Raw genomic sequence first — 57,671 nt, 5'->3', positions numbered from 1 at the left:
TTATTTTAATGATTGGTTTACGATAGGGATCAAATGTTTCATTTTTGATTAAAGACAACCCGGAGTTTTGTAAGATAGCCAATACATATTGTGCAATCGCCGGTGAAGCTGTTAGTCCCGGTGAATCAACACCGATTAAATGAATAAAATTCTTTACCGGACTTTCTTCAATGATCCAGTCTTTCAAGCCGGATACAGGCCGATTGCCGGCAAATGATTTTAATACTTTTTGCATATTAAAATGAGGAACAGATTTTCTGGCTGTTGCTATAATATGATCCAAAGTTTTTTCATCGGTACTTACATCGTTTTTGTCATCAATTTCTTCGGCATTAGGACCAATCATAAGATTTCCATGATAGGTCGTAGTTACCAAAATTCCCTTCCCCATTTTGGTAGGAACCTGGAAGATAACCGAATTAACCAGATAACTTTCTTCCTTATCCAATAATAAATACTGCCCACGGCGAGGTGTAATTTTATAATCCCCAATACCTACCATCGCTGAAATTTTGTCGCTAAAGATTCCTGCGGCATTAATAAGATAGCGGGCTGTTACTTTGTCGTCGGCACTGGTCGTAATCGTAAAGCTGCCATCATCCTCTTTGGTAATGCCAGCAACCTCCGCATTGAATTTAATTTCAGCTCCATTGGCTATAGCGTTTTCAGCGAGAGCAATAACAAATTCGTAAGGAGATGTTACACCGACATGTTTTATGTATAAGGCTCCTTTAATATTTTCATTCACATGAGGTTCCAGCTTTAAAACTTCCTGCCGATTAATAACTTTTAAATCCTGAACTCCATTTTGAATCCCCATATCATACAAATTCTGAATTTGAGGAAGATCTTCTTCCTCAAAAGCTAATACAAAAGCACCGGTTTCACGATAACCGAAATGAAGTTCTTGGTTTAATTGATCATACATTCGATTACCTTGGATACAAAGTTTTGCCTTTAGTGTGCCTGGCTTATCAGTATACCCACCATGCACGATGCCGCTATTGGCCTTAGAACAGCCACAGCTTACATCCTCCTCTTTTTCTAAAACACAGATTTTCAGATTATATTTTGTTAATTCTCTGGCGATATTCATACCTACTACGCCAGCGCCGATAATACATACATCATACATAACCAGATTCCTCCTCTATTGCATCTCCTATCTTGATAATTATCCGAATATATATAATTTTCCTTCTTGATTGAGTATACTCATTTCGAAGATACTAAAAAACATTGCCACCTGGCAATGTTATTTAGTATCTCCCTTTTCCAAAATAAACACCTTTGCATCTTTCATACCGAAATCTTTGGCTTCATCCACCGTCCACTTGGCCACGTCAATTCGATTTCCCTTAATGGCTCCGCCTACATCTTCTGCCACAGCATAGGAACTCCGTCCATCAGGGTATTGTATAAGAACTTTTGACCCCAACGGAATGACGTCCGGGTCCACCGCAATAATGCCTGGACGAACATGGGTACCCAAATAGGTTTTATTGCCCCATTGATCATTATCGTGAGGTCCCGGGGCATATGCCGTAGCTTTCACATGAACAACATCCTCATAGTTGTCCGGTGCCGCCTGATGTTTGGACTCTGATTTCCGTGTCTCATGATGGCTAGTGTGAGCCGATTGATTTGAGGTATTTTTAGCTGCATGAGCGACTGTTGCAGGGATTCCAGGTAAAACCATGGAGGACATAATTGCAGCACCGGCAACAGCTGCTGCAATATGCTTTAGTTTTCCTTTCGTACGTCTTTTTTTACGACCGGAATGTTTCATAAAATCCCTCCTTTACCTTGTCCGAATAGGTTTCTCATTGCTTAGTATAAAACATATTTAAAATTAAATCCCCAGTACTTTTTGGTTGGTATTTATTTATGGAAGATATGTAAAATATTGAAATGAAAGTATACTACATGTTTTGCTTTTTTTAGGGTAAACTATTTACTAGTAGAAAGGGTGATCAGCATTAATAAAAATAATGAACCCAAATTAAATACCTATATGGTATCAAAAGAGGAATTGGATATCTTACTAGCCCAATATGGCAGTAAATTGGACCCGGTCGATCAAAATAAACTCGCTCAGAAGAAATTTCAAATGCAGCGGGCAAAACATTTTGAGCAAAGATTCCTGAAAAAAACAGATTAATTGTACACAGCTTATAACAACGGCTATATAAATTAAAGCTCCCCTATAAGCTTATTGCTTATTAGGGGAGCTGGTTTATGCCAGGACTCGTATTAACAATCGTTGGCGGACTTTTTATCCGGTTCATGTAAATCAGGTGTTTGGGTCGCTTGCTGCATTTTTCGAATAGCTGCCACCTCCGTATCAATAATCCAGCCAATTAAAGCACTGGGAATCATAATACTTCGCCAGCTAAGAATACTGGTAATTTGCTGGATTGCGGCTGCTCGCTTCTGACAATTTTCCATCGTATCGGCTAATTTATCCAGTTCAAAAATAATATCCCGTATGATATTCTTTAATCGGCCATTAGGTATTTTAGCAAATACTATAAATAAAATCATGGCTGTCAAATTGATAAATACCAATATAACAGCCCCATAAATTAAAATCTTTATGTCTGTAGACAGGACAACTCCCCCTCTCACCCAAGCAAGCTGCATATCCTAGCATATGCAGCTTGCTTGTATAGTGAAACAGCAAACCTTTCGATTACTCGTTACTTTGGGCATGAAAGAGAAGCTTTTATCATATATAATAAAGACTTTAACATACCCAAAGGAGGAAGCCGTTTGAAAAGATTTCATATTATGCTGTATGCTACGTTTCTTTTAACAGTGATCAGCGGCTTAACCACCAATCACTTAGCTAATGATCAAACGATTTCGGGAGTCTCAACCACGGACAAGGTCGTTGCTTTAACCATTGATGATGGGCCTCATTATAAAGTAACTCCACAAATTTTGACAATTCTTAAAGAGAAACAGGTCAGAGCTACTTTTTTTGTTTTAGGTGAGAATGTAGAACATTGCCCTCAAATCTTCGCGCAGGAAGTGGCTGATGGCCATGAGATCGGTACTCATACTTATAGCCATAAAACATTATCAAAATTAAGTCCGCAAAAACTGTCCGAAGAATTTGACAAAGCTGAAAAGGTTATCCGAACAACAGCTCCCAAGCCGACGCTGTTTCGTCCTCCCGGAGGATTTTATAATTCGCAAGTACTTGCACTCGCTCACCAAAAGGGATATCAAGTAGTTCTATGGTCAGTCGATCCGCAAGACTGGAATCGCCCGCCTACACAAGAAGTGATTGATAAGGTTTTAAAAGAGGTGAAACCGGGGAGTATTATTTTGCTTCACGATGGACAATATCCCCTTCCTACGCCGCAAGCTCTTGGTGTGATTATCGACCGCCTGCGTGAACGTGGCTACGAGTTTGTAACTGTCAGCGAGTTATTGCAGCATAGAGAAATGTTGCCCATATTTAATATGGGCAGGAAGTGGCTTTCCCGATTTTAAAATTATTTTCCTTTAAGCCCCCAAACTATCAAGTTGGTAAGACAAAAGATAAAATAAAAAACCTTTATGGATTTTTCCATAAAGGTTGAGTTTACTGGTGGAGATAAGCGGGATCGAACCGCTGGCCTCTTGAATGCCATTCAAGCGCTCTCCCAGCTGAGCTATACCCCCACAAAACTTCATTGTCTCACCGACATTATTAATTATATCTGAGTTATCCTATTATGTCAATAAAAATTATTTATTTATAAAATAATTTTATCAATCAAATCAATTAACTGTGAGATTTCCGGTTTTGATATCTGGCCATCCGCTCCAATGGCTTCACCTTTTCGGCGCATCTCTTCATTGATCAAAGAGGAGAAAATAATAACCGGTAATTCCTTCAATATTTGATGTTCTCTAATTTTCTTGAGCAAGTGATGTCCATCCATTTGAGGCATCTCAATATCAGTAATCACGATTTGCAATTTGGTAGCAATAGGCGTTCCGTCTGCGCCCATTTCCTCAAGCGCAGCCCAAGCCTCTTTGCCATTATGGTACGCCCGTACATCTTCATACCCTGCCGTATGCAAGGTACCAACCAACAGCTCACGAAGCATGGGCGAATCTTCCGCTACCAGCACTGTCTTGCTTTGCCGTATCTTAGTCAAGTCAGGGCCAGTTTTGGGAATGGTAGTCAGTTTAACGTTAATTTCCGGATTAATCACCGAAACTATTTTTTCAAAATCGAGCAAAACAATGATTTTATCCGACATCTTTATGAGCCCAACAACCATGTCAGAATCACTGATATCCGGCGGCGGCTCCATCGCCGTCCAGGAGACGCGATAGATGCGTGATACGCTGTCTACCAGGAAACCTACATAATAGTTATTCAACTCACTTACAATAATATTCTTAGTATTAGACTGGTCTTCAACATCCAAACATCTAGGCAGGTTAACCAAAGGCATCACTCTGCCACGCAAAGTAAATACACCATCGACATAGGGATGTGAATGCGGCATTTTGGTAACGGAAACGGGATTAATTACCTCACGGACTTTAGCCACGTTGATTCCATAACTAACATTGCCTACAGTAAATTCAATAATTTCGAACTCATTTGTTCCTGTTTCTAATAGTATACCCTTTTTCCCTAAAGTACTTTCACTCATATATCCGCCTCCCTACCATAGTAGCTCCCATACAAACAGGCCAATTGCTTTTACTATATAATATTAATTATACTAAATATTCTAAAATCCTCCAAGAATCGCCACGAATAGAAAAAATTCGTGAAGTAAGCAATGAGATCGTGTACTATTTGTCCGGTATATCGGAAGCAATTTTATATGTCCAGCCGTTTTCCTGTTTGACCAACTGGGCTTTCATTAAAGTTCCCAGGGATCGCTTAAAGGCGGATTTGCTTATGCCAAATTTTTCTTTGATGATATCGGCAGGCGTATCGTCTGTATAGGGAATCTTTCCATCACAGGAATCCAGTAATTCTAAAATTTTTTTTGCATCCACTTCCAGAGCCTGTTCCTTGACCGGACGCATAGAGACATTAACACGGCCGTCTTCCCTTACATAAGTAATTCGCACAGGAAGTTCATCACCAACACGCAGTTCTTTTGTAATTTCACTGGCATGTAAAAACGCAATATATCGTTCCGTGGTAAAGAGAAAAGCGCCTTCTGTAAAAAGATTGTATACCGTACCGGTTAACATATCGCCAGGTTTTACATTTTCAGCCGGTTTGGCGGCCTTTTGTAATTCTTCCTCAACTTCCATTGTCACAGCCAGCCGATCTGATTTGTCACGATACAGTTTGGCCCAGACTTTATCTCCCTTGCGAACCTTACCACGCATCCCGCTAAAAGGCAAAAACACGCCCCGCTCGGCGCCGATATCCACAAAAGCCCCATCACGGGTAGTATTAATAACTCTTACTCTTGCAATCTGCCCTTCGCGCATCTGTGGCAAGCGCATACTAGCTGTTAGGCGGCTTTTCGGATCAAGGTATAAATACACCTCGACCGTTTCATCCACCTTTACCTCATGTAATTGCTGTGCCTTATGTAATAAAATATCGTCGGAAGTGTTACCCGTTCCGGCATCTAAAAATGCACCTAATTCATTAACACGGGCAACTTTTAAAGTTACGACATCACCAGGTTTATAGTGACTGTTTATCGGTTTCATATGTCACCTAATCTTCCCAAGTGCGTACCGGGGCATCGCCCCAAAGCCGCTCAAGATTGTAAAAGATGCGATCTTCCTCGACAAATACATGCATAACGCAGGAGCCGTAGTCTAACAAAATCCAACGGCCCTCACGATATCCTTCTTTATGTAATAGCTTAATTCCCTGTTCCGCCAGCTTGTCCTCTATATTGTCAGCAATCGCTTTGACCTGAGTGGTTGAATTAGCACTGCAAATAATGAAGAAATCGGCTACCATTGATATTCCATTTACATCAAGGATAAGTATATCTCTTGCTTTTTTTTCACTTGCAGCTTGGGCTAGTAGTTCAGATAGACGAGAATTGGATTCGGACATTATATTCCTCCTAGTAACGAATTACTTTATTCTTTTAATTATTTTCCATATTGACTTATTATATTCTGTAATGATGACAAGTTTCCTGCCAGTGGTCTGTAAACTCTAAGTCTATAGAATGAATTGCGAGTGATTTTTGCGCCAGACGAGGCACCATGTTGCAGAAATAGCGGCTCCTATTTCAAAACATGTTAACGAAATCACCGGCAGAGGGCCTAAGAGAGCCTGCAGTACTTCACTGCAGGCTCTTAGCGCTTTGTTTTGCAGACTCACTTGGTTCTGAAGTGCAATCAAAAAAAAGCTTATCGACCACTTGCTTTGTCTGCTCTTTATCATATACCCAATAGCTTACTCCATCAATGGTGGCAAAATCTCCAGGTACCATTTCCGCTTGTAAATCGCCCTTTTTAAAATTCTTCAAACTGTTAGCAAGCTTTAAAAGGGTAAAAAACTGCATATCGGTAGTTACATATTTGTTTACCGTATTTATGATAGACGGCATTTTGAGGATAGTCTCAATTTGAAAAGCCTGATCAGTCATTGCCTTCAGAAAGCGCTGCTGGCGCTGAACACGGCCAATATCACCAAGTTCGTCATGCCTGAACCGTACATACTCGCCGGATGCCTTGCCATCTAAATGCTGATATCCTTTGGTCAGATGAATGTAAAGATTAGCATAAGGATCTTCATAATCCATATCATTTTCTACGTAAAGATCCACACCGCCCAGTATATCAATAACCTTTATAAATGCCTGCCAGTCAACAACCACATAATAATTGATCGGTATTCTCAATAAATCTTCCACTGTTCTTTTAGCCAGATCAGCTCCTCCGTAAAAGTAAGCATGCGTGATTTTATCATAGCTTTTATAGCCCGGAATGGTTACCTTTGTATCACGGGGAATGGATATAAGACTGACAGAACCTGTGTCCTTATTAATGCTGGCGACCAGCATGGCATCAGAGCGCCGGGGGCCTGATGGATCTTCCGCATCGGCATCATCTAACCCGAGCAGTAATATATTAATATGATTGGCAGGCGCTTCCCGGCCGCCAACTGATGCGGTTACAGACGTCGCGGCATGAAACATATTATTGTATGCATAAATTACAACACTTGCCAAAGATGTTATGATAAGCAACAGGGTCAGTAACAGAAAAAATACTCTTGTCCAACGTATACGGCGACGTCTGGTCTCCATGATACTCCCCCCTCTAAAAAAAACTATACATTAAAATTAATTTATTCGTTCCTGCATTAATAGATAATTTCTTCCAATTATCGTATTGGGATGGATAAAACCATGCTTGGCTATAATATGCGATATCGTATAATCATAGGCAAGCAGCATAGCTTTGTCCAAATTGGTATGGGCGGCTTTTCGCAGGGCAGCCACCCCCTCAAAGTCTCGGCCCGGCTCAATATAGTCGGCTAAAAATATAATCTTAGCAAGCGTTGACATATGACTGCTGCCAGTGGTATGTAGGGAAATGGCTTGTAAAATGTCGTCATCTTCCACCCCACATTCCTGTTTCACCAAATGCATCCCGATTTTTGCATGTAATAAAACAGGCTCTTCCCTTTCAATCTCATCGACAGGCAGCGCAAGCACGACCGCCTGGTGCAATAAGGTTTCCATCGGCAGTTCTCTTGCATAGTCATGCAGTAATCCTGCCAGTTTGGCCTTTTCCTGATCCACTCCATATTTACCAGCTAGCAAAAGGGCTGTTTCACTAACACCCAGAGTATGTTTAAACCGTTTAGGAGATAACCTTGCTTCAAGACCTTTAATTAGTTCCCTATAATCCACTTTGATCACCCAGTGTAGTAAAATTCTTCATGTTTTTAGGATATCCTTCCCAAAGCAGACAAAAAGCCTCCTATATCGGAGGCATCTTTTTCTTACTTATCAAATGTTACAATGCATAATTAGCCTTGCCGTGGCTTGGCTTCATTAACGACGATTTGACGTCCGCCAAAATCATTGCCGTTCATGGCAGAAATCATTTTTTCAGCATCGTCATCTTCTACTTCTACAAACCCAAAACCTCTGGAACGGCCTGTTTCTTTATCCGTAATAATCCTACTAGATATGACCGCGCCATATTCCCGAAAAGCTTCTGCAAGGCTTGTATCGGTAGTAGACCAGGGTAGGTTGCCAACGTAGAGAGTTTTTGCCATCTAGGGAATCACCTCTCTTTCCATGAGTTCTTAACTGACTTCCTTAACATTATTTGCGAATTGATGATATTTATGCCTGCCTTTATTTGACATGGCCTGCTATATAGGAAACGCAGAATTTTGATACAGTCGTTCTTTCAATATATAGTTTTCAACGTTCTCCGGTACGATATATTTGATGGAACGTCCATCTTTTATCCGCTCCCGGATATCGGTGGATGAAATATCCAACAGGGGAATGTCCAAGCGATGAATATGTTCTTTCCCTTGTGTGCCAAAATTATGGATAACCTCATTTAACTGCTCTACACTGCCCGGGCGGGTCACCGCTACAAAGTGGCAAAGTTCTAAAAGAAGGTCTATATCTTTCCAGGAGGCCAGCTCCAGCACAGCATCTGCGCCGGTAATGAAATAAAACATTGTATCAGTTCCATATATTTTTCGTAAAGCGATAGCCGTATCTACTGTGTAAGAAGGGCCTTGGCGCTCCAATTCAATGGGGGAAACCTGAAAATGCGGATTGGAACATGTAGCCATGACAGTCATCAGGTAGCGATGCTGTGCGGGCGTTATCTGCATTTGTTGCTTGTGCGGCGGCTCAGCCGCAGGTATAAATAAAATTTTCTCCAAATGATACTCAATACGTACTGCTTCTGCTACAACAAGATGACCTATATGGATAGGATCAAAGGTTCCTCCCATTATACCAATCCGCTGTCTGTTGTCCGACATTATGGGTCCGCTCCCTATTGTAATTTTGTAATGCTAGGGAATCGCTGATTTAATGAACCTGCCTGGCGAGAAATTTTTTAGGCTGGCAAAGAAGTAAAACCGCAGGAATAGCGGTCCCTATTTCAAAATTTTGCTGACGCAGCCAGACGGAAAAAGATCCACTAGCGGATCTTTTTCCGTCTGGCTGCGCAGTGTGAATAAATCAGTGGTTCCCTAGTTAAACCAGGCTCTAATCCAGGAGCCGACGATATCAATCCCGCTGCGGACCACAATGATGGTAGCAATGATAATAACGACAGCTCGCAAATAGTCGATAAAATCATGTCTTCCCTTTGGTGTCCTTAAATAATCTAAGAAAGCGTGAATATATCCCATACAACTTCCACCTCATTGTGTTCAATCAGCCAAAATCGCATGATCTTGAGACTTCTATACCGATCCGTTAGGGCCGTTTTTAAACTAATGGAATTGATCGTAGCGCGCGATTTCTGAGCCAGACGAATAAGGGTACGCGATTATGTATGATACAAAAATCGCCGTCAGGGAGCATTTCGGATAGTTTGGAGGCGCGCTCTAACAATTGATTCTGAAACTTATACCAGTAAAGTCATGTTATCCCGGTGGATAACTTCATCATAAGGCTTATGTCCTAATACTTCCGCAATTTCATTGGTATGCAGTCCCATGATACGTCTGGTCTCTTCCGCGTTGTAATTGGCCAGCCCTCTGGCAATTTCCCGGCCGGCCAGAGATAGGATACGAATCGTTTTACCTTGTTCAAATTCTCCTTCAACCTGCTTGATTCCTGCCGCAAGCAAACTCGAGCCGGCTGCCAAGGCCTGCTCACAACCGGAATCAACGATAACGCTGCCATGAATACGGGCGCCAAAAGCCAACCAACGCTTGCGAATTTGCAGGCGATTTTCTTTGGAAATGAATATAGTACCTATATTTAGACCGTTTAATATCTCTCGCAATACGCCATCTCTTGAACCGGAGGCGATAAGCATGGTAACACCGGAATTAACCGCTATTTTGCCTGCCTGTATTTTGGTATACATTCCCCCGGTACCCCGCAGACTCCCGGTTTCACCTGATAAGGCTTCAATCTCCGGTGTAATATCACCAATTTCACTAAGCAAACAGGCATTAGGATTTTTTTGCGGATTATCGGTAAACACACCTTCTACATCGGATAAAATGATCAGAATATCTGCATCCACAATACTGGCGACCATGGCCGACAGGGTGTCGTTATCGCCAATTTTTAATTCATCAATCGCTACCGCATCATTTTCATTAACAATGGGAATAACCCCCATGTTTAGCAGGGTTAATAAGGTATTGCGCGAATTAGCGTAACGGGTGCGTTTTACCGAATCCTCTCTTGTTAGCAGCACTTGCGCGACAATCTGGCCATATTCCCCGAATAATTTTTCATAGGTATGCATTAGAATTCCCTGCCCAATGGCAGCGACAGCCTGCTTTTCGGGAATTGTTTTCGGCCTTTCCTTCAGTCCCAGGCGGTCCATTCCGGCACTGACTGCAGCAGAAGTAACCAGAATGATTTCTTTTCCTTGATTGACCAAATCCGATAATTCTCTTACCAGTTTTTCGATGCGAAAAAAATTCATTTTTCCAGTATCATGAGTCAAGGTACTGGTACCTATTTTGACTACAATTCTTTTGGCATCCTTCAGGTTATTTCTGGTAAACATCGTCTCCACCCACTCTATTATTAAGGCAATTCTATTTTCCGGTTATCAGGATTACATTTGTACAATAATCCGTTTCTACCGATTACTTGTACTAATTCTGCCTGCAGTAGAGCTGACAAGTCAGCTATCGCCTCTTTCGGATCGGACGGACTGTTCTGCAGTACGCGAACCTTAATAAGTTCCCGGGCCAACAGCGCATCTCGTGCACTATCAGCTACGGCCTCAACTACACCGGCCTTGCCAATTTGTATAACAGGGTCCAGCGTGCTACCCATGGCTCTTAAATAACGTTTCTGCTTGCCTGTTAAGTTACTTTCCAACAAAATATCTATCCTCCTACAGCTTAAACTCAAATTCCATATGTCTTATACGCACCGTATCGCCTTCTTGTATTCCCCGTTCTTTTAATGCTTCCTCAATACCCATCCGTCGCCAGATAGCCTGGAAACGCCGTGTTCCCTCATCATTATCAAAGTTAATCATAGCTACAACTTTTTCAATTTCTTTTCCTTTTACCACAAAAGCGCCGTCATCATCACGGCTTATCATAAATTCCGGTTCAGGTTTTGCTTCATAGATTTTCTTTTCGGCTTCTTGTTCCGGCTCTTCCACATATTCTTCCAGCAGTTGCATGGTGCGCCACATGAGTTTTTCCAAGCCTTCTCCCGTTGCCGCTGAAACAGGATAGACTTCCCGCTTCTCTTTTTCCATAAATTCAACAATACGGTTGTAGTTTTCCTGAGCCTCCGGCAAATCCATCTTATTAGCTGCTATAATTTGTGGACGTTTAGCCAAGCGTTCACTATACAGAGTAAGTTCATTATTGATTTTATGATAGTCTTCGAGAGGATCTCTGCCTTCTAAGCCGGATACATCCAGGACGTGAATAATAATCCTGGTACGTTCAATATGCCGGAGAAAATCATGGCCTAGACCAACGCCCTCGTGAGCACCTTCAATCAAACCGGGAATATCGGCTAATACAAAGCTCTTGCCCTCAGCCAGACTGACAACCCCCAGCACAGGACTAAGCGTAGTAAAATGATAGGCTGCAATCTCTGGTTTAGCAGCCGATACTTTAGAAATAATACTTGATTTGCCTACACTGGGATACCCAACTAAACCAACATCAGCTAAAAGTTTAAGCTCCAAAAGAAGTGACCGGTCCTCACCAGGCTCTCCTTGCTCGGCAAAGGTCGGAGCACGGTGCACGCTGTTGACAAAGCGGGCATTACCACGACCGCCACGGCCGCCATGGGCAATCACCGCTTCCTGCCCTTCGGCAGTCAAGTCGGCAAGGAGATCACCGGTCAGCTCATCCTTTACAATCGTTCCGGGAGGAACTTTAATCACGAGTGAATTGGCATTCCGCCCATGCATATTTTTGGTCTGTCCATTTACCCCGTTATCAGCAGCAAATTTTCGTTTGTAACGAAAGTCCACCAAAGTATTAATGTTAGAATCTACAACCAATACTATATCGCCGCCCCGACCGCCGTCACCACCACTGGGGCCGCCTTTAGGGACAAATTTTTCCCGACGAAAGCTGGACATTCCATGTCCGCCGTCACCTGCTTTTACCGTAATCTTCGCTCGGTCTATAAACATGTAAACTCTCCTCTGACTCTTTTTAGATCAAATCTTTATGTAATATGCGCATTTAAAATGAAACTTAAACGCGGTTAACCGTTCCCCGGCATTCAGTTTGCTTAATATGCAGGCGCACAGCATCAGAGAGCAAAGATGGGTCCTTAGCTAAGTCTTCGATATATTTCATAGCTTTTTCCGTCCGACCAAGCTGAAGCATGGCATGAATAACTTGTATATGGTTTATAAAATCATGGCGTTGCATCCGTAATAGTCTGAGTAGTTCCTCACAAACCTGATTATCCTCCGATGATTCATTAGCCATACAAGAGTCCTCCCTATTCTGATACTATCTTTCGACTAATTTATATCAAAATGACCCGTTCCGGCCATATGGATCTCAACTTCAAATTTATAATCAGTGCTGCCAGCAATCTAGACATATCTTTAAATTATCAAAACGTCCACTGGCAGCGCTTTTCACGGCATACTGCATTAAAATTTTTTGAAATAAGAGCCATTATTCCTGCAAAATTTCGCGTGCCCTTTAGGGTATGCCTTGTCTGCATAAAAATCACCAGACATTGATCAGTTCGCTAATTTTGAAGACATACCCTAATAAAATTTAAGGGTAAATGAAAATAACACCTGCGGAATGTCCGCAGGTGAATATGCTACATAGCTTCTTCTATAGCGTAAACACTAACTTGCCTGTCATCACGGCCTTTACGCTCAAAGGCCACACGACCGGCAACCTTTGCGTACAAGGTATCATCTCGGCCGATGCCTACATTTTGTCCGGGATGGAAGTGAGTTCCTCTCTGACGGACTAAGATGCTGCCGGCAGTAACAACTTCACCGGCGTGCCGCTTAACACCAAGCCGCTTTGATTCACTATCCCGTCCATTACGAGAACTACCTACACCTTTTTTATGAGCAAACAATTGCAGGTTAAGCGAATTAAGCTTAAACATTACAATTCACCTCCCGTATCATAAAATCCGCACAAATTTATGATAATTCTTAGCAATTTCCTCAAAACCCAACAAGATCGTTCCCAAAATAGCATCGGTCAACGTATCCGGTGGTTCCATTAATTCAAAAACCATTTTCCCCTCAGCTATTTCCAGACTTATCGCCCGCTCAAGCTGCCGCTCCAGTCCGAAAACCGCTGTATGGGCCAGTACCGATACAGCCGCACAGACAATATCCTGTCCATGTCGTCCGGAATTAGCATGTCCTGTGACCGAAAAACCTAAAAGCGTTTGGTTGTCATTTCGAATTGGAATGATTGTAATCATAAGTTATGCGTTAATTTTTTCGATAACCACTTTAGTAAACGGTTGACGATGACCTTGACGCTTGCGATAATTGGATTTAGCTTTGTATTTGAAAACTAAAATCTTTTTGCCTTTGCCTTGAGCCATAACTTTACCGGTTACTTTTACAGCTTCCAGTACAGGTTTGCCAACCAGTACGGCACCGTCCTTTACCACTGTAAGCACACGATCGAATTCTACTACATCGCCTTCTGCCGCTTCCAGCTTTTCAACAAGAACTACATCGCCTTCTGCAACACGGTACTGCTTTCCGCCAGTTTGAATAATTGCGTACATGAATACACCTCCCTGCCTAAATACTCGCCGAATTTGGTACGTCACGGTTTTAAACCGGAAACGTTTATAAACCTTTTCGTGCGGTTGGGGCTGTAAGCCTAATCGCTTACATCATAAAATATTAGCATATAAGGAGTATCTTGTCAATAAATGTTATTCATCTTGATGTAGAATTGAAAAAACTTCATCATGCATAGCTGGTACCGCTTCACTAATTAACTTTCGATTCAACTCTTGTTCCATTTTTTGCAGATCTTCCCGCTTTTCCAATACACCGGCAACTCTTGGACTGGTCTGAATTACCAGTCTGCCTTGCAGCCTCGGCCGGGCAGCAATTTTTCTAAGCTCCCGGCAAATTTGAATGCAGACGGTTTCCGGTGACTGTATCCTCCCCCGTGCCTGACAGCAAGGACAATCCATATACAATAAGCTTTCGATATTTTGCCTTGCTTTTTTTCGCGTCATTTCCACCAAGCCCAAGGCTGTTAAGCCGAGAACATTGCTTTTGGTCCGGTCCCTTTGCAAGGTAGCTTCCAATGTAGCCAGAACATTTTTCTTATGCTCTTCTTTATCCATATCAATAAAATCAATAATGATAATGCCGCCAATATCCCGCAAGCGCACCTGCCGGGCAATCTCGGCGGCCGCCTCCAAATTCGTTTTAAGCACGGTTTCCGACAAGTTGGTATTCCCGACAAATTTGCCTGTGTTTACGTCAATGACCGTTAGTGCTTCTGTGCGGTCGATAACAATATAGCCGCCGCATTTAAGCCATACTTGCCGCTGGCTTATTTGTTCCAATGCATCGTCTATTCCAAAATGAGAAAAGACATCTCCCTTTCCCTTATGTACCCGTACCTTGGGTATTAAATCAGGCGAACTAAATTTCAATAAATCACACACTCGGTCATAAGCGTCCTGATCATCCAAAACAAAACTATCTACATCCGCAGTCAAGTAGTCCCGTACGATCCGTATGACCAGATTTACATCGCGGTATAAAAGCAGGGGAGCATGCGCTATTTTAGCCCTGGATAATAAGGTAGCCCAAAGATCACTTAAATATTTTACATCTTTATGTAAGTCTTCTTCACTTTTCCCTTCCGCCACAGTCCTTACGATAATTCCCATACCGGGTGGTCGTACGTTTTCGGCCAGCCGCTTTAACCGCTCCCGTTCGGCATCATTGGCAATCCTGCGGGATATGCCGATATAGTCTACCGTGGGCATAAGCACAACATAACGCCCAGGCAAAGTCAAATGTGTCGTGGCACGAGGTCCCTTACTGCCGAGAGCATCCTTGATAATTTGAACCATGATATCCTGACCAACTGTCAATGGATGATTTGCTGTCGGGGACGCACCGGATGTTTTGGGAATAACATCTCCCGTATATAAGAACGCATTTTTATCCCGCCCGATATCAACAAAAACAGCTTGCATGCCTGGCAATACATTTTTTACTTTCCCTAGATATATGTTGCCGACAATATTGGAACTTTCTGTACGTTCCACCGACACTTCCACTAATTCTCCGTCTTCCAGCAGTGCCATTCTTGTTTCTTCCGGATCGATATTGGCGACAATGGTCTTTAGCATAAATCGCCCTCCTCGCTTAAGATAACTCCAGTGGCGTTATCACCTGATCCTGTCCGGTAATATAAAGACCGGTACGGTGAATTAAAGCCGCTTCTTTGCCGGCAGGAAATGAAAATTGATCGACCAGAACTGAAAAAACATCACCCGGTTTTATACTGCCTGTCGGTGTAATTTTGATAGCCGCTTCGATTATAACTTCATTTCCATTATTGCTTAGCTTAAGGTCATGCAGTAAAAAGTCCTTTATAAGAACTTCCTTCTTTCCCTTAGGGGTCTCTTTTACAAAGTTAATATGTTCAGCTCCATTAAACTGCTCAATACTTTCATAGGCCTTGTCCAACATAGCTGCCGACGGCAAAGTTACCAAAAGCTTATATGTTGCCAGGTTTACAACCGCCATAAGGGCCGGGCTTTTTTCTGCCGCTTCTTTTGCCCGTCTTATCCGTATGCCAGAAGGTAAACACTGCATCAATCTGGCAATCACTGTATCGGATTCAACTGTTTCTTTCCATTCAATATCCAAATATTCCGCACTGCTGGTAACACCTACCGCCAAAGCCGACGCAAAGGAAATCTTCATATGAGGATTAAAGCCTTCCGAATAAGCGACTGGCAAATTAGCCCGCCGTATTGTTCGCTCCAGTGTCCGGGCATAGTCTAAATGTGAAATATAACGGATTTCTTCTTCCTTGGTTAATTCCAAACGAGTTTTAGGCATGGGCTTCTTGCCTCCAATCAATTACCTTTGCTGTTAACTGGGGGCATACGCCACAGGCTTCACAGCGATCACGCCGGCAGTCTATTGTGTAGGCTGCAGCTATCGCTTGGTCATATTCACGCAATAAAAATGCCTTATGCACGCCGGAGTTTAAATGATCCCACGGCAATACTTCATTTTCTGGCCGGTTTCGCCCGGCATAAAAATGAGGATCGATCCCTTCTGCCTGAAAAGCCTGCATCCATATGTTGAAATTAAAGTGTTCCGACCAGCCGTCAAATTTAGCACCGTTCTTCCAGGCCCGGTGGATAACCTTGCCTAAACGGCGGTCACCCCGGGCAAAAACACCCTCTAAGAAACTGGTTTTTGCGTCGTGCCAGTTAAAAGAGATGCCGCTTTGTTTTAATAAGGATTTCAATAATTCTTGTTTTTCTTCTATTTCCTCTATCTTATTCTGACCGAACCATTGAAAGGCCGTCTGCGGTTTGGGCACAAACGAAGATACACTTACTGTAACTTTTGCCCCGCGACGTCCTTTAAGCCGCTTATAACAATCCATCACCCGGCGGGCCATATCGGCAATCCCCCGCACGTCCTCTTCCGTCTCAGTCGGCAAACCAATCATAAAATACAGCTTGACAGTCGACCATCCGGCAGTAAATGCTGCACTGACAGCATCCTGCAAATCGTTCTCGGTAACCCCTTTGTTGATAACATCCCGCATTCGCTGCGTACCCGCTTCCGGTGCAAAAGTCAGACCGCTTTTACGGACTTGCTGAACCTCCTGCGCCAACTGAATAGAAAAGCTGTCAATTCTAAGCGACGGCAAGGAAACACTGACTCCCTGTTCCTTAAAAGTTGTTATCAACGTACGAATCGTGTCGTGCAGGCAAGAATAATCGGCCGAGCTTAACGAAGTGAGGGAAATTTCGCTGTACCCGGTATTTTTGACCAATTCCTGAGCTAGCTTCAGCAATGTGTCGGGTTGTCGCTCCCGTACCGGCCGGTAAATCATTCCGGCCTGGCAAAAGCGGCAGCCCCGTGTACAGCCACGGAACAATTCCAGCATAATCCGGTCATGAACAATATCTAAGAAGGGTACGACCGGTTTCGTTGCAAACATGGCAGCATCCAAATCATGAACTATTCTTTTGGTTACTGTTGGCGGTACACCTTCTTCTTTCGACGTAATCGCCAGAATTGTACCGTCTGCCTGATAAACAACCTGATACAAAGAAGGAACATATACGCCAGCTATCAGAGCCGCTTGCTTAAGGAAGGCCGGTTTGCCACCTGCTTTTCCCGAACGCTTCCAGGCTGAATAGGCATTAAGGACATCCAGCACAACCTCCTCCCCTTCACCTAAAACCAACAGATCAAAAAAATCGGCAACAGGTTCGGCATTGAACGCACAGGGACCACCGCCGATAATCAGCGGAAAAGAATCATCCCGTTCCTCTGCCAGAACGGGAATATGCGCTAAATCCAGCATATTCAAAATATTACTATAGCTTAATTCATATTGCAGTGAAAAGCCGACGAAATCAAGCTCTTTTAGCGGTGTAAAAGTCTCCAGCGTATATAATGGTATATTGTGTTCTCTCATTTGCGCTTCCATATCTACCCACGGGGCATAAACCCGCTCGGCAGCGATCGAAGCGTGATCGTTCAAAATTTGATAAAGAATCTTTAAACCCAGATTGGACATGCCTACTTCGTACACATCCGGCAGTGCCAGAGCTATCGTAACACCCACTTGGGAATGATCCTTTTTTATACTGTTCAACTCATTACCGGTATAACGGCCGGGTTTGACAACTTGTGTCAGAATGGATTGGCTTATCTTGACCATGCTTACCTCCAAAAATTACAGCAAATAGCGTTGCGCTTCTCCTAGTATATTTCCTATATAAAACCATATTTAACCCTACGTTCTACGTATATAAAAAAAATCCTGCCAATATTATAAAAAATGACCAATGGGAACATGCAGTCCCTTTTCCGGTAACTGTTCCCAAATTTCCGTTTCCGTTAGCATTCCCCGGTACTTCAGCTTATCTTGCTGAACAATCAGCACGACATAATATTCATTGGGTCCGAAGTTATGAATCAGTTCCTGAACAGGAAGTTGTTCGATAACGGTAAAATGCGTAGTGGGCATTAAACCGCGCGAGGTCAACTTTGCCTTTTTGCCTGCTAAGATTCGCATTGTGCGAAAGCCTGTGATAATGGCTTCTTTCTGTGAGGCTACATAAATGAATACCCCGCTGACAATAAAAGTTAAGTTAATTTCATTAAAATATAAGTAATACCAAAATGCTCCGAATAAAAGCCCGGCACTGACCAATCTACTGATTCTAATCGTAACGGCTGTTGCCTTTTTATACCCATAGTAAGAGGTTAGATAGGCCCGCAGTACTCTTCCTCCGTCGAGCGGCAGCGCCGGAAGCAGGTTAAAGACCGCCAGAACAAGGTTGACGTAATAATAAAAAAGCAGAACTTCTTGCCAGGTTGTTATCATCGGGATAGCCAGGTAGCAACAGGCTGCCAATGCGAGACTGGCAGCAGGGCCGGCAAAAGAAATAAATATTTCGCTTCTTGTTCCCGCTTCACTTAAGCAATCTATTTTTGCCACCCCGCCAAAAGGCAATAGTTCAATTTCCCTGACCTTTAATCCGGCAATACGTGCAGCAATGGCATGAGCAAGCTCATGCCATAACACAGCGCTAAACAAGAGTATAATTTTACTGCTTAAACCTGCCAGTACAAAAAGCAGCAGGACTATTAAAAACCAGTTGTTAAGCTTTAGTTTGATTCCCTGAATACAGCCAATCCGCAACAAGTGTCACTTCCCTTCTTTGGTTTGGGCTTCATTTTTAATTCTTGTTAACGGATCTACCGCTTTTCCCTGTTCACGTAATTCAAAATATACTTTTTTATTGCCTGAACGGGCAATGACCTGTCCCTGGCTGACTTTTTCCCCCTGACCGACAATGACTTCACCTAAATATCCGTACATAGTATCCAGCCCATTACCATGTTCAATAATAACTGTTTTCCCGTAAACTTGACTGTCGGCAATCAATTTTACACTGCCTGCGGCGGCGGCTTTTATTGTCGAACCGGGAACGACTTCTATCTCAATGCCTTGCTGAAGCTCACCCTGACTTACCTGATTTTTATTCCAGCCAAAGAAACTGACGATTTTTCCTTCTGCCGGCTTTGTCATGTAAGCCAGAGGATCCGGTGGTTTGGGCATTTCCTTTGCCATATTCTTAAAAACTGCTAAATCTAAATCATTAGGAAGGTGTTGGCTTATTTGCGTTGCTACATAGGTAAAATCGGTTTCGGTCGTCAATATATAGCGAATTCCTTTATCCATGATTTGTCCCACATAAGTTTCTGATATGTGAGCCCCGTATACAGCAGTGAATAAAAGAATAGCAATAGCAGGGCGTTTCAGCCAGCTATAATTATATTCATGTTCCGTGTAGCGCCAATTATCTCGCGTTGTCCGGGCGTCTGACCAGCGATTCCATATATTAGCCATATGTTCCCCCTAGACCATGTAAGTCCTATAACAAACTATATGACCGAATATGGATAAATATAACAAAAAGCGCACCGTTAAGGTGCGCCTTCTAAAACAAAATTTTTTGCCGCCTCATGTAAATATTCAAAAGAATACCGATACTGATCATATTGGTAGTCAGCGAGCTAACACCATAGCTCATAAGTGGCAAAGGAATGCCGGTAACCGGCATGATGCCAGCCGTCATCCCTACATTAACCAATACGTGAAAGGTCAACATGGAGGTAATGCCGGTAGCCAACAGAGTTCCAAAATTATCTTTGGCCAAGCCAGCTATCTTTATTCCACGGTACAACAGGAAAAAATATAAAAGGAGTATAATAACGGCCCCAACAAAGCCCAATTCTTCGCCAATAACCGCAAAGATAAAATCCGTATGGTTTTCCGGCAGAAAGTTCAATTGACTTTGCGTTCCGGCAAACAGGCCCTTGCCAAATAACATTCCTGAACCAATCGCAATTTTAGATTGAATGATATGATAACCGGAACCCAAAGGATCGACATTGGGATCAATAAACACAGTAAGCCGCATTTTCTGATAGTCCTTTAAAAAATGCCAGAAAATTGGCATGAAGGCAGCTGCCGCTGAAAAAATGAGTAGTAAATGCTTGCTGTTAATCCCTGCAACAAAGATCATTCCGAATAAAATAGCAAGAAAAACCAGTGAGGTTCCCAGGTCCGGCTGTTTTAGAACCAGTAGAAAAGGGATACCAACATAGAGAAAAACCGGTATAATTTCTTTAAAAGAGTTAAGTTTCCCCATCTTCTTATCTAATAGACTGGCGAGTGAGATAATCATAATCAGTTTGGAGAATTCCGAAGGCTGCAAACTAATCGGACCGATTTGAATCCAGCGCTGTGCGCCCAAGGCAGATTGGCCGACAAACATAACTGCCAATAACATAACCAGATTGATCCCATACAGTGTATTGCCAAATTTAGCCAGAGACTTGTAATCAAAATGCAGCATAACAAATATGAAAATGACATTCATTAGTGCAAAAATCCCCTGCCGTTGCACATACCAGTACCGGTCCTCACTGGGGGTGTTAATATGGGTGGCGCTACCGATGATAATTAAGCTGACCAGAATAATAAGACTTGTTACGATGATTACACTAAAATCCAGATTTTTCAAAAGACGCCGACTAAGCATTCATATTACACTTACCTTTCCCTATTGATGAGCACTAATTTATTATAATAGCATTTTTACTTTCAGTCCAGTAAAAGCATAGAAGCAAGGAATAGCCTTATGAGTCTGCTATGCCTTGCTTCTAAATTCCAGTCATTAGTCCTGGGACCATGCACCGCGTTTCATCCGGTTGACAGGAATATTAGCCACTAATGCCACCGATGAGTTGGTGTTAGTTAGATTGACCTCCATATCCCTTTCATTAATCTCCATATAATTAGAAATGACCCGGATCATATCATCTTTTAATATTTCCATGAATTGAGGAGAAACATTGGCCCGGTCATGCACCAAAACCAACCGTAGCCGTTCTTTTGCAATATCCTTTGACCCTGTGCTATCCTTGCCAAATAACCGTTGAATCATTTCAAACACTTTTCAATCCCCCCTCAAAAGCCAAAAATTTTCTTTAGTTTCTTCATAAAGCCATCATTGGTTTCCAATGTCATTAAGGGGATATTTTCCCCCATAAGCCGGCGCACAATATTACTATAAGCCGTTCCGGCCAAGGAAATCGGATTTGCTACAGCCGGTTCGCCGCGATTGGTTGAAATAACAATATACTCGTCTTCCGGGATAATTCCCAGCAAATCAATAGCCAGGATTTCTATAATATCATCAATATTCATCATATCGCCCTTCTTTACCATGCTGGGCCGTATACGATTGACAATCAGTTTGGGATTATGCTTTCCCTCTGATTCCAACAATCCGATAATCCTGTCCGCATCCCGAACCGCCGATACTTCCGGCGTTGTAACAATAACCGCCCGGTCGGCGCCGGCAATGGCATTCTTAAAGCCCTGTTCAATTCCCGCCGGACAATCAATGATAACATAATCAAACTGCTCCGCTAATTCCTGGGATAATTGACGCATTTGTTCGGGACTGACCGCATTCTTATCTCTGGTTTGCGCCGCCGGAAGCAGGTAAAGCGTCTCATAACGCTTGTCCCGGATTAAAGCTTGTTTTAAGCGGCAATTTCCTTCTGTAACATCCACTAAATCATATACAATCCGATTTTCAAGTCCCATGACAACATCTAAATTTCTAAGTCCGATGTCGGCATCAATTAAAACAACCTTTTTACCTTGCAACGCAAAACCTGTCCCTAAATTGGCAGTGGTAGTCGTTTTGCCGACGCCACCTTTACCAGATGTAATTACGATCACTTCTCCCATGAATTAACCTCCTAGAGAATAGCTGGTTCAATGATTACCGCACCATCTTTGACGCGTGCAGTTTCAACATATTCAGGATAATCAATATGATCTGGAGCCCTTGCAATGAGTCCGGCGATTCTAATCTGTGAAGCCATCAGTTTATTGGCGGTAATGGTTGCCTGTTCATCTCCATAAGCTCCGGCATGTACCACACCGCGACAAGTGCCGTAGATAATAACATCACCGCCGGCAATTAGTTGAGCCCCTGGATTGATATCGCCAAAAACGATAATGTTTCCGCTATACACGATCTCCTGTCCACTACGCAATGTCTTTTTTATCACCAATTCCTCTGGAACAGACGCCTGAGTCGCTTCCGCCAAGGCCGTATCAACGCCAACAGAAAGGGCGGATTCCGTTATGCTCCAGGAAAGGCCATGACTTGTAAACAGCTCAGTTAATTGCCCCTGTTGTTCCGGTGTGAGTATGCGTACGGCAGATGAAATATTCACCACAGCACCATTACTAAAAAATTTCGCCGCTGATTCCAGCTTTCTCCTGAGTTGCTGCATAATTTCGCCAAAGTCAGCGGATTCATTTAATAATAACTGTAGCCCGGTTTTACTTCCTTTAAATATTACATCTTCCTGCATATTATTCTCCTAAATTTTACCATGAATTAACTGCCAATTACAATCATATTTCGCGACAATTGGCAAAATTTCCTGCAATAAAAAATGATTTACAAAAATTATACTTTATAAAATAAAATGAGGAATATGAGCATAACTCATATTCCTCATTTTATTTTATAAAGCAACCCTCGTTCTATAAATTTTTGGGGCTTCCGTGGCCGTCTGATTAATATTAAAGGCCGCCTCCATAATTTTTTTGGCTATTGGAACAGCAGAAGAGGCGCCGAAACCACCTTGTTCAACAATAACAACAACAGCAATCCGAGGATCATCATAAGGTGCATAGGCGACAAACCAGCCGTGATCATCGCCATGGGAGTTCTCGGCTGTACCGGTCTTACCGGCAATAGGTACCGGAAAGTCGCCGAAAGCATCCGAGGCTGTTCCGCCTTCAGCAGCCACTTCCCGCAATGATTGACGAATTAAAGATAGCGTACGCTCTGAAAGCTGAACCTGTCCGACTTCTTCCGGTTCAAAAGTTTTCACAACATTACCATCGGGAGCAAGAATCTTGCTTACTAAATGCGGCTTAAAACGGTGTCCGCCGTTAGCTACCTGGCTAATGATCTGCAGCATTTGTAACGGCGTCGCCAATTGAAAGCCCTGCCCAATCGCAGCGTCAAAGGTTTCCGACAAGTACCAGTCTTCACCATATACCTTTTCCTTATAACGACGATTGGCTACCAAGCCGTCTGACTCACCGGGAAGATTAATCCCGGTAACAGCTCCCAGCCCAAACATACGGGCATACTTTTCCAGATTGTCAATACCCAGCCGGTTACCCATTTCATAGAAGTATACATTGTCTGATTTTGCCAGAGCCTGCTTAAAATCAATCCACCCTAACGCTTCCCCCATGGCATTTCCTTTTGGAATAATCCAGTGCTTACCCGTATCCAGTATCTTTTCTTCCGGAGTCACTTTGCCCAACTCCAATGCAGCAGCACCGGTGATAATTTTAAAGGTGGACCCGGGCGGATATTCGCCGGATATCGCTTTATTATCCATAGGATGATTAGGATTTTCATTAATTTCTTTCCACTCTTTTAAAGAGATACCACGTGAAAAAAGATTGGGATTAAAAGCTGGCCGGCTAACCATAGCCAGTATTTCACCATTCTTGGGATTCATGGCAATGGCGACAGCTGCCTTCGCCTTGGTAAACTCCGTCTTAGTCTGCAGATATATTAACTGCTCGTCAATAGCTGCTTCAGCCGCCTTTTGAATCCGGTAATCAATCGTCAACACCATATTACTGCCAGGTACAGGTTCTTTTTTCCCTAATACCTGTACTGGCCGGCCGGTAACATCTACCTCGACCTGACCACCACCATCAATACCACGCAGATCACGGTCATATACCTTTTCCAAACCGAACTTGCCAATAATATCAGCGGATTTGTAGCCGTTCGCCTTGCCTTGCTCTAATTCAACATCATTAATTTCACTGACATAACCAAAAATATGGGCGCCAAGTTCATTGTTGATGTAATTGCGAATTGGTTGTATCTCGATAACCACTCCGGGAAGTTCACTGCGACGTTCCTCAATCTTAGTAACAATATCCGGACCGATATCCGTTTTTATCCGAATCGGTTCGAAATTTCCCGAATTTTGTTTTAACTTATTTTGAATATCAACTACGCTCATATTCAGGATTTCCGATAGCTTATGAATGACTTCATCCGGTACGGGACCGGTAATCGGCAGTAACGAGACGGCAAAGCCCGGACGATTTGATACTAAGGCAACGCCATTGCGGTCATAAAATATGCCCCGAGGGGCCATAATAGGAATCAGTCTAATTCTATTACCGTCTGCCAGGTCTTCATAGAACTTACCTTGCGCCACTTGCAAGTAACCCAATCGGCTAATAAGTGCTATAAAGACCAACACTACAATCATTCCCAGTATATCAAGACGGTATGTCGAACGTTTAAGAAGCACACCAACAGCCTTCTTTCTAAGCATAATACCTTGCCTGTTGCCAAAGGTCTGCCGGCCGTCTTAAAATCTGGAATCCCGTTTAATTGTCAGGACACGGCTAACCACTTGGTGAATAGGAACAGATATGATCATATTATAACCTAACAATGGTAGTATATAATTAACCAGGATGGGAACAGGCTGAATGGTGTAGCCTAAAAAACCCAGAACAATCAACAAGATAAGGCTATTGAAAATAGTAGCCGCAGCCATGGCCAATATGGGGAGAAAAATATGATCTTTAAAAACTTTTCTTTCGACCAAACCGAATACATAGCCTGTCAACAATTTTGATAGAATATTTAATCCAAATAAATTACCAATGGCCAGGTCTTGCAGCAGTCCGGCAAAAAAACCTATCCCCACACCCTTTTCTTTTCCCTGCAGTAATCCCGTAGACACGACAACCATGAGCAATAGATCCGGCTTTACACCGTAAATCGCAAATAATGGAATAATCGTAATTTGCAAAACCAGCGTAATGATCAAAATGCCTGCCCAAATTAATATACTCATCTGGTTACCCCTTGTGGGTTAGCTGTCTGACCTGTTTGTGGAGTCGGCGTGGTTGCCGGAGCCGGGAGCTGTGGAACCGGTTCGCGTGAATGTACGAGAACAAAAACCTCTTCAATTCTATCAAAGTCCACACTGGGCTTTAAGACGGCGTATTTTAACAATCCGCCGTCTTCATTTATTACATCCAAAACTTCCCCAATTGATAAGCCTTTAGGATAGATACCGCCAAAACCAGAAGTAATAATTTTATCTCCCTTGATGATATCCGCGTCACGGGCAATGTTTACCATACGTGGGGTTAAAGGATTGGCCGGAGCACCTTCCACAATGGCCGCAACCCGTGATTCAGTCCGTTGAACCAAAGCCCCTACGGCACTGCGCGGGTCAAGAATCAGTTGAACTTTTGCCGTACTTCCCGTAACACTGACGATATTGCCAACCAGTCCTTGCGGTGTCACGACTGGCATGTCCTTCGCAATACCATCTGCACTACCCCGGTTAATAATAATTGTACTTGTCCAGGAACCGGGATCACGGGCAATAATGCTCGCCAGAACAAAATCGAACTGGGGAGCTCCCTTTTTATAGTCCAGCATAGTACGCAACCGGGTATTTTCCGCCAACACTTCTGTTGCGGCTTCCTCATTTTGACGCAGTCTTTCATTTTCCGCTTTTAAGAGCTGGTTGTCCCGGTATACGGTAATCAACTGACCGGAAAACATTCCAGCTTGCTGTAAGCTATATCCCACTTTACTAAAAACATATTCAACCGGTGCCAAAACCGTAGCAACAACTTTTTCCATGATAGTAAAATGGTACTTTCCTTGTGCTGCAAAACTCGACAGCAAAAAGACGGTAATTACAGCCACCAATAAGATGACCGTCTTTTTGTGAAAACTCCGCACCATCTTGGCTCCCTTCTAACAATACAATTCAGTTTATTACCTTACCTAGCCAAGTTTTTTGGGCGACATTAATACCCGTTTTAATAGATCAATGCTTTCAAGCGCTTTACCGGTACCAATTCCGACACAGGATAAAGCATCTTCAGCAATGTGCACTGGCATCCCGGTCTCACGGCTTAGCAGCCTATCCAATCCCCGCAGCAAAGAGCTGCCGCCGGTCATAACAATTCCACGGTCCATAATATCCGAAGCTAGTTCGGGAGGGGTCTTTTCCAAAGTAACTTTAACAGCCTCAATAATCCCGGAAACCGGTTCATTTAACGCTTGCTGTACCTCACGTGCTCTGATAGTTAACGTTTTCGGCAGTCCTGTTACCAGATCGCGGCCGCGAATATCCATGGTTTCATCTACTTCCGGAATAATCGCTGCGCCGATATTTACCTTAACTTCTTCGGCAGTACGTTCGCCGATCATTAAATTGTAGGTCCGCTTAATATATTGGACAATTGCCTCATCCATCTCATCACCGCCGATACGGATCGACCGACTGGTAACAATGCCGCCTAAAGAGATTACGGCTACCTCTGTGGTACCGCCGCCAATGTCCACCACCATATTGCCGGTAGGCTCATGAACTGGCAAGCCTGCCCCAATAGCTGCCGCCATCGGTTCTTCAATCAAATACGCTTCCCTGGCACCGGCCTGAATTGTGGCATCAATGACAGCACGCTTTTCAACTTCGGTAACGCCGGAAGGAACACCGACTACGACCCGCGGACGAATCACCGATTTCGTATCAATGGATTTGCGAATAAAGTATTTAAGCATAGCCTGAGTTACGTCAAAATCGGCGATGACGCCATCCTTGAGCGGTCTGATGGCCACAATGTTACCAGGCGTACGACCAATCATCAATTTTGCTTCTTCGCCTACTGCCAGTACCTCTCCGGTGTCTCTCTGAATGGCAACAACCGAAGGCTCTCTAAGCACAATGCCTTTTCCTTTAACATGAACTAATGTATTTGCAGTTCCTAAGTCTATCCCCATATCACGCGATAAAGACCGAAATAAATTCACAACAACTACCCCTTTCAAAACCGACTAAAATCAATTAGTTATATTATTCCCTTTTCTTTTAGGCTAACATACTTGTTATCACCAATAATCACGTGATCCAGTACGGAAATATCCAAAATTTTCCCGGCATCAATTAGTTTTTTGGTTAACGCAATATCATCCATACTAGGATTGGGATCCCCGCTGGGATGATTGTGCAGCAAAATAATCGAAGCGGCCGGATAATGTATTACTTCACGAAAAACTTCTCTTGGATGTACCAAAGAAGCATTCAAAGTCCCTACAGATATGACTGGAGTTGCTAGTACATGGTTTTTTGTCGATAACAATAAAATCATAAAAAGTTCTTTGTTTTCATATCTAAGCCTGGACATCATCAAATCAGCAACATCACGGGGAGAATGAATGATCGGTTTTTCGAGAATTGTCGAAGAGTGCAATCTTTTGCCCAATTCAATGGCAGCAACGATGGTCACCGCTTTTACCATACCAATTCCCTTGATCTTACTGATTGCTTGTGGGGAAATATTAGAAAAGGCACCGATTCCTGTACTTTCATATTGCTTTAAGAGACGCTCAGCCACTCGCATAACCGAGTCCTGTTTTGTCCCACTTCTGAGCAAAATCGCCAGCAATTCTGCATTACTTAATGCCTCCGGTCCTTTGGTCAAAAGTTTTTCCCTTGGTCGTTCCTCCTGCGGCAATTCTTTTATCATTAAAGATTTTGCTTCTAATTTTCCTGTCATGGCAGGAAAACACCAGCCTTCTTTAAAATTTTTGCCAGTTTGTAAATAGGAAGTCCCACAACATTAAAATAACAGCCATGAATGCTTTCGACAAAAAGCGCTCCCTTTTCCTGTATGCCATAAGCGCCGGCCTTGTCCATCGGCTCGCCGCTGGCAACATAACGGTCTATTTCTTCTTGGGATAAATGGCCGAATTTAACTTGCGTAATCGAAAAATCAGTCCAACTATGTCCGGAACTACACTGTATAACAGCCAAGCCGGTAACGACCTTATGTTCTTGTCCTGATAGAGCGTTAAGCATGTCTTTGGCTTCAATCTGGCTGCGAGGCTTACCAAACACCTGTCCGTTTAATACGACTAGCGTATCCGCACCAATGACCAGCGTGCCATCCAAACTGCGGCCCGCTACATCCATAGCCTTGGCTTTTGCATGGGCAACAACCAGTTCATCGGTCGGCAATTTTAACGTATTATCTTCTTGAACAGTACTGGGTAAAACCTCAAAAGCACAGCCCATTTGCCGTAGAAGCTCTTGCCGCCGCAGAGAAGCGGATGCTAGCACAATCTTCATAAGCTTGTCTCCCTAAAAGCGCCTAAACAGTAAGGCTGCAATAATCAGTCCCAAGATGCTAATTAGGTTCGGATTTAACGAAAACCCAAAAACAAATTTGATCACATACAAGTTAATAGCAATCGGAGGCAGACCAAAAATGGAAAACGTCTTGACTAGATAAGGCGCAATTCCGGAAAATATTGCCGTCGAAGCAATGATTTCCCCTAATATTCCACCTAGAATCGCTCCTGTTACAAGAAACAACGCTAAAACTCCAAAGCTTTTACTCCTGCTGTTTCTCATGCTATGCCTCCCATATGTGATGTCCAGTGAAAACAACTAAAACTCCAAAGGTTACTCTTCGACAACAAACAAAATAATCCTTGTGTGTACAAGGACTTTCAGCATAAACTTTTGCAGAAAAGTAAACTATCCACCAGCATGTTCTAACTTAGACCATTGTACATCAAAAGAGCTATGAATGCAATTATGACCTCCAGGTATTTTATTTAGGGCTTATTTGTATTAACGGAATGATCTTAGCGCGTGCTTTTTGCGCCAGACGATGTACATGTTGTAGGAATAGCGGCTCCTATTCCGAGAAATGTTAACGATCTATGGCACAAAAAGCACCTTCCGGGAGCGTTTCGGATAGTTTACAGACAAACCCTATAAATAAAGACACACCGTACATAAAGTATAGTGTGTCACTATGATTAAGGTTTTGCACTAATGGTGATATTTTCCGGCTTGGCCCCAGATACACGACTTACAATATCGGCAATCTGCACAACCTCATCCCGTGAAAGAGAAGCGGCTTTAATGACGACACTGACCGAATTGTCCCAGATAAAAACCAAGGCATCGCTGAATCCCCGCGCTTTAATTAGGCTCTCAATTTCTGATTCATGTTGTTTCTCCATAATGATTTTCAGAACCGCTTCCTGTGCCCGCTGCATAGTCTCGTCGTTTTTAGCACTTTTTATACTGGTTTGCAATAATTCGGATCGCTCACTGCGAATCCGGTCCCGTTCAATCCTATATTCAGTAAAAAAGTCCTGAGAAAGCGCCGGTGTCGTTTTATCTACGGCTACTGTCGTATTTACCTGCATGGAATTGGAACGGTCCGCTTTACTTTGATAATCATTTCGATGCAATAATCCGGCACAGGCCAATAACAGAACAAGAATAAAAACTCCGCACACTACAAGAGCTATTTTATAGCGTTTGATGGATACAATCATGTTACCCCTCCTCATCTTTTTTGAGGCAAAACAGTTATTTTATACGGAGGTATTCCCAAACCACCTTCAATTGCCTTGATCAGGTTCGCCTTTACCGTTGAATCATAAGCCCCGTCAGCCACGACGAGAACGCCCTTAATCGCCGGTTTTATTTCCCTTACTACAACAGGTTTATCCGCCCCCGCCTCGCGGGTAAGCAAAACTTGTTCCGTTTCCTTTACCTCTGTGGTTGTACGAACACCACCGGTAGTATCTTTTTCAGACACGGTCTTTGTCTCTTTGGTTACATTTTGGGCGTATTCTTGTGTATTGCCAGCTTCCAAGGTTACACTGACTGTAACAGTGCCGGCGCCATTCACTTTAGATAGGAGATTAACCAGCTTTGCTTCCAGCATCTCCTCATAACTTCCGGCTTGTACTGACACAGGCATGCGGTTTCCTATATCTGCAGGCTCCTTGGTGCGCGGAATCACCGTTTCAGCTTCAAAATAGTGACTGATCAATAACAAAGCAACACCTAAAACGCCTAACCAGATTAACCTTGTCGTAATAACGCCTTGTCTGAATAATTGAAATGGCCATAGTGCTCTTCCTTTGTTTACAATTTCATCTAAACTGCGCATACACTGCAACCCTCCTTTTTTAAAAAAGCTTATAAACTTCAACCTGCTCCGGGGAAAGTAAATATAACTCCGTAACAGTCTTTATTATTCTATTTTTCAGCTCTGTTCTTATTTCTTCCTGGCTATCTTGTCGCAGGGCAGTTTCCCCGTTCGAAACAGAAATAGGATGAATCTTTTCTACCGTATCAGGTTTGCCGGAATAATTGCCTGGTTTCAGATAAACTTTGACTTTGCTGATGCCGCCTTTATGATTGCTGGTTTTTTCATCAGCAAGTTCTACCGCTACTTTGGCCTCTTGCACGCCTTGAATGGCCAATACAAGAGTTCTTATTTGTTTACTTAAATCTTTTGTATATATTTCTTTGGCTAACACTTCCCGTTCAACCACCGTATTATTAATCGTTGTTGTTACATCTCCCGATTGCCGCCCCTCTGTCAAGGTGCTACTAGCCAGCGCGGCTTCCGTTTCCCATTTATTCTGAAAAAAACCAACAAGTGGATTAAGTATGGCCAGCATAATAAATAAGCCGACAATTACTTTGATAAATCTTTGCATGCTGTTATTAGGCAGCAATAAGTCAAGAAAACAGGCAAATACAACAACTAAAACAATATTCTTTACCCACAGGGTTATCGCTTCCATTGTTTTCAACACTCATTTCCCGTATTTTAAATCAGCTCAGCGTAACATTACCGTCGCATTACCCACGCCAATAATCATCGTTATACCTAAAAAAAACATCAGCGCCGCCGTTAGCACCGCGCCAAAAATCAGAAGAAGATTGTTTCCCATCATATCCAGACATTTTGCCATCCGGTCATCACCCATCGGCTGTATAAGCGCACCAGTCAGCTTAATTACCACAATTAAGGCCAGTATCTTGAGCAGAGGCCAGACACATATCATTAAGACTGCCAAGACTCCAAGAATCCCCACTGTGTTTTTTAATAATAAAGATGCTCCCATAACTAACTCGACCGTATCGGAGAACATTTTCCCCACCACCGGAATAAACGTGGCAGTAGCATATTTGGCCGTTCGCAAGGCGATTCCATCCGACACACTGCCCGACACACCCTGGATCGTAACAACTCCAATAAAGACTACCAGCGCCAAACTTAATACAACCATTCCGCCCTGTTTAAAGACACTGGCCAAATTATCCAGCCTGTAGGTATTGGAAAGATAGTTAACACATTCCAATACTGTCGTAAGAAATAAAAGCGGTAATACCACATCTTTAACAAGCAGGCTTACCATACTTGTTAAAAATAACATGACCGGACTAAACAACGCAGCCGAAGTGACAGCACCGACACCGGCCAGTAAGGAAATGAGTACCGGTAATAACGCTTGCATAAAATCAACCATCTGTGCCACAGTCTGGCGGGCTAACTCCAGTACATTATAAATGGAAGTAAGTGCAATAACGGCTAAAAAACTAAAGCATATGCTATAGGTTAATAAAGAAACATTGCTGCGTTCAAAAGAATTTTGCAAGTTTTGCAGTATCGCACATAAGACTGCTAAAAATAATAGTTTTCCACTCAAATGTACATTAGCGGCTATTTCTTGAAAAAATCTGGCCATAAGGTTCTTCCACCACTGTTGCCAATTTATATGGATACCCTTGGCAGCCATTTCTTGAATAGTCAAATTTTCCACACCGGGAACATTCTCATGCAGCTCGGCTTTTATCTTATCGACAACCTGGTTAATATCCTCAAGCGACATTTTTTCCAGCACTTGCTGTGTGACATCCGTCTGGTCTGCCGGTGCTCCCCAAACAGTGGAACTTAAGAGCATTAACCATAACAATACCATGATCGCTTTTTTCATCATATTCCACCTTAATGTACTAGTGCTCCGCCAACTTTAAAAGTGCAAATTAAATTTGCGGGGATTTTTTCGTAAGGCAAGGCGGAGGAAGCGCGCTTATTGACTATAGGTAAGCCGACGACAACGAAGTCTTACGAAAAAAGACCTGTGGAGAATTGTAGTTTCAGAGTTGGTGAAGCACTAAGGTATTAACCGTATAACAGTATCTAAAACCAGAACAATAATAGGGATTGCCATGACCATAACCATGACCTTGCCAGCCAGCTCAATTTTACTTGCCACAGCTCCTTCGCCGGCATCTTTACACACCTGTGCACCAAATTCCGCAATGTAAGCAATACCGATAATCTTTAAAATGGTATTTAGATACATCTGGCTAATATTTGCCTTTTCAGCCAGATCCCTAAACAGATTAAGTACGGTACCGATTTTGGTAAGTACCAGTAAAAAAATGATAGCAGCCAAAGCTAAACTTAATTGCAAAGCAATTTCCGGGCGTTCCCTCTTGATAATCAGACTGAGTAGCGTTACAACAAATCCCAGGCCGACGATTTGTACAATATCCACGACCGTACACCCCTTATGCTTGTCACTGGATTAAGGCTGACAAAGTACTGGCTCGGCCTAGGGAACCACTGATTTATTCACACAGCGCATCCTGGTGGATCTTTTTCCGTCTGGCTGCCTCAGCAAAACCTTGAAATAGGAACCGCTATTCCTGCGCTTTTGCTTCCTTACCAGCCGAAAAAATCTCTCGCCAGGCCGGCTGACTCATTAAATCAGCGGTTCCCTAGAACAATTTAAATACTTCCTGCACCGTTGTAAATAAGCGGCCTAATAGCTGAACTACCCAAAGCAGTACCATAGTGAAGCCGGCTAATGTGCATAAATGGGCCATATCCTCTTTTCCGGCTTGTTTTAAGGCTGTGTGAAACACGGAAACTAAAATTCCGACTCCGGCAATTTTAAACAATACGTCCAATCCCACCTGTCCTACTCCTCTCTATAATAAAACTATAACTACCGTCAGACTGCCGCAAATTCCCAGATAACGATACATCTTTACATTTCGTTCCCGTAACTGTAGGGCTTCTTCTTCAAGCTGCAATAATTGATTTTGTACAACCTGAAGAAATTTTTCCTGTTCGGTCTGATCAACAGAACCTAAATTGGAACTGAGTAAACGTAATGCTTCCAACTCCGGGTTCTCCAAAGCCAGCTTTCCTTCCAAGCTGTTGATTGTTTGCGTCATGGCCGCCTGCGGTGTTAACCAGCCATTTTCTTCTAAAATAAAAGACATATTTTGAAATATGTCCCTGATGACTCCCACGGTATTCCCGGTACACAACCGTAAAGCCTCGGGCAAAGGCAGCGCTGCGTAATTCATATAAGATTTTAATGAAGCCAGACAATTGATTATCTGCCGAATCTGCCTGGGACGATCACTGAAACGTTGCGCAGCCTTCCAGCCGATAGAAGTTCCGGCCAATATAATCAGCAGACTACCTGCCAGCTTTAACCACATAAGCGCCCCTCTTTTCCCAAGAATATAAAACTGTGTCATCTTTTACCGCTATGACTTTTTTTAATGTGCCCATTTGCGGCTTGTTATCAAGAATGATGTAGCGATCGAAAAATCTTTCGCGAATTAGCTCTCCGATATAAGGACGGTGGGATACCTCGGTTTCATCATGACCATGCACTGTGGTGATAACTGCAATTCCCGCATGCAGTGCTTCCCTAACGGCACAAGCATCTTCCTCCCGCCCCAATTCATCGGTAACAATAACTGTGGGGGACATAGCGCGGATCAACATAAGCATTCCGATCGCTTTAGGACATCCATCTAAAACATCTGAGCGGCAACCGATGTTCATGGTAGGAACACCCTGCTGGCAGGCGGCAATTTCTGAACGTTCGTCAACAATACCAACTTGTACCCCTTTACAAGGCATTGAATAAACGCCGTCACTGATTTGCCGGACGATATCCCGCAATACGGTTGTCTTTCCACAACGGGGCGGAGAAATAATAAGACTGCTCATTAAACATTCACCATCAATAAGATAAGGAAGAATAACGTCTGCACAGCCGGCTACTTCTCTTGCAATCCGGATATTGACAGAACTAATATATTTCAATGCCTTAAGACGTCCATTTTCCATAATCGCCTGACCAGCCACGCCAATCCGGTGTCCTCCGGCTATGGTAAAATAACCTGAACGCAGCTCCTGTTCATAGGCATAGAGTGAATTCTTACTGATTAGTTGAACTAGTTGCATTAAATCCTCTGGCACGCAATGATAGGCAAACCGGCCGTTCTCAACAATCTCAGCATTTAAACCAATCAGAATATCTTGGTTACCTAAAACCGCCACCAGCGGTCGTTGTGCCCTGATTCGAATTTCTGTTATCTGCTGCGCGATGGCCGGCGAAATTTTCTTGAATAACTCGGCCAGTCTGGGTGGGAGTATGGGATAAATGGAAGTAAGCATATCTATGTCACTCCGTCCTTTCTTTACATAGATATGAACAAAAAAAAACTTTATGCTATAAAAAAGAAAAATCCCGCTATACGGGATTAAAGATCATGGCATATTATTTTTTCTATTCCTCAAACACAGCTTATGCTTATAGAGAATTTTTATATACCGGGATGTATTGTCTGGCGCATGTCGCCCACGGAAGTTACCGAACCAATATGAACGGGATTTGTTTCATCAAAATCATAGCTATTATATACGACGTCACCGCAATAGGGGCAGGTAACTTCCACTTCACCAGGTTCTTCTAAAATATCTGATTCAAAACTTACACGTTCATGGCAATGAGGGCAATCAACTTCCACATAATTTTTATCATCATCATAGACTTCTTCCAGTTCCGTCAAATCCTCGTCAATTGTCTCCACATATTCTTCAAGATCGTTATGGGCCAGGGCCATGTCGTCAAACTCATCGGCAACCTCGTCTAGCACTTCTATAATGTTTAGAATCAGTTTGCCCTCTGCTGAATGTTCATTAATACTGAGACCTTGAGTAAGTCCTTGCAAATAGGCGACTCTTTCTTTTAAATTTCCCATGATTACCCCCCTTTTTTTTACTAGCCCGTAAAGCACGGCTTTAATGAACGCACCGGTACAGCAAGAGAATTTCAATCAGTATGAAAAAACTTGCTGCGACCCTAGTACTCCACCAACTCTGAAATTATAATTTCTTCGCGGGTCTTTTTCCGTAAGCTTTGTTGTCGTCGGCTTACCTATCGTCGATGGGCGCGCCCCCGCCTGTCTTACGAAAAAATCCCTGCAAGTCAAATTACACGTTCAAAGTTGGCGAAGCGCTGGTGCTTCAGCCGCGAGAACCTGAAGTGTTCGTCGGCCTTTTGGTTGTAAGGCTTTGTTGTCTTCGGCTTACAGATGTCCGATATGCGCGCTTCCTCCGCCTCGCCTGACACCAAAAATTCCTGGCATTACACTCCATAATCCCACTGCATAAAGCACTAGCTGTGGAATCAGTGATTTCTTACTTTTATGCCTGAAAATAGTGTGTCCAATATAGCAAAAAAAATGAATATACCTAAAATAAAAAATCCGCTGCCAGCAGGCAACGGATTCTTAAATCATTATGCTCTTTCAATATATTCGCCGGTTCGCGTATCAATCCGCAGTACTTCCCCTACGTTGATAAACAACGGAACCTTAACAACACAGCCTGTTTCCATTGTAGCCGGCTTCGTACCACCGGTAGCGGTATCGCCACGGATACCAGGATCTGTTTCAACAACCGTCAACTCTACAGAAGTCGGCAAGTCAACACCAATAACAATTCCCTGGAAAAACATAACTCCAATATTCATATTTTCCTTTAAGAACTTGGTTGCATCACCTAATTGTTCGGCTGGTAAAGCAATTTGTTCAAAGGTCTCATTATCCATCAGATTATAAGAGCCATCACTTTCGTAGAGGTATTGCATATCCCGTCGATCAATATGAGCCTTCGGCAGTTTTTCACTGGGATTAAAAGTTCTTTCCACGACTGCGCCTGTTTTGACATTTTTCAATTTTGCCCGAACGAAAGCAGCTCCTTTTCCCGGCTTAACATGCTGAAAATCCACAACCTGCCAAACTGAATTGTCAATCTCGATCGTTACCCCTGTACGAAAATCACTCGATGAAATCATTCCACATAACCTCCAACAATACTGTATATTACTCTAATTCTATTAATAGTTTGCTACTGGCAGTTAACACTTTGCTGCCTTCAGCACTTACCAGCACCGTATCTTCAATACGAAGTCCACCCCAATCAGGCAGATAAACGCCCGGTTCAACCGTTACAACCATACCTGAAACAAGTTTCATCGTTTCGTTAGACGGTGAAAGTCTAGGTTCTTCATGAATGGCAAGGCCTACGCCATGTCCCAAGCCATGGCCGAAAAACTTACCGTAGCCAGCCTGTTCAATGATGCTTCTGGCGGCATAATCAACTTCACTGCATGTCTTTCCGGGAGAAACAGCTTGCACTCCCGCCAACTGAGCCTTTAATACGAGGTTATATAATTCTTGCTGTTTGGCATTTGCCCTTCCTAAAACAACCGTTCTGGTTATATCTGAACTATAGCCTTGATAAACCGCACCAAAGTCCATGGTAACAAATTCACCATAGGTAAGCTTTTTATTTGGCAAAGGCATTGCGTGAGGTAAGGAGCCGCGGGTTCCCGATGCGACAATCGTATCGAAAGCCGGTTTTTCCGCTCCCAATTGACGCATTTTATGCTCAATTTCCAGCGCAACTTCATATTCGGTAATCCCCGGTTTTAAAAAGGACAAAATATGAGTAAAGGCGGTGTCGGCAATATCGACTGCCCTTTGAATCAGACGGATTTCCGCCTCATCCTTAACCATGCGTAAATGATCAAGCTCTACAGGCTCCAATGTACAGTGGGGCAAATTTTTCTTGAGTGTGGTATAAGCCTGAAATGTCACAAAATCACTCTCAAAGCCGATCGTTTGAAGCTGCTCTCCTGCAATTGCCTTGGCCAGCATTGTCTGCAGGTTAGTCTCCTGCGTTGTCCCGTGGCGAATGACTTCATAGCCGACAGCTTGTTTCGCCGCTTGCTCCGTATAACGAAAGTCTGTAAATAATTTCGCCGAGTGCTGAGAAATAAGGACCAGCCCTGCCGAACCCGTGAAACCGCTAACATATCGTCGATTCTCCGGTTTGGTTATGAGTATCCCGTCCAACCCGGTCTGACTTAAAGTCTTTCTGATCTCTTGCAGCCTATACCCCATTTTATTTTCCTCCATGGATCATTCTAGCGGCCCCTTCTAGTGCCAGAAGATAGCTATCGGCTCCGAACCCGCTGATTTGACCATAGGTTACCGCAGAAATGACAGAATGATGCCGGAATTCTTCCCTCTTGTAAATGTTGGATAAATGGACTTCAATAACCGGAACAGCCACAGCAGCGATGGCATCGCGGATAGCAATACTATAATGCGTATACGCGGCGGCATTCAAGATAATACAGGAATAGTGACCGACAGCCTGTTGAATCCTGTCTATCAGCACACCTTCATGGTTAGTTTGTTCAAAATCGACACTAAGCCCCAGACTAGCCGCCTTCTCGGCAACTAACCGGTTAATATCCGCTAATGTCAGTTTGCCGTAAACTTCAGGTTCCCGTTTTCCTAATAAATTCAAATTAGGACCGTTGAGTACCAATACACAAGACCTTTCTTCAGCCACAATATCACACCCTGAAATTATTAACTTTATTATTTTACCATGATTTTGTTTATTTGCCTATATGGCAAACATTTTTTTGAATAAAAAATCACAAGCTTGCCTACTTGTCATCACTCGGCGTATTTGCTATAACCTCGCTAAAAATTTCGCGAAAGATAGGAGCCGCCACATCACCGCCGGAGTGTCCTTCCTCTACAAATACAACAGCCGCGTACTGCGGTTTTTGCAACGGTGCATATCCGGCAAACCATGCGTGATTTACACTCTTTCCCTGCTGCATACGTCCGGTTTCCGCCGAACCGGTTTTACCCGCCGAACCCACTCCCGGAACATACGCTTCCTCACCTGTACCATACCGGGTAACGGCAGCCATCATCTTTTTCATATCTTCGGCAGTTTGGTGAGAAAAAACGCGAACCCCTGGCGCAGGTGAAAAGCTCTTGATGCTTCGTCCTCTGGTGTCGACCAATCTGCTGACTAAATAGGGCTCAACCTTGACTCCGTCATTGAGAATGGTCGAGACTAAGCAGGCAAATTGTAGGGGAGTGGCTTCAAAGCTTCCCTGCCCGATCGCTAAATTGGCCAATTCTCCTGGATAAATCGGCTGACTACTATCGGGTAAATTTCCATCCGCCTCACCATAAAAAGCAAGCTGCGTATGTTGGCCAAAGCCTAATTGCCTGGCAAAAGAAATTAATTTATCCGAGCCCAATTTCAACCCCACGGTAATAAAGGCAGGATTGCTGGAGTACGCCATGGCATCGGTAAAAGTTATATTCCCGCGTCCTCCCTGTTCATAATCCCAGCCATAAAATCGCCGGTTACTCACATCAACATATCCCGGATCAAAAAAAATATCATCTGGACGGACCACTTTGTTTTCCAATGCTGCTGCCGCTACGACTAATTTAAAAATCGACCCCGGCTGATAGGCAGATAGAGCTCTGTTTAAGAATGGAGCTGTTTTCATGGTTAAATAGTTTTCAATCTGTGTGGGATCAAATTTCGGTCTTGAGGCCATAGCCAATATTTCACCGGTGGAAGGTTTCATAATGACAACAGCCCCTTTTATTTCATGCTTATCCATAATATTTTCAACAATCTTTTGTATTCTGCTGTCAATAGTTAATATAATATTACCAGGCCCCAGGTTGTTGCCTAGTTTCAGCCGGGTATATCCTAACCCGGGAATAATTTGCTGTCCGGCATCCACTAAGGCTGCCACGTGTTCAGTTTGCTCTCCTTTCAAAATGTCGTCGTACATACGCTCAATTCCACTTACGCCTTGATTGTCGGCTACGTTTATATATCCGGTTGTATGCACAGCTAGAGAACTATAGCTGTATCTGCTTTTTTCGGCCACAGCCAGCACACCGGGAATCTGCAGCTGATTTATAGTCTCCGCCACCTTCTCCGTTATATTGGCCTGAAGCTTAAACGGTCTCTGCGCTTGCCGCATCCTTTTCATCAATTCATTCTCATCAATGCCACTAAAAGCAACCAATTGACTTGCCGTTTCATAAGGGTCCACCACCTGGGCGGGAAAAATGATGATGCAAAACGTCTGTACGGTATTAGTAAGTAAAATGCCATTCCGGTCAAATATATCGCCCCGTTCCGGCCCCAAAGAAACCTCCGCAACCCGTCCGCTTAACCCCTCAATCGCCAGCTTCGGACTTTCCAGCACTTGCAGGTATACCAAACGGACAATCAACAGAGTCCCGATAAAAAGAATAGCCCATGCTATTTTATGAATACGACTAACATAAAGTGCCATACTACTCCTCCTGGTGGTAGTATGGCACTCTAATCATAGTTTTAAGCAGCAGCTCAGACAAATTCTAACCATATGGGCAGTTTTCTCAATATTTCTTCAACCTCATGGTAAGTATCAGAGGTAACCCGGACCATCAATTTTCCTTCTGCCGGGTTAACCGTCGTTACTACTCCCAAATACTCATAGCCTTCCATGATACGATTAACATAATTTATATTGCTGGGTTCTACCTTTATGAAAATGACTTCTTTTTCCTTCATGCTTCACCTATCCTACGCCGCAACATACCATACGGCACAACCGGCTCGCGGACCGGAATGGCAACAATTTGCTGGGGATGTGGCGCAGCTATAATTTCATTGCCCTCCGCGTCATACATACGTTCAATTCTTTGCGTAAAATTACGCTGACCAGGTTGGGCAATTTCAATTTCATCGCCTACCTTCATGTGGTTGCGCTGTTCAATGACAGCCATCTGCTTTTCAGGCTGATACTCTTTAATTAACCCGATAAAATCATGGGTCTGGGTATAAGAAGAAGACCCGTAGATTTGATCGTCGGAAGTAGTTTTATTAAAGTAAAAACCAGTGGTATACTCCCGGTGTGATACTTTGTTCAATTCCTCCAACCATTCCGGTTGCATGACAAAATGATCGGGATCAGCAGCAAAACAATCTAATGCTTCCCGATAGACCTTCGCTACGGTAGCAACGTAGTGAACACTTTTCATGCGGCCTTCTATCTTTAAGCTATTCACTCCGGCCTCCACCAATTCAGGAATATGTGGAACGAGACATAAATCCTTGGAGTTAAAAATATAGGTTCCCCGTTCGTCCTCTTCCACTGGAAAATATTGTCCCGGACGCTTTTCTTCCACAAGAGCGTACTTCCAACGGCAAGGTTGGGAACACGCACCGCGGTTGGCATCGCGTTCTGTAAAATAGTTACTTAATAAACAACGCCCGGAATAAGAAATGCACATAGCACCATGCACAAACGCCTCCAGTTCAACCTGGGTCTGGGAGCGAATCCGCGCAATTTCACGAAAAGATAGTTCCCGTGCCAGCACGACCCGGCTGGCGCCCAACTCCTGCCAGGCCAGGACAGATGACCAATTCACATTATTGGCTTGTGTACTGACATGCAGTTCTATGTCAGGCGCAATATTCCGAAATAAACGAAAAACGCCCAAATCAGATACAATTGCCGCATCAACCGAGATCTCTGCCAGATATTTTATATAATCAGGTAAATCCACTAAATCATCATTATGGGGAAAGATATTAACCGTTACATAGGCTTTCTTATTTAAACTATGGGCAAGGCTGACTCCTTCCCGCAATTCATTATCATCAAAATTGCCGCCAAACGCTCTAAGTCCAAAGGCCTTCCCACCCATATAAACTGCATCAGCACCATAGATCAGTGCCATTTTCAACTTTTCTAGATTTCCCGCCGGAGCTAACAGCTCTGGTGTTTTCAATATGATTCGCCCCTTTGATAATAAGAAATTGCCAGCCCATCGCCTTCCGCATGAATGGTTGTAGAAAAATGGGGATTGCCGGTAATAAATTGCAAATATTCCCGTAGCCGTTTGACAATGGTTTTATAGCGCCGCGGCGGTTGTTCCTCCGATAAGACCAAACCTCTAAAAAGAACATTATCGGAAACAATCGTTGCGGCCGGAGCAAGTTTGTTGGTAATTTTTAAAAGATAATCCAAATACTGCCCCTTGGCAGCATCAATAAAAACAAAATCAAAGTTTCCGGCAAGGTTAGGCAATATTTGTGCCGCATCGCCCTCAAGAAACTGAACACGGTCCAACAAGCCGACCCGCTCAAAGTAATGCCTCGCCACAAACAGTCTGTCCGGATTTATTTCAATAGATACAATCGAAATATTGGGCGCTGCCTGACTTGCCATAAGCAAAGTTGAATAACCAATAGCCGACCCGATTTCCAAAATAGAATACGGCTTACAGTTAGCAACTGTCCGGGATAAAAGTTCGCCGCCAGCCGATGAAATAATTGGTATTTTTCGTTCCACCGCATATGCCCGCATTTCTTGCAGTAGTTCTAACACTTTATCATCAATGCTATTCATGCTAATTGCGTACCTTTTCAATTTCTGCCAAGTGCTCCTCATAGGTCCGGCTGAAATGATGCGCGCCCTGTTTGTCGGCCACAAAATACAAGTAATCTGTTACGGTCGGATGCAGCACCGCACGAATCGAGGCAATTCCCGGATTAGCAATCGGGCCTGGTGGCAGTCCCCTATGCAAATAGGTATTGAATGGTGAAGCTATTTCCGTATCCTCCACGGACAGTTCTTCCTTAGGATACCCCAAAATATACTGAATGGTAGCACAGGACTGCAAAGGCATGTCCTCTTTCAATCTGTTTAGAAAGACACCGGCAATAACCGGACGATCAGCTTCCACTTGGGCTTCTTTTTCCACTAATGACGCCAAAATAATAACCTCACGAGTCGATAGCCCCATTGCTGCTGCTTGTGCTCGCATCTCGGGTGTAAACTTTTCATCAAATTGCCTGGTTAGCATGGCAATTAACTGTTCTTCCGTTATTCCTTTGGAAAGCTTATACGTATCGGGAAATAAAAATCCCTCGGCAGCGTACACGACGGAAGAGGACGTACCATTCATATAATCATAATCAGAAGGAACCTGTTTTGCCAGTTCCTTAAATTTTGTCCCGCTGCCGATGTGCTGATTTTCTATTAGCTTAGCAATCTGATTGACCGTATATCCCTCGGGAATTGTCAATTGCAGATAATTGGTCTCACCTTTAGCCATCATATCAACTATGCGGGTTACAGTTGTGCCTCGCTGAATGGCATATTCACCGGCTTGCAAAGAGCTGCCCAGTCCCTTCCATTTCGCTACTAGCTGAAACATCCCCGGACTGCTAATTAACCCCCGGTTATAAAGCATCCGGGCAATTTGGTCGGATGTCATCCCCTGTTTAACCTCAATGATGACATTTTCACCACTGGTAGCAGGTACCGGTATAGTAAAACCATAGAAGAAAACGCAAAAAGAAAATATGGCCAGAATCATCCAGGTAGACCATCGGGCTGTAAACCAAGTATATTGCTGCATTTATTTATCACCTGCCTAGCTATACCCTATTGGCCTGTCTACTCTAAAATCATAATGACTTCACGGGCCTTTCCCGCAATGCTTCGTTGTGGCCGGCTTACATAGGTCCGCTATCTAAGCCGCCTGGCCTTGCGAAAAAATTCCCGCCAATTCTTTTACGCCTTTAAAATAGACAGACCACTTACTGTTTATCTATTATACACAAAAAGACAAAAAAAATGAAGCCTATTCAGCTTCATAATCCTCATCTTCCATAAGCTCTTCATAGGCCTTGCGAACTTCTTCAAACTCTTCATCAGTTGGATCAACATATACTTCTTCGCCATTCTCGTCAACGTCAATGCGAGCGATAAATACATCAATTTCCTCATCGTCATGACTATGACAATCGCAAGACTCGTCTTCACAATCATCAATATCAATCGGGATTAAAATCGCATACCGTTTTTCACCAACAGGAATAATCATATCTTCTCGATAATAATATTCATTACCTTCTTCGTCAGTCATAACAACAACAGAATCTTCATCAAACTCATCAAAATCATCATTTTCAAAATCAGCCATTCATTTCACCTCTTTTAAATTAGTATCTTGTAAATTCTATACTAGAAAACTTACCCTGTCAAGGAAATTAATGACGGGGCAAACTGTCCAGATAGCCCTGAAGAATAAAAACTGCTGCCATTTTGTCAATAACCTTACGGCGTTTTGTTCTGCTGACATCGGCGGCAATTAAAGATTTCTCAGCCGCCACTGTAGAAAGACGTTCGTCCCAGAATTTAATTGCAATGTGAGAAAAACGAGTTTTCAACTCTTCGGCAAATTGCTGTGTGTATTCACCTCTGGGGCCGATACTGCCATTCATATTTTTCGGCAATCCTACGACAACTGTATTCACGTCATACTGGCAAATGATTTCTCCCAGTCGTACAAAGTCACGCTCAAGCGAAGTCCGGCGGATTACCTCCACCCCCTGCGCGGTCAGCAGCATTAAATCACTTGCCGCCACACCAATTGTTTTGTCTCCAACATCAAGTCCTAATATACGCATACTACCCTCACATACTACATTACAATACGCTACCTTTTATTTGTCTTTAAGGTAAGCTCTCACAAATTCTTCCAACAATTCATCGCGCTCCAGTTTTCTGATAAGACCTCTTGCATTATTAAAACTGGTAATATATGTAGGATCCCCGGATAAAAGATAACCTACAATTTGGTTGACAGGATTATATCCTTTATCTTTTAAAGCTTTATTTACCGTGGCAATAATAGCTGCAGCTGCCATGTTTTCATCATTGTCTACACGAAACATCATCGTCTCTTGCGATACATTAGGCATTGGGCATCCTCCTCTCTTTTATTATCTCCCTGTATATACCATATATTCGGCTTAGGCTAGATTTTTCCTCCAAATTAGAGCTAGTAGTTATTAAATTTTAAGAGAGAATCTTTAGAAAGTAGTAATCAGGCGGGTAACCCGCCTGATTATTATTTTATTTGTTGACGAATTACATTCTTCATCGTTTCCAACGATTCGCCAATTTTGTCAGCTTGTTTGGCACCGGCCTGAGCCATATCAGGACGGCCGCCACCACCGCCGCCAGCCACCTTAGCCGCTTCTTTTACAATATTGCCGGCATGCACGCCTTTCGCCACCACATCTTTCGTAGCCATGACAACAAAATTAACTTTATCATGATTGACAGCCCCGATTCCGACAACACCGGATCCCAAACGGTCTCGGACCATGTCGGCAACAGAACGCAAAGCATCCATATCATTTGCAGCTACCACGCCGACTGCCACCTTGACCCCCTGAATGGTTTCCACCCCACTCAGTAGTTCTTCCACTTCGCCCTTTGCCAGCTTGGCCTTTACAGCATTCAATTCCTGTTCAAGCTCTTTTATCCCGGTTTGCAGAGCGTCAATCCTGGTTAACAGCTCTTCCGGTCTCGTCTTTAGCGCATGTGCCGCCTGCAAAAGAGTAGTTTCGCGGTCTCTGATATATTCCAGCGCCCCAAAACCGGTTACGGCCTCAATCCGCCGTACTCCGGAACCGATACCGGCTTCAGCTACAATCTTAAATACACCAATTTCGCCAGTACTGGACACATGGACGCCACCGCACAGTTCTTTACTAAAATCATCAACAAGAACTACACGCACAATATCTCCGTACTTTTCACCAAATAAAGCGGTTGCTCCCAGCTTTTTCGCTTCATCCTGAGGCATCTCACGTTTTTGAACCTGACTATTTTTAAGAATTTGATGATTGACAATTTTTTCGATTTCTGACACCTGTTCCTGTGTAACAGGTGCAAAATGGGTAAAGTCGAACCGCAACCGTTCCGGAGTCACCATTGAGCCGGCCTGATTCACGTGATCACCCAATACACTTCTCAGCGCAGCTTGCAGTAAATGAGTAGCCGTATGATTTCGTGCCGTACTGCCACGTCTGGTTTCATCAACTTCTATAGCAACCATATCACCGGTCTTTAAAGTTCCTTCAATAATTCGTCCCCAATGGTAAATTGTTCCGTCAGGCAATTTCTTGGCAGTAGCAATTTGCACCCTTCCCATGGGGCCGGTCAAGGTTCCGGTGTCACCGATTTGACCACCACCCTCTGCATAGAAAGGTGTTACACTAAGAATCACACCAATTTCCTCATCATCGTGGGCAGCTTCCATTACTTTGCCGTCTTTCCAGAGCAATACCACCTTGGCATTAGACGCACCGAAATCATGGGATAACTTTTCACCGGACAACCGTGACAAATCAGGCAGTACAATCTTCTCCTCATTATCCTGCCTTGCCGCTCTTGCCCGCTCCCGCTGGATACTCATAGCCTGATCAAAACCGGCTTTATCCAGTTCTAAATCATGCTCCAGTAAAATCTCAAGTGTCAGTTCCCAGGGAAAGCCAAAGGTATCATATAGCTGGAAAGCAATCGTACCATTCAGCGTTTTATTGCCTGATTTCACCATCTCGGTAATATGACCGTTAAGCAATTCCATGCCTTGCGCCAAGGTAGTCTGAAACCGTTCTTCCTCCTGCCGGATTACCTTTTTAATATATTCCTTCTTATCCGTAATATCAGGATAAGCTTCGGCAAATATAGCAGCTACTATATCAACAATATCAACCAAAAAGGTTTTCTCTATTCCCATCAGACGACCGTGACGCACCGCGCGGCGTAAGATACGTCTGAGCACATAGCCGCGCCCCTCATTGGAAGGAAGAATCCCGTCGCCAATCATAACCGTCATACTGCGGCCATGGTCAGCAATCACTTTCAATGAAACATCGGTTTTAGCCGACCGGCCGTAAGTGACGCCGGCAACTTTAGCTGTATGTTCAATAATAGGAAACAGCAAATCTGTTTCAAAATTTGATTTTTTATTTTGCAAAACAGAAGCGATTCTTTCCAAGCCCGCACCGGTATCAATATTCTTTTTGGCTAAGGGAGTATAATTGCCTGCTTCGTCACGATCATATTGTGTAAAGACCAGATTCCAAATCTCCAGAAAACGGTCACAGTTACAACCTACACCACATTCCTCACTGCCACAGCCACGTTCCTCGCCCAAATCAATATAGATTTCCGAACAAGGACCACAGGGACCCGGGCCAATTTCCCAGAAATTATCTTCCAGTCTTATAATCCGCTCCACCGGTAAACCAATGTCGTTCTTCCAAATTTCAAAAGCTTCCTCATCCTTCGGATGGATAGTCACCCACAACTTGTCTTTGGGTAAATAAATATGCTCGGTAAGAAACTCCCAAGCCCAGGCAATTGCTTCTTTCTTAAAATAATCACCAAAAGAAAAATTACCCAGCATTTCAAAAAAGGTATGATGCCGGGCTGTACGTCCTACATTTTCTATATCACCCGTACGTACACACTTCTGACTAGTAGAAATCCGCACACGCGGCGGTTTCATTTTTCCTGTAAAAAAAGGTTTAAAGGGAGCCATACCAGCTCCTATTAAAAGTAACGTCGGATCGTCTTCAGGTATTAAAGGATAACTGGGTAAAATTAGATGGTCTTTGCTTGCAAAAAATTCCAAAAACTTTTTGCGCAATTCACTACCTGTCATATAATTCAAAGTAATCAACCTCCACTGGCGTATAGGCACATTCTTTTGGAATTATACATAATTTATCTCAGGTTGTCAATAATTGGCGGTTAACCTGACGCAAATTAAAGGAGCAAATTCATAAGATGTTTGCCGATTACCTTACCTATTGCAGCGATGGGAACTCCTAACAGCATGCCGGTAATGCCGCCTAATTCACCGCCGACAAATACAAAAAAAATGACCGATAAGGGATGAAGACCCACGCTTTCTCCCAATATTTTAGGTTGAATAACCGACCCCTCTAATTGATGAATGATAAAAAACAAAATACTCACCTGGATGGCCGTCAGCGGTGACTGCAATAGCGCCAGGACAATCCCCGGCGCAGCTCCTAAAAAGGCGCCGAAATAGGGAATTACATCCAACATACCGGCGAAAATACCGATAATCAGCGGAAATTCCACATGTAGCAGGCTTAACCCGCCTGTAACCACGGTACCGACAATCATAGCAGTCAGGATTTGTCCGCGAATAACACCGCTCAATACTTTATCAATATCTTTGGCCACAGCAACAACTTCCGGTCGCCAGCGTCCCGGTAAAGCACCAAGAATTTTATCTTTTATTGGATACCAGTCATATAGCATATAGAAAGCTAATATGGGACTGATTAAAATACCTAACGAATGACTGATGAGCGTCAAGCAGGTCTGAAGAATAGCTGCTATAAAATCATTGACACCGGTTTCTAAAGATAATAACAAATTATCCAAAGCTTTTTTTATCACAAGAGGAAGCAAGGAGTTCTGGTACTGACTATATATCTGCTGTTGCGCCAAATCTACTTTAATCATGATTTGAGGAAGCCGCGCGGAAAAATCATCAATATCTTTCATTAGTATAGGAAAAAGGTAAATAATCCCTAAAAGAATAATTCCCAGCAGAACAGCATAAATAAGGGAAATTCCCCAAAGCCGTTTAATTTTCTGTCTCTCTAATAGACAAACCAAAGGATTTAGCAGATACGCGATAAGAAATCCCAGCAAGAAAGGATACAATACATTTCGTGTAAGCCATAGATAGTACAATCCGGTTAATAACAGTCCCAGCAGAATGGCTATTCTTATTCCTTGCTTATGGCTAGGCATGCCGTACACCTCAAATAACAAATTGACTGGCAATTAATAAAAAAGGGAGACCTGACCGGTCTCCCTTAAATTAATCTACTCTTCTTAATAGTTTTTTCCGGCTCCGGCGAGCTTCCCTCATAAAATTACGTGTTTTGGCTACTACGTCATTGGCTTTGTAGTCTGCCAAAGGCTTCCTGGCCGGCCGGTCCACCATAGGCTTAATAAACAGCCCTAAGGCAGTACCAACCATACCTCCCCAGAATAAACCCTGCCAAAAATTGCTGCGCATTATGTCACTCCTTCCTGGTGTAAGATTACGTGCTGCTCCAATACATAATCATCTGCTAAAAGCAGAGAGCCGTCAGCCTGCACATCAAATACTTTAATATCATTATCTTTTACCGTGAACTCCACACAACAATCCCAGCAAAAATACTGCCCTGTTCCAACTTTACCAATTGATCTTTGCCCGCATACAGGACAATGATTCATCACAGCTACACCTCACCTAACTTGCGTACTTCGCTCTGTACAAGATCACTCATGCTTTCAGGAACAATAAGGCGGTCTTGACCTATTACTTGTACTTGAGGTATCGGCATAGCCATGCGCCCATATAGCAAGTCGGTTATGATTCCATCAGATAATAAGTACGCTTTTAATTCACCTGTTGATTGATCAAAACAGATATCTGTAAGTACGCCAAGCTGCAAACCGGTTTCGGTAAAGATTTGTTTTGTACATAGACTGGTTAAATAACAATTGTCTGAGCTTGCTACACTAAATTCCTCCAGCACAGCCTTATTGCGTATCATGACAGCATCGCGTCCCATGTTATATATGCTGGCAAAGGAAATATAGGCGCAATCATTCAACCAGCCCGTTTGGCTGACTAAAATCCCGCAGACAGTTACTTTTTCAAGATTCAAAACAATATCTTTTACTTCCCCAACCTGCAAGCCTGTTTCTATTTCCATCACCGGCAGGCCGATTAACGAATACAGTGCTTTCATACCCGGCCTCCTGAACAGATTATACTGTTAATATAACCAATCCGACTTGCTTTTATAAGTATTTTAGGCTTTATTTTTGTCAACGGACTCTAAAATAATCCCTCCACCAATAACAATATCGCCATCATAAAAAACAACCGATTGCCCGGGAGTAATGGCCCTCTGCTTTTCAGTAAAATGTACATAAACTCTCCCGTTAGGTAAGGGAGATATTATCGCGCCAGCTTCTCGCGTCCCATAACGAATCTTCGCAGTTACTTCCAAAGGAGCCCGTAAATCGTCCATAGTAATAAAATTGAGATCCCCGGCAATCAAGGAACTGCCAAAGACATCCTTGTCTGAACCAACAACAACCTCATTGCGTTTTGTGTCAAGGGCAACAACGTACAGAGGTTTTCCGACCGCCAATCCCAAGCCTTTTCTCTGTCCGACCGTATAGAGCGGCAAGCCTTTATGTCTTCCCACCACTCGTCCTTCCACATCCACAATGTTTCCCGGCTTTAAGGCATGGGGAACTTTCTCTTCCAGATATCCCTTATAATCATCATCCGGAATAAAGCAGATTTCCTGACTATCCGGTTTATTGGCGACAGCCAGACCAAATTCTTTGGCCATTTCCCTGGTCTGAACTTTAGTATATTCACCAAGCGGCATAAGAAAATGCTTCAAGGTATTCTGATTTAAATGATACAGGGCGTAAGATTGGTCTTTTGTAGTATCAAGTCCCTTGCGGAGCAAATACCTTTGATTATCTTCATCATACTGGATCCGGGCGTAGTGACCGGTCGCCACATATTCAGCCCCTAAGCCTTTGGCCTTGTTTAACAATCCCTCAAATTTTACAAAACGGTTACAGGCTATACACGGATTGGGTGTTTTGCCGACGCTATATTCTTTGATAAAATAATCAATAACCGTTTCTTCAAACAATTGCCGGAAATTAAGCACATAGTAGGGAATGCCAATTTTCTCAGCCACACGCCGCGCATCGTCAACAGCAGTTAAAGAACAGCATCCCCGGTCATCCGCATCATCTACGGGAGCATCTTTGTCCCAAATTTGCATAGTTATGCCAATTACATCATAGCCTTGACGAACAAGAAGGGCGGCAGTTAAAGAACTGTCCACCCCTCCACTCATGGCTACAACCACTCTGGTTTTAGCACACATGAATTAATCACTTTCCTTTTTTCTGCATATAGTCTTTAATTGCTTCATGTAAAGCATCGGCAGCTAAATTAGAACAGTGCATTTTTGCAGGTGGTAGCCCGTCTAACGCTTCCGCTACCGCTTCATTAGAAATCTTCAACGCCTCATCTAAGTTTTTTCCCTTAACCAATTCGGTCACCATACTGCTAGTCGCGATGGCCGCACCACAGCCGAAGGTCTTAAATTTAACGTCTCTAATGATATCGTTCTCAACATCAAGATATATCCTCATAATATCGCCGCATTTAGCGTTGCCAACCTCACCAATTCCACTGGCGTTTTTTATTTCACCAACATTGCGAGGATTTGTAAAATGATCCATTACTTTATCCGTATACATAATAATCTCCTCTCAAAAATTAATGTCCGCCACAGGAACTGCAAGGATTGGATTCAATTGTTGAACTGCCGGCTCCTAATGGAGACATGCTCCGTAGCCGGGCAACAATCTCTGGCAGCACTTCCAGACAGTAATCTATTTCCTCTTCCGTATTTCCCCGGCCAAGTGATAAGCGCAAAGAGCCATGAGCCACTTCATGGGTTAGGCCCATAGATAACAAGACATGAGACGGATCCAGTGATCCGGAAGTGCAGGCAGAACCACTGGAAGCAGCGATACCTTTAAGATCCAGATTTAAAAGCAGCGATTCACCTTCCACATAGAGAAAGCTAAAATTTACATTTCCCGGCATGCGAAGTTCCGGATGACCATTCAACTTTATGTCAGGTATTTTTTCTGTAATGCCTTTGATTAATTTATCTTTTAAAGCCTTGACATGGGCAATTTCTTTCTCCATATTCAGTTTGGCAATTTCAGCCGCTTTTCCCAGACCGACTATTCCAGGAACATTTTCCGTACCGGCTCGCATGGTACGTTCTTGCGCACCACCCTGCTGAAAAGAATTTATTTTTACGCCTCGACGAATATAAAGCGCCCCAACGCCTTTAGGCCCGTAGAATTTGTGTCCAGCCAAAGTAAGTAAATCAATATTATATTCATTCACATCAATTGGGTAATGGCCTACCGCTTGTACAGCATCGGTGTGGAAATAAATTCCCTTCTCTTTGGCAATTTTACCAATCTCTTTTATTGGTTGAATAGTGCCTACTTCATTATTGGCAAACATGACACTGATTAGAATCGTCTGGTCAGTTATCTCTTTTTTTACATCCTCTACATTAACCCGGGCATTTTCGTCCACCGGTAAATAGGTAACGCTAAAGCCCTGCTTTTCAAGATATTCACAGGTATGTAAAATAGCATGATGTTCAATGGAAGAAGTAATAATGTGGTTCCCTTTTTTACGATTAGCTGCCGCAATTCCCTTCAAAGCCCAATTGTCTGCCTCAGTGCCACCACTGGTAAAAAATATTTCTTTTGCCTGCGCCCCGATCAACGCAGCTACTTTATCTCTTGCTTCCTCAACCGATTTGCGGACTTCCCGTCCAAAGGAATGTATGCTGGAAGGATTGCCGAATTTGTCCGTCATATATTCCAAGACCAGTTTAGCTACCTCACTATCCACTGGTGTAGTTGCCGAATGATCAAAGTAAACTCTTTTCACCAACGTCATCTCCTTCTACTTTTGCTTCATGGCATAGATCTGTGAGAGAAATGGAATCCAATACGTCATTTATGCTGTCACGAACCTTGGCCCATACTCCCCATGTAACACAATGACTGGCACGGTCACAGTATTGATTATTGTCTTTATTATCAGTTAAAACGCAATCTACCGGCGCTATCGGACCTTCCATTATGCGGATAATATCCCCCACAGAAATGGTATCAGGATGCTGAGCAAGGGTATAGCCACCTTGAGCACCACGAATACTCTGCACATAGCCTGCTTTACGCAGTGTGCCCATAAGTTGTTCTAAATAATGCTCAGAAATTTTTTGGCGTTCGGCCACACTTTTCAACGATATAGGACCTTGCCCATAATGCAAAGCCAGATCATACATGGCAGCAACACCATAACGTCCTTTTGTCGATAACTTCACAAGTAACCTCTCCTGCTTTTCCGAGTAATATGATAGGTTTTATCTGAATTAAATATACCAAAAAACCTCTTGGTTGTCAAAATTCAATTTACGATCCTGAATATTATTTTGGTTTTAAACTAAAATATTATGCTTTCTGCTTACAACTAAAATCCCCCACAGTCTAAACTGTGAGGGATTCTGCAGCATTCACGGCAGATTCATTTTAGAGTAAGATATTTTGTTTATACTGAGCGTAAGCTGCTTTTAGTTCATCAATTTTATCTGACATTTCGATTTGTAAATTGGAAGCTGTAGCATAGTCACCCGAATTGATAGCATTATTAATACGGGTGAATAAGCTCTTATGGGAAACACTGTCTTTTGCCAGATAGGTTCGCAGCTCATTAACCTTTTCCCAATTGGTTAAATCAAGATCAACAGCAGTTTCTGCACAATGCAAAATTGTGCAGCTATTAACCAAGGTAAGATTATCCGGGATTATGCGTTTTGATAACTCGGTTTTCCAGCGAATAAGCGCACCTGCAACAAAAGCATTAATAATTTCCTGAGATAAAATGTTTCCAGCTTTAATAGCCTCCAATTTCTCAGGATACTTTCTGATAGCCTCCATATTTTCCCATACGGTAGTTGGAGGTTTACCAAATAAGCGATCACGATCCTCTGCTGAATAGTCATCAAACACATCGTGTTCACTACGATAAGCACGACCCTTTTCCAGATAGAAGCCCGGAGTACCGGCTTCCTTAGAAAGCTCCGCCTCTAATTCTTTCGTAGTTTTCCCAGAATTAACGGCTGCCTTTATGCCATCCAGCATAGACATATAGATAGCAGCTATAGCAATATACGTATTAGTATATGGATTTGCCGCACGAACTTCAAAGCGAGTGGCTAAGGGATTATTTATATCGCGTATTAAGCCGGCTAAAATCGTTCTATTTCTTGATGGTATTTCCGGAGTATGCCCCAAAGAAGTAACAATACAAATAGGAGCTTCAAATCCTGGTTTCAAGCGATTTAACGCATCATTGGTAGAAGTAATAAACGGATTGACTACTTCGTAGTTCTTTAATAAACCCATAATACTGCCATATCCTACAGCGCTTAAAAAGTCTTTTGTCATTTCACTTGGTGAAAATAAGTTAATGAGTTTTCCCGATTTCAGTTTAGCTGCCATACCGATATGAGTATGCTCACCATTGCCCGCTACACCAATGATCGGTTTAGCTTTAAAAGTTACTTCAAGACCATTTGCACGAAATGCCTCTTTGACAACAATTCTTGCTTGAAGCTCATTGTCGGCACACTGAACTGCGTCGGCAAACTTCCAATCTATTTCCAATTGCTCCATGACATGGCTCAAGTGACCTGCTTCATCAATTTTTGCTTTTACTCCGCCAACTTCTTTATGAGCCATTTCCGGTTCTAAGCCATATTTACCTAACATTAACAAGGCTTGCTCCATAGCCGTACGAACACTTCCACGGGTACGTTGCCAATACTGTTCCTGCATAACTTGAGAAGCCGATAATTCCTCAACTTCCGCCTTATTAGCAGGCGTTTTCACCCAAAATTCAAGTTCTGTAGCCGAAGTAAAGATAATGTCTTCGACATCGGCTCCATCAATATGCTCAAGTCCGGCAACTTTCCCCTTTGATTTGAAGAGCTCTTTAAGCTCGGATTTGATATATTCAAGTGACTGCACCAAAATTGACCGGGAATCAACGCGTAAACCATTATGTACCAAGAAAGCAGGAATGCGAAGAGTACCGACAGGTTTGCCTGTCTCCTCATCAATATGTTCGAAATTATAATCAACAAACCAGTTAACATCAGGATCGGCAAGCATATCTACTTTTGCATTATTCAAAATTGCAATGCCTGTTAAAACAACGGAAGATCCATCGGTCTGCACAGCGCCACCATTATAGAAACTATCAATATCTTTAATAAATAAACCAATAGGAATTTTTTCATCAGTATCATTACCAGCCAGGTCAATACCCACTAATGAAGCAAACTTAATTTCAGAGTGGTTTTTGAGAAGATTTAAAAGTTCTTCTTTACCATATTTACCAGCAGGAATTAAATACACTAAATCTTTAACCATTTCCTTCACCTCATCACAAATATTACTATCTAGGTTCTCTCCACAGACTATGATCAATACCTATAAAAAAAACAAACTCCCCCCTTTATTGCAATGCAAAGGGCGGTTTCAAACATGACCTTATTATAACATAAATTATTGCTTTTCTCATATCTATGGAGAATATTTCTTTCGGTAGTAAAAACAGAAAGCCTGACCACCGGTCAGGCTTTCTATCTCGTAGACTATATATTAAATAACAAATCTCCATAGGTCGGCATTGGCCATACATCTTTATCCACTAACGTTTCAAGTGTATCTGCAACATCTCTTAACGTTCCCATTTTTTCAAACACATCAAATCTGAACAATTCTGCTTGTTTGTAAGTATCCCCGTGGGCATTTGAAGCTTTCTCTACTGCATCTTCAAGAACAGCAATGTTCTTCTTTAATGCCGCAGCCAGTGAAGATACCTCGGTTAACAGTTCAGTTTGAACTGTTAAATCAACAGCCAAGCCTGTAGCTTTGATTGTGTTTATTGAAGCAGCAAGATTCGTAGCAAACTTAATAACAGCAGGGAGGATTTGTCTCTTAGCTATTTCTATCATCGTTAAAGCCTCAATATTGATTGTTTTGATATAATTTTCAAGAGATATTTCGTACCGAGATTCCAATTCTACTTTACTCAATACACCATGTTTTTCCATTACTGCTATATTCTTTTCAGAGATTAATGCTTTGATGGATTCTACAGTAGTTTTTATATTAGGAAGGCCTCTCTTCTCAGCTTCAGCTACCCATTCGTCAGAGTATCCGTTTCCATTAAATACTACTCTTTTATGTTTAGTTACGTATTCAGCAAGAATTGCTTTAACCTCAGAATTCACGTCCTTAGCCTTTTCCAAACGATCAGCAACTTCGCTTAACACTTCAGCTACAATAGTATTTAAGACAAAATTCGGACCGGCAATAGAAGCAGAAGAAGGGCACATTCTAAATTCAAACTTATTACCTGTAAATGCAAACGGAGAAGTTCTATTTCTGTCAGTTGCATCCTTCGGTAAAGAAGGAAGCGTAGTCACACCAATTTCCATATGACCGCCAGTCTTAGAACGGGTTGCACCACCATTTTCAATTTGTTCCAATATATCTTGCAATTGCTCACCCAGGAATATCGATATAATAGCCGGAGGCGCTTCATTAGCTCCCAGACGGTGATCATTGCCCGGATTAGCAGCAGAAACTCTCAGTAAATCTGCATATTCATCTACAGCCTTTATGACAGAAGATAAGAATACGAGAAATTGTTCATTCTCATGGGGAGTATGACCTGGTTCCAGTAGGTTCATGCCGTCATCTGTTCCCATGGACCAGTTATTATGCTTGCCGGAACCATTGATTCCCGCAAACGGTTTTTCATGCAACAAACATACAAGATCATGGCGCAAAGCAACCTTTTTCATTGTATCCATCGTCAATTGATTATGATCTGTAGCTATATTGGTTGTACTAAATATAGGAGCTAACTCATGTTGCGCAGGAGCAACTTCGTTATGTTTTGTTTTTGCAGAAATTCCAAGTTTCCAGAGTTCTTCGTCCAACTCTTTCATATAAGCTGAAATTCTTTCTTTTATAGAACCAAAATAGTGATCTTCTAATTCTTGACCTTTAGGCGGTTTTGCTCCAAAAAGAGTTCTGCCGGTAAAAATCAAATCTTTTCTTTGATCATACAGTTTTTTGTCAATAATAAAGTATTCTTGTTCCGGACCAACGGTCGTAATAACTTTATTGGTCGTTGTATTGCCAAGAGCTTTCAATACACGCAATGCCTGCTTGGATAATGCTTCCATCGAACGCAATAACGGAGTTTTTTTATCCAGTGCTTCACCTGTGTAGGAGCAAAAAGCAGTAGGAATACACAAAGAGTCATCTTTAAGAAATGCCGGAGAAGTACAATCCCATGCAGTATAACCCCTGGCCTCAAAAGTAGCCCGCAGACCACCGGAAGGAAAAGAAGACGCGTCCGGCTCTCCTTTAATTAACTCTTTACCAGAAAACTCCATAATAGCTTTACCATCAGCAGTTGGAGATATAAATGCGTCATGCTTTTCAGCAGTAATTCCTGTCATAGGTTGGAACCAATGAGTAAAATGAGTTGCACCAAGTTCGAGCGCCCAATCTTTCATAGCACTGGCCACCACATCGGCAACCGCCGGATCTAACGGACGTCCTTCTTCAATTGTCTTCTTTAAAGCTTTATAGGTGGCTTTGGGAAGACGCTCCCTCATAACAGCATCATTAAATACATTTGATCCAAAAATTTGTCCTAGATTACTCATAAAATAACCCCTCTCAATTTTTCATATTGCATTTAAACTTTGAACAATTCGTGTTATAAATCCAGTATAAATTTGTTAGAGCTAAAAAATGGAAAGATTTCAAGCACATTGACTGAACAAATACTAGTTTACGCGATCTCCCTGTAAATCAAACAAAAATCTTACTTACCATATAAATTCCAATAACCTTAAGCCTATTTTTCGCAAAAAAAATAGACTCCCCCCACTTATCTAGTGATAGGAGTCATCGTTGACTCAGTCTTATCAATTACATTTCTTATTATAACATAAAAGTAGGTTTTGTCTAGATATTAAATTATCTTTTTTGCCTTTATTCCATCTAAGTTTTCTTTAAAATACAAGCCGTCAAATATAAAAACAGACCTTTCTCGGAAAGGTCTGTTTTTATATTTGACAATTGGCTCCTCGAGTAGGACTCGAACCTACGACCGATCGGTTAACAGCCGATTGCTCTACCAACTGAGCTATCGAGGAATAAAACCAGCAACTATCTATCCTCCCGGGCCGTTTCCAACCAAGTACTTTCGACGTATGTGGGCTTAACTACTGTGTTCGGTATGGGAACAGGTGGGACCCCACAGCTATCGTCACTGGATATCCGATTGTTGATCATGCCCCATCTGCTTCGTTGTCGCTCCGGGCGATCCTTTCGCGTACTTACCAGTACTGCTCCCGTCTCGTCCTCGCTCCGCCTTGCATCTGTAGCATGCTGAACAATCATCTATATATTTATTCAGGTGAATTCTCCCTTACGGGCTTCATTCCCTGAAAACTTCACAGAAGAAAGTGCGCATTG

Annotated in this window: 66 protein-coding genes, 2 tRNA genes and 1 rRNA gene (1 of these 69 running past the window's edge); 1 reads left to right on the top strand and 68 read right to left on the bottom strand. The window is 42.9% G+C overall.

All coding sequences use genetic code 11. From position 1 onward, the window contains the following. From BMW43_RS00345 to BMW43_RS00330, 3 genes are all read right to left on the bottom strand, one after another. Positions 1 to 1,135, bottom strand: the 5' portion of a protein-coding gene (locus BMW43_RS00345; RefSeq protein WP_091743405.1) for an NAD(P)/FAD-dependent oxidoreductase. 311 nt of this gene lie to the left of the window's left edge; only the first 1,135 of its 1,446 coding nucleotides appear in the window; it begins with the start codon at positions 1,133 to 1,135; its stop codon lies off the left edge, out of view. Between the two features lie 120 nt (positions 1,136 to 1,255). Continuing rightward, entirely contained in the window at positions 1,256 to 1,789 is a 534-nt protein-coding gene (locus tag BMW43_RS21635; RefSeq protein WP_091743404.1) for a 3D domain-containing protein, read from the bottom strand. A 464-nt stretch (positions 1,790 to 2,253) separates the two neighbouring features. Continuing rightward, positions 2,254 to 2,568, bottom strand: coding sequence for a hypothetical protein (locus BMW43_RS00330; protein WP_245732162.1), 315 nt, complete (start codon positions 2,566 to 2,568; stop codon positions 2,254 to 2,256). Positions 2,569 to 2,772: 204 nt separating this feature from the next. Between BMW43_RS00330 and BMW43_RS00325 the strand changes: the two genes are divergently transcribed. Next, the gene (locus BMW43_RS00325) at positions 2,773 to 3,501 is read left to right on the top strand and encodes a polysaccharide deacetylase family protein (RefSeq protein ID WP_245732161.1); all 729 of its coding nucleotides are present in this window, start codon (positions 2,773 to 2,775) and stop codon (positions 3,499 to 3,501) included. A gap of 95 nt (positions 3,502 to 3,596) precedes the next feature. On the opposite strand, the gene BMW43_RS00320 is transcribed toward BMW43_RS00325, so the two are convergent. From BMW43_RS00320 to rrf, 65 genes are all read right to left on the bottom strand, one after another. Further along, positions 3,597 to 3,672, bottom strand: a tRNA-Ala gene (locus tag BMW43_RS00320). A 74-nt stretch (positions 3,673 to 3,746) separates the two neighbouring features. Then, positions 3,747 to 4,661, bottom strand: a complete 915-nt coding sequence (locus BMW43_RS00315) for a chemotaxis protein CheV (protein ID WP_091743401.1) — start codon at positions 4,659 to 4,661, stop codon at positions 3,747 to 3,749. A 145-nt stretch (positions 4,662 to 4,806) separates the two neighbouring features. After that, on the bottom strand, positions 4,807 to 5,691 hold the full coding sequence (locus BMW43_RS00310; RefSeq protein WP_091743400.1) for a CvfB family protein: 885 nt from the start codon (positions 5,689 to 5,691) through the stop codon (positions 4,807 to 4,809). A gap of 7 nt (positions 5,692 to 5,698) precedes the next feature. Next, on the bottom strand, positions 5,699 to 6,049 hold the full coding sequence (gene rsfS / locus BMW43_RS00305) for a ribosome silencing factor (protein WP_091743399.1): 351 nt from the start codon (positions 6,047 to 6,049) through the stop codon (positions 5,699 to 5,701). Between the two features lie 235 nt (positions 6,050 to 6,284). After that, complete coding sequence (locus tag BMW43_RS00300; protein ID WP_091743398.1) at positions 6,285 to 7,253, bottom strand: LCP family protein; 969 nt, start codon at positions 7,251 to 7,253, stop codon at positions 6,285 to 6,287. A 36-nt stretch (positions 7,254 to 7,289) separates the two neighbouring features. Continuing rightward, positions 7,290 to 7,862 (bottom strand): bis(5'-nucleosyl)-tetraphosphatase (symmetrical) YqeK, encoded by a 573-nt coding sequence (gene yqeK / locus BMW43_RS00295; RefSeq protein ID WP_091743397.1) that lies wholly within the window; start codon positions 7,860 to 7,862, stop codon positions 7,290 to 7,292. 119 nt (positions 7,863 to 7,981) lie between these two features. Then, the gene (gene rbp / locus BMW43_RS00290; protein ID WP_091743396.1) at positions 7,982 to 8,233 is read right to left on the bottom strand and encodes an RNA-binding regulator; all 252 of its coding nucleotides are present in this window, start codon (positions 8,231 to 8,233) and stop codon (positions 7,982 to 7,984) included. Between the two features lie 99 nt (positions 8,234 to 8,332). Next, entirely contained in the window at positions 8,333 to 8,965 is a 633-nt protein-coding gene (nadD, locus tag BMW43_RS00285) for a nicotinate-nucleotide adenylyltransferase (protein ID WP_091743395.1), read from the bottom strand. A gap of 213 nt (positions 8,966 to 9,178) precedes the next feature. Further along, positions 9,179 to 9,340, bottom strand: coding sequence for a hypothetical protein (locus BMW43_RS20990; protein ID WP_177173416.1), 162 nt, complete (start codon positions 9,338 to 9,340; stop codon positions 9,179 to 9,181). A 218-nt stretch (positions 9,341 to 9,558) separates the two neighbouring features. Beyond that, positions 9,559 to 10,683, bottom strand: coding sequence for a glutamate 5-kinase (gene proB, locus BMW43_RS00280; protein ID WP_091743394.1), 1,125 nt, complete (start codon positions 10,681 to 10,683; stop codon positions 9,559 to 9,561). 20 nt (positions 10,684 to 10,703) lie between these two features. Continuing rightward, entirely contained in the window at positions 10,704 to 11,006 is a 303-nt protein-coding gene (locus tag BMW43_RS00275) for a YhbY family RNA-binding protein (RefSeq protein ID WP_218140575.1), read from the bottom strand. Positions 11,007 to 11,019: 13 nt separating this feature from the next. After that, positions 11,020 to 12,291 (bottom strand): GTPase ObgE, encoded by a 1,272-nt coding sequence (gene obgE / locus BMW43_RS00270; RefSeq protein WP_091743393.1) that lies wholly within the window; start codon positions 12,289 to 12,291, stop codon positions 11,020 to 11,022. 64 nt (positions 12,292 to 12,355) lie between these two features. After that, on the bottom strand, positions 12,356 to 12,595 hold the full coding sequence (locus tag BMW43_RS00265) for a Spo0B domain-containing protein (RefSeq protein ID WP_091743392.1): 240 nt from the start codon (positions 12,593 to 12,595) through the stop codon (positions 12,356 to 12,358). Positions 12,596 to 12,944: 349 nt separating this feature from the next. Then, on the bottom strand, positions 12,945 to 13,244 hold the full coding sequence (gene rpmA / locus BMW43_RS00260; RefSeq protein ID WP_091743391.1) for a 50S ribosomal protein L27: 300 nt from the start codon (positions 13,242 to 13,244) through the stop codon (positions 12,945 to 12,947). Positions 13,245 to 13,262: 18 nt separating this feature from the next. Next, positions 13,263 to 13,571: a ribosomal-processing cysteine protease Prp gene (locus BMW43_RS00255; RefSeq protein ID WP_091743390.1), complete on the bottom strand. Its 309-nt coding sequence runs from the start codon at positions 13,569 to 13,571 to the stop codon at positions 13,263 to 13,265. A gap of 3 nt (positions 13,572 to 13,574) precedes the next feature. Continuing rightward, on the bottom strand, positions 13,575 to 13,886 hold the full coding sequence (rplU, locus tag BMW43_RS00250; RefSeq protein WP_091743389.1) for a 50S ribosomal protein L21: 312 nt from the start codon (positions 13,884 to 13,886) through the stop codon (positions 13,575 to 13,577). A 153-nt stretch (positions 13,887 to 14,039) separates the two neighbouring features. Next, on the bottom strand, positions 14,040 to 15,485 hold the full coding sequence (locus BMW43_RS00245; protein ID WP_091743388.1) for an Rne/Rng family ribonuclease: 1,446 nt from the start codon (positions 15,483 to 15,485) through the stop codon (positions 14,040 to 14,042). A gap of 16 nt (positions 15,486 to 15,501) precedes the next feature. Beyond that, positions 15,502 to 16,203 (bottom strand): TIGR03936 family radical SAM-associated protein, encoded by a 702-nt coding sequence (locus tag BMW43_RS00240; protein ID WP_091743387.1) that lies wholly within the window; start codon positions 16,201 to 16,203, stop codon positions 15,502 to 15,504. Beyond that, positions 16,196 to 18,055 (bottom strand): TIGR03960 family B12-binding radical SAM protein, encoded by a 1,860-nt coding sequence (locus BMW43_RS00235; RefSeq protein WP_091743386.1) that lies wholly within the window; start codon positions 18,053 to 18,055, stop codon positions 16,196 to 16,198. The genes BMW43_RS00240 and BMW43_RS00235 overlap by 8 nt, the downstream gene beginning before the upstream one ends. Positions 18,056 to 18,166: 111 nt before the next feature. Continuing rightward, positions 18,167 to 19,045: a M50 family metallopeptidase gene (locus BMW43_RS00230; RefSeq protein WP_245732160.1), complete on the bottom strand. Its 879-nt coding sequence runs from the start codon at positions 19,043 to 19,045 to the stop codon at positions 18,167 to 18,169. Positions 19,046 to 19,048: 3 nt separating this feature from the next. Then, complete coding sequence (locus BMW43_RS00225; RefSeq protein ID WP_091743385.1) at positions 19,049 to 19,753, bottom strand: murein hydrolase activator EnvC family protein; 705 nt, start codon at positions 19,751 to 19,753, stop codon at positions 19,049 to 19,051. Between the two features lie 91 nt (positions 19,754 to 19,844). Further along, positions 19,845 to 20,951: a rod shape-determining protein RodA gene (gene rodA / locus BMW43_RS00220; protein WP_091743384.1), complete on the bottom strand. Its 1,107-nt coding sequence runs from the start codon at positions 20,949 to 20,951 to the stop codon at positions 19,845 to 19,847. A 135-nt stretch (positions 20,952 to 21,086) separates the two neighbouring features. Beyond that, on the bottom strand, positions 21,087 to 21,365 hold the full coding sequence (gene minE / locus BMW43_RS00215) for a cell division topological specificity factor MinE (protein ID WP_091743383.1): 279 nt from the start codon (positions 21,363 to 21,365) through the stop codon (positions 21,087 to 21,089). A gap of 14 nt (positions 21,366 to 21,379) precedes the next feature. Beyond that, positions 21,380 to 22,171 (bottom strand): septum site-determining protein MinD, encoded by a 792-nt coding sequence (gene minD / locus BMW43_RS00210; protein WP_091743382.1) that lies wholly within the window; start codon positions 22,169 to 22,171, stop codon positions 21,380 to 21,382. Between the two features lie 11 nt (positions 22,172 to 22,182). Then, positions 22,183 to 22,806 carry a septum site-determining protein MinC gene (gene minC, locus BMW43_RS00205; RefSeq protein ID WP_091743381.1) on the bottom strand — a complete coding sequence of 208 codons (624 nt, stop codon included), beginning with the start codon at positions 22,804 to 22,806 and terminating at the stop codon, positions 22,183 to 22,185. Between the two features lie 156 nt (positions 22,807 to 22,962). After that, positions 22,963 to 24,819, bottom strand: a complete 1,857-nt coding sequence (gene mrdA, locus BMW43_RS00200; protein ID WP_439331434.1) for a penicillin-binding protein 2 — start codon at positions 24,817 to 24,819, stop codon at positions 22,963 to 22,965. 36 nt (positions 24,820 to 24,855) lie between these two features. Then, positions 24,856 to 25,350 (bottom strand): rod shape-determining protein MreD, encoded by a 495-nt coding sequence (gene mreD / locus BMW43_RS00195; RefSeq protein ID WP_091743379.1) that lies wholly within the window; start codon positions 25,348 to 25,350, stop codon positions 24,856 to 24,858. Then, positions 25,347 to 26,258, bottom strand: a complete 912-nt coding sequence (gene mreC / locus BMW43_RS00190; RefSeq protein WP_245732159.1) for a rod shape-determining protein MreC — start codon at positions 26,256 to 26,258, stop codon at positions 25,347 to 25,349. Before mreC ends, mreD begins: the two co-directional genes overlap by 4 nt. A gap of 42 nt (positions 26,259 to 26,300) precedes the next feature. Next, a complete protein-coding gene (locus tag BMW43_RS00185) occupies positions 26,301 to 27,332 on the bottom strand; it encodes a rod shape-determining protein (RefSeq protein ID WP_223191561.1) in 1,032 nt (343 codons plus the stop codon). A gap of 38 nt (positions 27,333 to 27,370) precedes the next feature. Next, positions 27,371 to 28,078 (bottom strand): RadC family protein, encoded by a 708-nt coding sequence (gene radC, locus BMW43_RS00180; protein ID WP_091743378.1) that lies wholly within the window; start codon positions 28,076 to 28,078, stop codon positions 27,371 to 27,373. After that, the gene (locus BMW43_RS00175) at positions 28,075 to 28,650 is read right to left on the bottom strand and encodes a Maf family protein (RefSeq protein ID WP_091743377.1); all 576 of its coding nucleotides are present in this window, start codon (positions 28,648 to 28,650) and stop codon (positions 28,075 to 28,077) included. The genes radC and BMW43_RS00175 overlap by 4 nt, the downstream gene beginning before the upstream one ends. Before the next feature lie 12 nt (positions 28,651 to 28,662). Further along, positions 28,663 to 28,935, bottom strand: coding sequence for a DUF4321 domain-containing protein (locus tag BMW43_RS00170; protein ID WP_091743376.1), 273 nt, complete (start codon positions 28,933 to 28,935; stop codon positions 28,663 to 28,665). Positions 28,936 to 29,348: 413 nt separating this feature from the next. Beyond that, positions 29,349 to 29,876, bottom strand: coding sequence for a SpoIIIAH-like family protein (locus tag BMW43_RS00165; protein WP_091743375.1), 528 nt, complete (start codon positions 29,874 to 29,876; stop codon positions 29,349 to 29,351). An 11-nt stretch (positions 29,877 to 29,887) separates the two neighbouring features. Then, a complete protein-coding gene (locus BMW43_RS00160) occupies positions 29,888 to 30,499 on the bottom strand; it encodes a SpoIIIAG-related protein (RefSeq protein ID WP_091743374.1) in 612 nt (203 codons plus the stop codon). Between the two features lie 19 nt (positions 30,500 to 30,518). Next, positions 30,519 to 31,142, bottom strand: a complete 624-nt coding sequence (gene spoIIIAF / locus BMW43_RS00155; protein WP_091743373.1) for a stage III sporulation protein AF — start codon at positions 31,140 to 31,142, stop codon at positions 30,519 to 30,521. A gap of 36 nt (positions 31,143 to 31,178) precedes the next feature. Then, positions 31,179 to 32,339, bottom strand: coding sequence for a stage III sporulation protein AE (spoIIIAE, locus tag BMW43_RS00150; RefSeq protein WP_091743372.1), 1,161 nt, complete (start codon positions 32,337 to 32,339; stop codon positions 31,179 to 31,181). A gap of 180 nt (positions 32,340 to 32,519) precedes the next feature. Beyond that, positions 32,520 to 32,906 carry a stage III sporulation protein AD gene (spoIIIAD, locus tag BMW43_RS00145; RefSeq protein WP_091743371.1) on the bottom strand — a complete coding sequence of 129 codons (387 nt, stop codon included), beginning with the start codon at positions 32,904 to 32,906 and terminating at the stop codon, positions 32,520 to 32,522. Positions 32,907 to 33,129: 223 nt separating this feature from the next. Further along, positions 33,130 to 33,327 carry a stage III sporulation protein AC gene (gene spoIIIAC, locus BMW43_RS00140; RefSeq protein ID WP_091743370.1) on the bottom strand — a complete coding sequence of 66 codons (198 nt, stop codon included), beginning with the start codon at positions 33,325 to 33,327 and terminating at the stop codon, positions 33,130 to 33,132. A gap of 15 nt (positions 33,328 to 33,342) precedes the next feature. Further along, entirely contained in the window at positions 33,343 to 33,864 is a 522-nt protein-coding gene (gene spoIIIAB, locus BMW43_RS00135; protein WP_091743369.1) for a stage III sporulation protein SpoIIIAB, read from the bottom strand. Then, on the bottom strand, positions 33,842 to 34,834 hold the full coding sequence (spoIIIAA, locus tag BMW43_RS00130) for a stage III sporulation protein AA (protein ID WP_091743368.1): 993 nt from the start codon (positions 34,832 to 34,834) through the stop codon (positions 33,842 to 33,844). The genes spoIIIAB and spoIIIAA overlap by 23 nt, the downstream gene beginning before the upstream one ends. 149 nt (positions 34,835 to 34,983) lie before the next feature. After that, entirely contained in the window at positions 34,984 to 35,421 is a 438-nt protein-coding gene (locus BMW43_RS00125; RefSeq protein WP_091743367.1) for a CD1247 N-terminal domain-containing protein, read from the bottom strand. 539 nt (positions 35,422 to 35,960) lie between these two features. Beyond that, complete coding sequence (efp, locus tag BMW43_RS00120) at positions 35,961 to 36,518, bottom strand: elongation factor P (protein WP_091743366.1); 558 nt, start codon at positions 36,516 to 36,518, stop codon at positions 35,961 to 35,963. Between the two features lie 28 nt (positions 36,519 to 36,546). Continuing rightward, a complete protein-coding gene (locus tag BMW43_RS00115) occupies positions 36,547 to 37,629 on the bottom strand; it encodes a M24 family metallopeptidase (RefSeq protein WP_091743365.1) in 1,083 nt (360 codons plus the stop codon). Between the two features lies 1 nt (position 37,630). Further along, positions 37,631 to 38,086 (bottom strand): type II 3-dehydroquinate dehydratase, encoded by a 456-nt coding sequence (aroQ, locus tag BMW43_RS00110; RefSeq protein ID WP_091743364.1) that lies wholly within the window; start codon positions 38,084 to 38,086, stop codon positions 37,631 to 37,633. A 100-nt stretch (positions 38,087 to 38,186) separates the two neighbouring features. Continuing rightward, positions 38,187 to 39,863: a peptidoglycan D,D-transpeptidase FtsI family protein gene (locus BMW43_RS00105; RefSeq protein ID WP_091743363.1), complete on the bottom strand. Its 1,677-nt coding sequence runs from the start codon at positions 39,861 to 39,863 to the stop codon at positions 38,187 to 38,189. A 53-nt stretch (positions 39,864 to 39,916) separates the two neighbouring features. Further along, on the bottom strand, positions 39,917 to 40,123 hold the full coding sequence (locus tag BMW43_RS00100; protein ID WP_091743362.1) for a DUF4911 domain-containing protein: 207 nt from the start codon (positions 40,121 to 40,123) through the stop codon (positions 39,917 to 39,919). Further along, on the bottom strand, positions 40,120 to 41,346 hold the full coding sequence (locus tag BMW43_RS00095; RefSeq protein ID WP_091743361.1) for a peptidase U32 family protein: 1,227 nt from the start codon (positions 41,344 to 41,346) through the stop codon (positions 40,120 to 40,122). The genes BMW43_RS00100 and BMW43_RS00095 overlap by 4 nt, the downstream gene beginning before the upstream one ends. After that, positions 41,343 to 41,966 (bottom strand): O-methyltransferase, encoded by a 624-nt coding sequence (locus BMW43_RS00090; protein ID WP_091743360.1) that lies wholly within the window; start codon positions 41,964 to 41,966, stop codon positions 41,343 to 41,345. Before BMW43_RS00090 ends, BMW43_RS00095 begins: the two co-directional genes overlap by 4 nt. Position 41,967: 1 nt before the next feature. Further along, on the bottom strand, positions 41,968 to 42,981 hold the full coding sequence (gene mltG, locus BMW43_RS00085) for an endolytic transglycosylase MltG (protein WP_245732158.1): 1,014 nt from the start codon (positions 42,979 to 42,981) through the stop codon (positions 41,968 to 41,970). A gap of 225 nt (positions 42,982 to 43,206) precedes the next feature. After that, positions 43,207 to 43,548: a DUF1292 domain-containing protein gene (locus tag BMW43_RS00080; RefSeq protein WP_091743359.1), complete on the bottom strand. Its 342-nt coding sequence runs from the start codon at positions 43,546 to 43,548 to the stop codon at positions 43,207 to 43,209. Between the two features lie 67 nt (positions 43,549 to 43,615). Beyond that, entirely contained in the window at positions 43,616 to 44,035 is a 420-nt protein-coding gene (gene ruvX, locus BMW43_RS00075) for a Holliday junction resolvase RuvX (protein WP_091743358.1), read from the bottom strand. 36 nt (positions 44,036 to 44,071) lie between these two features. Beyond that, positions 44,072 to 44,329 (bottom strand): IreB family regulatory phosphoprotein, encoded by a 258-nt coding sequence (locus BMW43_RS00070; protein ID WP_091743357.1) that lies wholly within the window; start codon positions 44,327 to 44,329, stop codon positions 44,072 to 44,074. A 149-nt stretch (positions 44,330 to 44,478) separates the two neighbouring features. After that, the gene (gene alaS / locus BMW43_RS00065; RefSeq protein WP_091743356.1) at positions 44,479 to 47,097 is read right to left on the bottom strand and encodes an alanine--tRNA ligase; all 2,619 of its coding nucleotides are present in this window, start codon (positions 47,095 to 47,097) and stop codon (positions 44,479 to 44,481) included. 95 nt (positions 47,098 to 47,192) lie between these two features. Further along, positions 47,193 to 48,218, bottom strand: a complete 1,026-nt coding sequence (locus BMW43_RS00060) for an AI-2E family transporter (protein ID WP_091743355.1) — start codon at positions 48,216 to 48,218, stop codon at positions 47,193 to 47,195. A gap of 70 nt (positions 48,219 to 48,288) precedes the next feature. After that, positions 48,289 to 48,489 carry a hypothetical protein gene (locus tag BMW43_RS00055; RefSeq protein WP_091743354.1) on the bottom strand — a complete coding sequence of 67 codons (201 nt, stop codon included), beginning with the start codon at positions 48,487 to 48,489 and terminating at the stop codon, positions 48,289 to 48,291. Beyond that, positions 48,489 to 48,692 carry a YrzR-like zinc ribbon domain gene (locus BMW43_RS00050; protein ID WP_091743704.1) on the bottom strand — a complete coding sequence of 68 codons (204 nt, stop codon included), beginning with the start codon at positions 48,690 to 48,692 and terminating at the stop codon, positions 48,489 to 48,491. The genes BMW43_RS00055 and BMW43_RS00050 overlap by 1 nt, the downstream gene beginning before the upstream one ends. A gap of 5 nt (positions 48,693 to 48,697) precedes the next feature. Then, positions 48,698 to 49,213 (bottom strand): PRC-barrel domain-containing protein, encoded by a 516-nt coding sequence (locus tag BMW43_RS00045; protein WP_091743353.1) that lies wholly within the window; start codon positions 49,211 to 49,213, stop codon positions 48,698 to 48,700. A gap of 63 nt (positions 49,214 to 49,276) precedes the next feature. Further along, the gene (mnmA, locus tag BMW43_RS00040; protein WP_091743352.1) at positions 49,277 to 50,383 is read right to left on the bottom strand and encodes a tRNA 2-thiouridine(34) synthase MnmA; all 1,107 of its coding nucleotides are present in this window, start codon (positions 50,381 to 50,383) and stop codon (positions 49,277 to 49,279) included. 7 nt (positions 50,384 to 50,390) lie between these two features. Beyond that, entirely contained in the window at positions 50,391 to 50,762 is a 372-nt protein-coding gene (gene nifU, locus BMW43_RS00035; RefSeq protein WP_091743351.1) for a Fe-S cluster assembly scaffold protein NifU, read from the bottom strand. Between the two features lie 19 nt (positions 50,763 to 50,781). After that, the gene (gene nifS, locus BMW43_RS00030; RefSeq protein WP_091743350.1) at positions 50,782 to 51,987 is read right to left on the bottom strand and encodes a cysteine desulfurase NifS; all 1,206 of its coding nucleotides are present in this window, start codon (positions 51,985 to 51,987) and stop codon (positions 50,782 to 50,784) included. After that, positions 51,968 to 52,426, bottom strand: coding sequence for an RrF2 family transcriptional regulator (locus BMW43_RS00025; protein ID WP_091743349.1), 459 nt, complete (start codon positions 52,424 to 52,426; stop codon positions 51,968 to 51,970). The genes nifS and BMW43_RS00025 overlap by 20 nt, the downstream gene beginning before the upstream one ends. Before the next feature lie 205 nt (positions 52,427 to 52,631). After that, on the bottom strand, positions 52,632 to 54,536 hold the full coding sequence (locus BMW43_RS00020; RefSeq protein ID WP_091743348.1) for a type I glutamate--ammonia ligase: 1,905 nt from the start codon (positions 54,534 to 54,536) through the stop codon (positions 52,632 to 52,634). A gap of 224 nt (positions 54,537 to 54,760) precedes the next feature. Continuing rightward, positions 54,761 to 56,854: a glutamine synthetase III family protein gene (locus tag BMW43_RS00015; RefSeq protein WP_091743347.1), complete on the bottom strand. Its 2,094-nt coding sequence runs from the start codon at positions 56,852 to 56,854 to the stop codon at positions 54,761 to 54,763. Positions 56,855 to 57,273: 419 nt separating this feature from the next. After that, positions 57,274 to 57,349: transfer RNA gene (locus BMW43_RS00010), tRNA-Asn, on the bottom strand. Between the two features lie 4 nt (positions 57,350 to 57,353). After that, positions 57,354 to 57,470 (bottom strand): 5S ribosomal RNA (rrf, locus tag BMW43_RS00005). Positions 57,471 to 57,671: the final 201 nt, after the last annotated feature.

The organism is Propionispora vibrioides (assembly GCF_900110485.1).
GTDB lineage: Bacteria > Bacillota > Negativicutes > Propionisporales > Propionisporaceae > Propionispora > Propionispora vibrioides.
Note: the sequence above shows the minus strand (reverse complement) of the source record. Positions and strands in the feature narration are given on the sequence as shown.

Coding starts and splice junctions, on each gene's coding strand:
- BMW43_RS00265 (WP_091743392.1), bottom strand. CDS start 12,595: ATGGCTAATGAATCATCGGAGGATAATCAGGTTTGTGAGGAACTACTC.
- BMW43_RS00125 (WP_091743367.1), bottom strand. CDS start 35,421: ATGGGAAATTTAAAAGAAAGAGTCGCCTATTTGCAAGGACTTACTCAA.
- BMW43_RS20990 (WP_177173416.1), bottom strand. CDS start 9,340: ATGGGATATATTCACGCTTTCTTAGATTATTTAAGGACACCAAAGGGA.
- BMW43_RS00080 (WP_091743359.1), bottom strand. CDS start 43,548: ATGGCTGATTTTGAAAATGATGATTTTGATGAGTTTGATGAAGATTCT.
- BMW43_RS00050 (WP_091743704.1), bottom strand. CDS start 48,692: ATGAATCATTGTCCTGTATGCGGGCAAAGATCAATTGGTAAAGTTGGA.
- minC (WP_091743381.1), bottom strand. CDS start 22,806: ATGCAGGAAGATGTAATATTTAAAGGAAGTAAAACCGGGCTACAGTTA.
- BMW43_RS00310 (WP_091743400.1), bottom strand. CDS start 5,691: ATGAAACCGATAAACAGTCACTATAAACCTGGTGATGTCGTAACTTTA.
- BMW43_RS00115 (WP_091743365.1), bottom strand. CDS start 37,629: ATGGGGTATAGGCTGCAAGAGATCAGAAAGACTTTAAGTCAGACCGGG.
- BMW43_RS21635 (WP_091743404.1), bottom strand. CDS start 1,789: ATGAAACATTCCGGTCGTAAAAAAAGACGTACGAAAGGAAAACTAAAG.
- rsfS (WP_091743399.1), bottom strand. CDS start 6,049: ATGTCCGAATCCAATTCTCGTCTATCTGAACTACTAGCCCAAGCTGCA.
- BMW43_RS00015 (WP_091743347.1), bottom strand. CDS start 56,854: ATGAGTAATCTAGGACAAATTTTTGGATCAAATGTATTTAATGATGCT.
- rplU (WP_091743389.1), bottom strand. CDS start 13,886: ATGTACGCAATTATTCAAACTGGCGGAAAGCAGTACCGTGTTGCAGAA.
- BMW43_RS00160 (WP_091743374.1), bottom strand. CDS start 30,499: ATGCGCAGTTTAGATGAAATTGTAAACAAAGGAAGAGCACTATGGCCA.
- BMW43_RS00070 (WP_091743357.1), bottom strand. CDS start 44,329: ATGCCTAATGTATCGCAAGAGACGATGATGTTTCGTGTAGACAATGAT.
- BMW43_RS00235 (WP_091743386.1), bottom strand. CDS start 18,055: ATGGTCAAGATAAGCCAATCCATTCTGACACAAGTTGTCAAACCCGGC.
- spoIIIAE (WP_091743372.1), bottom strand. CDS start 32,339: ATGAAAAAAGCGATCATGGTATTGTTATGGTTAATGCTCTTAAGTTCC.
- ruvX (WP_091743358.1), bottom strand. CDS start 44,035: ATGCGTATATTAGGACTTGATGTTGGAGACAAAACAATTGGTGTGGCG.
- BMW43_RS00170 (WP_091743376.1), bottom strand. CDS start 28,935: ATGAGAAACAGCAGGAGTAAAAGCTTTGGAGTTTTAGCGTTGTTTCTT.
- rodA (WP_091743384.1), bottom strand. CDS start 20,951: ATGCTTAGTCGGCGTCTTTTGAAAAATCTGGATTTTAGTGTAATCATC.
- mrdA (WP_439331434.1), bottom strand. CDS start 24,819: ATGCTTAGAAAGAAGGCTGTTGGTGTGCTTCTTAAACGTTCGACATAC.
- spoIIIAF (WP_091743373.1), bottom strand. CDS start 31,142: ATGGAAGCGATAACCCTGTGGGTAAAGAATATTGTTTTAGTTGTTGTA.
- radC (WP_091743378.1), bottom strand. CDS start 28,078: ATGACAGGAAAATTAGAAGCAAAATCTTTAATGATAAAAGAATTGCCG.
- BMW43_RS00100 (WP_091743362.1), bottom strand. CDS start 40,123: ATGAAGGAAAAAGAAGTCATTTTCATAAAGGTAGAACCCAGCAATATA.
- BMW43_RS00060 (WP_091743355.1), bottom strand. CDS start 48,218: ATGCCTAGCCATAAGCAAGGAATAAGAATAGCCATTCTGCTGGGACTG.
- BMW43_RS00255 (WP_091743390.1), bottom strand. CDS start 13,571: ATGATTACAATCATTCCAATTCGAAATGACAACCAAACGCTTTTAGGT.
- BMW43_RS00165 (WP_091743375.1), bottom strand. CDS start 29,876: ATGATTGTATCCATCAAACGCTATAAAATAGCTCTTGTAGTGTGCGGA.
- BMW43_RS00300 (WP_091743398.1), bottom strand. CDS start 7,253: ATGGAGACCAGACGTCGCCGTATACGTTGGACAAGAGTATTTTTTCTG.
- BMW43_RS00225 (WP_091743385.1), bottom strand. CDS start 19,753: ATGGCTAATATATGGAATCGCTGGTCAGACGCCCGGACAACGCGAGAT.
- BMW43_RS00245 (WP_091743388.1), bottom strand. CDS start 15,485: ATGCTAAAGACCATTGTCGCCAATATCGATCCGGAAGAAACAAGAATG.
- rpmA (WP_091743391.1), bottom strand. CDS start 13,244: ATGTTTAAGCTTAATTCGCTTAACCTGCAATTGTTTGCTCATAAAAAA.
- BMW43_RS00105 (WP_091743363.1), bottom strand. CDS start 39,863: ATGGCACTTTATGTTAGTCGTATTCATAAAATAGCATGGGCTATTCTT.
- BMW43_RS00175 (WP_091743377.1), bottom strand. CDS start 28,650: ATGAAGATTGTGCTAGCATCCGCTTCTCTGCGGCGGCAAGAGCTTCTA.
- rbp (WP_091743396.1), bottom strand. CDS start 8,233: ATGGCAAAAACTCTCTACGTTGGCAACCTACCCTGGTCTACTACCGAT.
- mnmA (WP_091743352.1), bottom strand. CDS start 50,383: ATGTGTGCTAAAACCAGAGTGGTTGTAGCCATGAGTGGAGGGGTGGAC.
- BMW43_RS00315 (WP_091743401.1), bottom strand. CDS start 4,661: ATGAGTGAAAGTACTTTAGGGAAAAAGGGTATACTATTAGAAACAGGA.
- BMW43_RS00240 (WP_091743387.1), bottom strand. CDS start 16,203: ATGCCTAAAACTCGTTTGGAATTAACCAAGGAAGAAGAAATCCGTTAT.
- minD (WP_091743382.1), bottom strand. CDS start 22,171: ATGGGAGAAGTGATCGTAATTACATCTGGTAAAGGTGGCGTCGGCAAA.
- efp (WP_091743366.1), bottom strand. CDS start 36,518: ATGATTTCATCGAGTGATTTTCGTACAGGGGTAACGATCGAGATTGAC.
- BMW43_RS00055 (WP_091743354.1), bottom strand. CDS start 48,489: ATGCGCAGCAATTTTTGGCAGGGTTTATTCTGGGGAGGTATGGTTGGT.
- BMW43_RS00090 (WP_091743360.1), bottom strand. CDS start 41,966: ATGAATAGCATTGATGATAAAGTGTTAGAACTACTGCAAGAAATGCGG.
- mreC (WP_245732159.1), bottom strand. CDS start 26,258: ATGGTGCGGAGTTTTCACAAAAAGACGGTCATCTTATTGGTGGCTGTA.
- nadD (WP_091743395.1), bottom strand. CDS start 8,965: ATGTCGGACAACAGACAGCGGATTGGTATAATGGGAGGAACCTTTGAT.
- BMW43_RS00045 (WP_091743353.1), bottom strand. CDS start 49,213: ATGAAAGCACTGTATTCGTTAATCGGCCTGCCGGTGATGGAAATAGAA.
- obgE (WP_091743393.1), bottom strand. CDS start 12,291: ATGTTTATAGACCGAGCGAAGATTACGGTAAAAGCAGGTGACGGCGGA.
- proB (WP_091743394.1), bottom strand. CDS start 10,683: ATGTTTACCAGAAATAACCTGAAGGATGCCAAAAGAATTGTAGTCAAA.
- spoIIIAA (WP_091743368.1), bottom strand. CDS start 34,834: ATGCTTACTTCCATTTATCCCATACTCCCACCCAGACTGGCCGAGTTA.
- BMW43_RS00020 (WP_091743348.1), bottom strand. CDS start 54,536: ATGGTTAAAGATTTAGTGTATTTAATTCCTGCTGGTAAATATGGTAAA.
- nifU (WP_091743351.1), bottom strand. CDS start 50,762: ATGTATACGGATAAAGTAATGGATCATTTTACAAATCCTCGCAATGTT.
- spoIIIAB (WP_091743369.1), bottom strand. CDS start 33,864: ATGTGGTTAAAGCTGGCAGGTAGTCTGCTGATTATATTGGCCGGAACT.
- mreD (WP_091743379.1), bottom strand. CDS start 25,350: ATGAGTATATTAATTTGGGCAGGCATTTTGATCATTACGCTGGTTTTG.
- mltG (WP_245732158.1), bottom strand. CDS start 42,981: ATGCAGCAATATACTTGGTTTACAGCCCGATGGTCTACCTGGATGATT.